At 72.6% G+C, this 57,671-nt stretch carries 48 protein-coding genes and 1 tRNA gene (1 of these 49 running past the window's edge); 10 read left to right on the forward strand and 39 right to left on the reverse strand.

Annotation, left to right across the window (positions count from 1 at the left end):
• The first annotated feature begins 132 nt into the window (after nucleotides 1-132).
• The 4 genes from tal (at nucleotide 133) to pgl (ending at nucleotide 4,579) form a co-directional block, all read left to right on the forward strand.
• Nucleotides 133-1,254 (forward strand): transaldolase, encoded by a 1,122-nt coding sequence (gene tal / locus Q6350_RS09025; protein ID WP_305065983.1) that lies wholly within the window; start codon nucleotides 133-135, stop codon nucleotides 1,252-1,254.
• Between the two features lie 61 nt (nucleotides 1,255-1,315).
• On the forward strand, nucleotides 1,316-2,857 hold the full coding sequence (gene zwf, locus Q6350_RS09030; RefSeq protein ID WP_304604000.1) for a glucose-6-phosphate dehydrogenase: 1,542 nt from the start codon (nucleotides 1,316-1,318) through the stop codon (nucleotides 2,855-2,857).
• Between the two features lie 28 nt (nucleotides 2,858-2,885).
• Entirely contained in the window at nucleotides 2,886-3,821 is a 936-nt protein-coding gene (gene opcA, locus Q6350_RS09035) for a glucose-6-phosphate dehydrogenase assembly protein OpcA (RefSeq protein WP_304604001.1), read from the forward strand.
• On the forward strand, nucleotides 3,818-4,579 hold the full coding sequence (gene pgl / locus Q6350_RS09040) for a 6-phosphogluconolactonase (RefSeq protein ID WP_304604002.1): 762 nt from the start codon (nucleotides 3,818-3,820) through the stop codon (nucleotides 4,577-4,579). Before opcA ends, pgl begins: the two co-directional genes overlap by 4 nt.
• A gap of 91 nt (nucleotides 4,580-4,670) precedes the next feature.
• Here pgl and Q6350_RS09045 read toward each other — a convergent pair whose 3' ends face one another.
• The 11 genes from Q6350_RS09045 to uvrA form a co-directional block, all read right to left on the reverse strand.
• Nucleotides 4,671-5,036, reverse strand: a complete 366-nt coding sequence (locus Q6350_RS09045) for an RNA polymerase-binding protein RbpA (protein WP_171245701.1) — start codon at nucleotides 5,034-5,036, stop codon at nucleotides 4,671-4,673.
• A gap of 106 nt (nucleotides 5,037-5,142) precedes the next feature.
• Nucleotides 5,143-5,388, reverse strand: a complete 246-nt coding sequence (gene secG / locus Q6350_RS09050; RefSeq protein ID WP_171245700.1) for a preprotein translocase subunit SecG — start codon at nucleotides 5,386-5,388, stop codon at nucleotides 5,143-5,145.
• A 169-nt stretch (nucleotides 5,389-5,557) separates the two neighbouring features.
• Nucleotides 5,558-6,325 carry a triose-phosphate isomerase gene (gene tpiA / locus Q6350_RS09055; protein WP_304604452.1) on the reverse strand — a complete coding sequence of 256 codons (768 nt, stop codon included), beginning with the start codon at nucleotides 6,323-6,325 and terminating at the stop codon, nucleotides 5,558-5,560.
• A gap of 88 nt (nucleotides 6,326-6,413) precedes the next feature.
• Nucleotides 6,414-7,613 (reverse strand): phosphoglycerate kinase, encoded by a 1,200-nt coding sequence (gene pgk, locus Q6350_RS09060; RefSeq protein WP_304604003.1) that lies wholly within the window; start codon nucleotides 7,611-7,613, stop codon nucleotides 6,414-6,416.
• A gap of 140 nt (nucleotides 7,614-7,753) precedes the next feature.
• Nucleotides 7,754-8,758, reverse strand: a complete 1,005-nt coding sequence (gap, locus tag Q6350_RS09065; protein ID WP_171245697.1) for a type I glyceraldehyde-3-phosphate dehydrogenase — start codon at nucleotides 8,756-8,758, stop codon at nucleotides 7,754-7,756.
• 242 nt (nucleotides 8,759-9,000) lie between these two features.
• On the reverse strand, nucleotides 9,001-9,981 hold the full coding sequence (gene whiA / locus Q6350_RS09070; RefSeq protein WP_304604004.1) for a DNA-binding protein WhiA: 981 nt from the start codon (nucleotides 9,979-9,981) through the stop codon (nucleotides 9,001-9,003).
• Between the two features lie 4 nt (nucleotides 9,982-9,985).
• A complete protein-coding gene (gene yvcK, locus Q6350_RS09075) occupies nucleotides 9,986-10,945 on the reverse strand; it encodes a uridine diphosphate-N-acetylglucosamine-binding protein YvcK (RefSeq protein ID WP_171245695.1) in 960 nt (319 codons plus the stop codon).
• A gap of 30 nt (nucleotides 10,946-10,975) precedes the next feature.
• Complete coding sequence (gene rapZ, locus Q6350_RS09080; protein ID WP_171245694.1) at nucleotides 10,976-11,911, reverse strand: RNase adapter RapZ; 936 nt, start codon at nucleotides 11,909-11,911, stop codon at nucleotides 10,976-10,978.
• 16 nt (nucleotides 11,912-11,927) lie between these two features.
• A complete protein-coding gene (uvrC, locus tag Q6350_RS09085; protein WP_305065984.1) occupies nucleotides 11,928-13,949 on the reverse strand; it encodes an excinuclease ABC subunit UvrC in 2,022 nt (673 codons plus the stop codon).
• A gap of 34 nt (nucleotides 13,950-13,983) precedes the next feature.
• Nucleotides 13,984-14,493: an OsmC family protein gene (locus Q6350_RS09090; RefSeq protein ID WP_171245692.1), complete on the reverse strand. Its 510-nt coding sequence runs from the start codon at nucleotides 14,491-14,493 to the stop codon at nucleotides 13,984-13,986.
• A gap of 17 nt (nucleotides 14,494-14,510) precedes the next feature.
• On the reverse strand, nucleotides 14,511-17,459 hold the full coding sequence (gene uvrA, locus Q6350_RS09095; RefSeq protein WP_305065985.1) for an excinuclease ABC subunit UvrA: 2,949 nt from the start codon (nucleotides 17,457-17,459) through the stop codon (nucleotides 14,511-14,513).
• Nucleotides 17,460-17,541: 82 nt separating this feature from the next.
• Here uvrA and Q6350_RS09100 point away from each other — a divergent pair, with 82 nt between their 5' ends.
• Nucleotides 17,542-18,171, forward strand: a complete 630-nt coding sequence (locus Q6350_RS09100; RefSeq protein WP_304604008.1) for an MBL fold metallo-hydrolase — start codon at nucleotides 17,542-17,544, stop codon at nucleotides 18,169-18,171.
• 53 nt (nucleotides 18,172-18,224) lie between these two features.
• Nucleotides 18,225-18,518 carry a YciI family protein gene (locus tag Q6350_RS09105; RefSeq protein WP_304604009.1) on the forward strand — a complete coding sequence of 98 codons (294 nt, stop codon included), beginning with the start codon at nucleotides 18,225-18,227 and terminating at the stop codon, nucleotides 18,516-18,518.
• Nucleotides 18,519-18,556: 38 nt separating this feature from the next.
• Here Q6350_RS09105 and Q6350_RS09110 read toward each other — a convergent pair whose 3' ends face one another.
• From Q6350_RS09110 to coaE, 5 genes are all read right to left on the reverse strand, one after another.
• Complete coding sequence (locus Q6350_RS09110; RefSeq protein WP_370375383.1) at nucleotides 18,557-19,570, reverse strand: TerC family protein; 1,014 nt, start codon at nucleotides 19,568-19,570, stop codon at nucleotides 18,557-18,559.
• On the reverse strand, nucleotides 19,567-20,568 hold the full coding sequence (locus Q6350_RS09115) for a TerC family protein (protein ID WP_304604010.1): 1,002 nt from the start codon (nucleotides 20,566-20,568) through the stop codon (nucleotides 19,567-19,569). The genes Q6350_RS09110 and Q6350_RS09115 overlap by 4 nt, the downstream gene beginning before the upstream one ends.
• A gap of 188 nt (nucleotides 20,569-20,756) precedes the next feature.
• Nucleotides 20,757-22,868 carry an excinuclease ABC subunit UvrB gene (gene uvrB / locus Q6350_RS09120; protein ID WP_304604011.1) on the reverse strand — a complete coding sequence of 704 codons (2,112 nt, stop codon included), beginning with the start codon at nucleotides 22,866-22,868 and terminating at the stop codon, nucleotides 20,757-20,759.
• A 45-nt stretch (nucleotides 22,869-22,913) separates the two neighbouring features.
• Entirely contained in the window at nucleotides 22,914-23,546 is a 633-nt protein-coding gene (locus Q6350_RS09125) for a pyroglutamyl-peptidase I (RefSeq protein WP_304604012.1), read from the reverse strand.
• 43 nt (nucleotides 23,547-23,589) lie between these two features.
• The gene (gene coaE / locus Q6350_RS09130) at nucleotides 23,590-24,225 is read right to left on the reverse strand and encodes a dephospho-CoA kinase (RefSeq protein WP_304604013.1); all 636 of its coding nucleotides are present in this window, start codon (nucleotides 24,223-24,225) and stop codon (nucleotides 23,590-23,592) included.
• 35 nt (nucleotides 24,226-24,260) lie between these two features.
• On the opposite strand from coaE, the gene Q6350_RS09135 reads away from it, so the two are divergent.
• Nucleotides 24,261-26,180 carry an ABC transporter ATP-binding protein gene (locus Q6350_RS09135; RefSeq protein ID WP_304604014.1) on the forward strand — a complete coding sequence of 640 codons (1,920 nt, stop codon included), beginning with the start codon at nucleotides 24,261-24,263 and terminating at the stop codon, nucleotides 26,178-26,180.
• Nucleotides 26,181-26,340: 160 nt separating this feature from the next.
• Here the strand turns inward: Q6350_RS09135 and rpsA are convergent, their stop codons facing one another.
• Together rpsA and Q6350_RS09145 are read right to left on the reverse strand one after the other, a co-directional pair.
• The gene (gene rpsA / locus Q6350_RS09140) at nucleotides 26,341-27,825 is read right to left on the reverse strand and encodes a 30S ribosomal protein S1 (protein WP_171245683.1); all 1,485 of its coding nucleotides are present in this window, start codon (nucleotides 27,823-27,825) and stop codon (nucleotides 26,341-26,343) included.
• Nucleotides 27,826-28,058: 233 nt separating this feature from the next.
• Complete coding sequence (locus Q6350_RS09145; RefSeq protein ID WP_171245682.1) at nucleotides 28,059-29,084, reverse strand: 6-phosphofructokinase; 1,026 nt, start codon at nucleotides 29,082-29,084, stop codon at nucleotides 28,059-28,061.
• 87 nt (nucleotides 29,085-29,171) lie between these two features.
• On the opposite strand from Q6350_RS09145, the gene Q6350_RS09150 reads away from it, so the two are divergent.
• The gene (locus Q6350_RS09150; RefSeq protein WP_370375384.1) at nucleotides 29,172-29,960 is read left to right on the forward strand and encodes a class I SAM-dependent methyltransferase; all 789 of its coding nucleotides are present in this window, start codon (nucleotides 29,172-29,174) and stop codon (nucleotides 29,958-29,960) included.
• A 28-nt stretch (nucleotides 29,961-29,988) separates the two neighbouring features.
• Here the strand turns inward: Q6350_RS09150 and polA are convergent, their stop codons facing one another.
• Nucleotides 29,989-32,706, reverse strand: coding sequence for a DNA polymerase I (gene polA / locus Q6350_RS09155; protein WP_304604017.1), 2,718 nt, complete (start codon nucleotides 32,704-32,706; stop codon nucleotides 29,989-29,991).
• Here polA and Q6350_RS09160 point away from each other — a divergent pair.
• Nucleotides 32,705-33,124, forward strand: coding sequence for a PaaI family thioesterase (locus Q6350_RS09160; protein ID WP_304604018.1), 420 nt, complete (start codon nucleotides 32,705-32,707; stop codon nucleotides 33,122-33,124). The two genes, polA and Q6350_RS09160, sit on opposite strands and share 2 nt — an antisense overlap.
• Before the next feature lies 1 nt (nucleotide 33,125).
• Here Q6350_RS09160 and Q6350_RS09165 read toward each other — a convergent pair whose 3' ends face one another.
• On the reverse strand, nucleotides 33,126-33,824 hold the full coding sequence (locus Q6350_RS09165) for a GNAT family N-acetyltransferase (RefSeq protein WP_304604019.1): 699 nt from the start codon (nucleotides 33,822-33,824) through the stop codon (nucleotides 33,126-33,128).
• 106 nt (nucleotides 33,825-33,930) lie between these two features.
• Entirely contained in the window at nucleotides 33,931-34,560 is a 630-nt protein-coding gene (locus Q6350_RS09170) for an ANTAR domain-containing response regulator (protein WP_246246285.1), read from the reverse strand.
• Between the two features lie 178 nt (nucleotides 34,561-34,738).
• On the opposite strand from Q6350_RS09170, the gene Q6350_RS09175 reads away from it, so the two are divergent.
• A tRNA-Leu gene (locus Q6350_RS09175) sits at nucleotides 34,739-34,812 on the forward strand.
• A gap of 60 nt (nucleotides 34,813-34,872) precedes the next feature.
• Here the strand turns inward: Q6350_RS09175 and pyk are convergent.
• From pyk to prcB, 18 genes are all read right to left on the reverse strand, one after another.
• Nucleotides 34,873-36,312: a pyruvate kinase gene (gene pyk / locus Q6350_RS09180; protein WP_171248301.1), complete on the reverse strand. Its 1,440-nt coding sequence runs from the start codon at nucleotides 36,310-36,312 to the stop codon at nucleotides 34,873-34,875.
• Between the two features lie 77 nt (nucleotides 36,313-36,389).
• Nucleotides 36,390-37,856, reverse strand: coding sequence for a glutamate synthase subunit beta (locus Q6350_RS09185; protein ID WP_304604020.1), 1,467 nt, complete (start codon nucleotides 37,854-37,856; stop codon nucleotides 36,390-36,392).
• Nucleotides 37,849-42,417, reverse strand: coding sequence for a glutamate synthase large subunit (gltB, locus tag Q6350_RS09190; RefSeq protein WP_304604021.1), 4,569 nt, complete (start codon nucleotides 42,415-42,417; stop codon nucleotides 37,849-37,851). Before gltB ends, Q6350_RS09185 begins: the two co-directional genes overlap by 8 nt.
• Nucleotides 42,418-42,540: 123 nt before the next feature.
• Nucleotides 42,541-43,563, reverse strand: coding sequence for a prolipoprotein diacylglyceryl transferase (gene lgt, locus Q6350_RS09195; RefSeq protein ID WP_304604022.1), 1,023 nt, complete (start codon nucleotides 43,561-43,563; stop codon nucleotides 42,541-42,543).
• Nucleotides 43,560-44,405 carry a tryptophan synthase subunit alpha gene (trpA, locus tag Q6350_RS09200; RefSeq protein ID WP_305065986.1) on the reverse strand — a complete coding sequence of 282 codons (846 nt, stop codon included), beginning with the start codon at nucleotides 44,403-44,405 and terminating at the stop codon, nucleotides 43,560-43,562. Before trpA ends, lgt begins: the two co-directional genes overlap by 4 nt.
• Nucleotides 44,402-45,670 (reverse strand): tryptophan synthase subunit beta, encoded by a 1,269-nt coding sequence (gene trpB / locus Q6350_RS09205; RefSeq protein ID WP_216077834.1) that lies wholly within the window; start codon nucleotides 45,668-45,670, stop codon nucleotides 44,402-44,404. The genes trpA and trpB overlap by 4 nt, the downstream gene beginning before the upstream one ends.
• A 98-nt stretch (nucleotides 45,671-45,768) precedes the next feature.
• Nucleotides 45,769-46,593, reverse strand: a complete 825-nt coding sequence (gene trpC / locus Q6350_RS09210) for an indole-3-glycerol phosphate synthase TrpC (protein WP_171248296.1) — start codon at nucleotides 46,591-46,593, stop codon at nucleotides 45,769-45,771.
• Between the two features lie 237 nt (nucleotides 46,594-46,830).
• Complete coding sequence (locus Q6350_RS09215; protein ID WP_304604024.1) at nucleotides 46,831-47,109, reverse strand: HGxxPAAW family protein; 279 nt, start codon at nucleotides 47,107-47,109, stop codon at nucleotides 46,831-46,833.
• 40 nt (nucleotides 47,110-47,149) lie between these two features.
• The gene (locus tag Q6350_RS09220; protein ID WP_304604025.1) at nucleotides 47,150-47,749 is read right to left on the reverse strand and encodes a Trp biosynthesis-associated membrane protein; all 600 of its coding nucleotides are present in this window, start codon (nucleotides 47,747-47,749) and stop codon (nucleotides 47,150-47,152) included.
• On the reverse strand, nucleotides 47,746-49,347 hold the full coding sequence (locus Q6350_RS09225; RefSeq protein ID WP_304607136.1) for an anthranilate synthase component I: 1,602 nt from the start codon (nucleotides 49,345-49,347) through the stop codon (nucleotides 47,746-47,748). The genes Q6350_RS09220 and Q6350_RS09225 overlap by 4 nt, the downstream gene beginning before the upstream one ends.
• Nucleotides 49,344-49,739, reverse strand: coding sequence for a phosphoribosyl-AMP cyclohydrolase (hisI, locus tag Q6350_RS09230; protein ID WP_171248292.1), 396 nt, complete (start codon nucleotides 49,737-49,739; stop codon nucleotides 49,344-49,346). The genes Q6350_RS09225 and hisI overlap by 4 nt, the downstream gene beginning before the upstream one ends.
• A gap of 43 nt (nucleotides 49,740-49,782) precedes the next feature.
• The gene (locus Q6350_RS09235) at nucleotides 49,783-51,582 is read right to left on the reverse strand and encodes an ABC transporter ATP-binding protein (RefSeq protein WP_304604027.1); all 1,800 of its coding nucleotides are present in this window, start codon (nucleotides 51,580-51,582) and stop codon (nucleotides 49,783-49,785) included.
• Nucleotides 51,579-53,477, reverse strand: coding sequence for an ABC transporter ATP-binding protein (locus Q6350_RS09240; protein WP_304604028.1), 1,899 nt, complete (start codon nucleotides 53,475-53,477; stop codon nucleotides 51,579-51,581). The genes Q6350_RS09235 and Q6350_RS09240 overlap by 4 nt, the downstream gene beginning before the upstream one ends.
• A 92-nt stretch (nucleotides 53,478-53,569) precedes the next feature.
• Nucleotides 53,570-54,340 carry an imidazole glycerol phosphate synthase subunit HisF gene (gene hisF, locus Q6350_RS09245; protein WP_304604029.1) on the reverse strand — a complete coding sequence of 257 codons (771 nt, stop codon included), beginning with the start codon at nucleotides 54,338-54,340 and terminating at the stop codon, nucleotides 53,570-53,572.
• Nucleotides 54,341-54,347: 7 nt separating this feature from the next.
• Entirely contained in the window at nucleotides 54,348-55,337 is a 990-nt protein-coding gene (locus Q6350_RS09250) for an FKBP-type peptidyl-prolyl cis-trans isomerase (protein WP_304604030.1), read from the reverse strand.
• A gap of 63 nt (nucleotides 55,338-55,400) precedes the next feature.
• Nucleotides 55,401-56,762 carry a Pup--protein ligase gene (pafA, locus tag Q6350_RS09255; RefSeq protein ID WP_171248288.1) on the reverse strand — a complete coding sequence of 454 codons (1,362 nt, stop codon included), beginning with the start codon at nucleotides 56,760-56,762 and terminating at the stop codon, nucleotides 55,401-55,403.
• A 10-nt stretch (nucleotides 56,763-56,772) separates the two neighbouring features.
• Nucleotides 56,773-57,492 (reverse strand): proteasome subunit alpha, encoded by a 720-nt coding sequence (gene prcA, locus Q6350_RS09260; RefSeq protein ID WP_171248287.1) that lies wholly within the window; start codon nucleotides 57,490-57,492, stop codon nucleotides 56,773-56,775.
• Nucleotides 57,489-57,671: the 3' portion of a proteasome subunit beta gene (prcB, locus tag Q6350_RS09265; protein WP_304604031.1), read on the reverse strand. Its footprint extends 669 nt past the window's final position; 183 of the gene's 852 nt are visible here — the last part of the coding sequence; its start codon lies beyond the right edge, outside the window; it ends in the stop codon at nucleotides 57,489-57,491. The genes prcA and prcB overlap by 4 nt, the downstream gene beginning before the upstream one ends.

The raw sequence follows: 57,671 nt of genomic DNA on the forward strand, positions 1-57,671 counted from the left end.
CCCCGCCCGCGGGCGCGTCGCGCCCCGCCGGCGGCGGCGTGGCACCCCCCCGCCGGCGGGGGTGGGCGCGCGCCCCCCCCCGCCGTCGGTCACGATGAGAGCTGCGACAGCGACACGACCGAGGAGAAGCACGTGCCCGAGACGAACCGACCCACCGAACGACTCTCCGCCGCCGGGGTCTCGATCTGGCTCGACGACCTGTCGCGCGAGCGGCTCGACACCGGCAACCTCGCCGGGCTCGTCGACTCCCACGACGTGGTCGGCGTGACGACCAACCCCACGATCTTCGCCGGCGCGCTGTCCGAGGGCGACGCCTACGACGCTGCCCTCGCCGACCTCGCGGGCACCGACGTCGAGGCCGCCGTCGAGCGGATCACGACCGACGACGTGCGCGCCGCCGCCGACGTGCTGCGGGGCGTCTACGACCGCACCGGCACGGTCGACGGCCGGGTCTCGATCGAGGTGGACCCCCGCCTGGCGCGGGACACCGCCGCGACGGTCGACACGGCGAAGCGGTTGTGGCGCACGGTCGACCGTCCCAACGTGTTGATCAAGATCCCCGCCACCGTCGAGGGGCTGCCGGCCATCACCGAGACCCTCGCCGCCGGGATCAGCGTCAACGTCACCCTCATCTTCTCCATCGAGCGCTACCGCGCCGTCATGGACGCCTTCCTCACCGGGCTGGAGCAGGCCCGCGAGAACGGTCACGACCTGTCGGTCATCGGCTCGGTCGCCTCGTTCTTCGTCTCCCGGGTCGACTCCGCGGTCGACGACGCCCTGGAGCGGGTCGGCACCGACGAGGCGCGGGCGCTGCAGGGCACCGCCGCGATCGCCAACGCCCGCCTCGCCTACGCCGCCTACCAGGAGGTCTTCGAGGCGGACTCCACCGGCCGGTGGACGGCGCTGCGCCAGGCCGGCGCCCACCCCCAGCGACCGCTGTGGGCCTCGACCGGGGTGAAGAACCCCGACTACCCGGACACCCTCTACGTCACCGAGCTCGTGGCGCCCGGCGTGGTGAACACCATGCCGCAGGCGACCCTCGACGCCGTGGCGGACCACGGCGAGATCCCGGAGGACACGGTCACCGGGACCGCTGACGCCGCCGCCGCGACGATCGCCGCCATCGAGGCCCAGGGCGTCTCCATGGACGAGGTGACCGCGCAGCTGGAGGCCGAGGGCGTGACCAAGTTCGAGAAGAGCTGGGACGAGCTGCTCACCACCACCAAGACCGGACTGGACGCGGCGGGCTCCTGACCCCGTCGCGCCGCCACCGCGCCCCCACCGCACCATCGGCCCACGAGAGGGACGGGACACCGTGAGACCCGCCAAGATCACCGCTGAGCACAACCCGCTGCGCGATCCGCTCGACCTCAGACTTCCCCGGATCGCCGGCCCGTGCGGGCTCGTGATCTTCGGCGTCACCGGCGACCTGTCGCGCAAGAAGCTCATGCCGGCCGTGTACGACCTCGCCAACCGGGGCCTGCTGCCGCCCGGCTTCGCGCTGACCGGGTTCGCCCGCCGCGACTGGGAGGACGAGGACTTCGCCCAGATCGTGCACGACGCCGTCAAGGAGCACGCCCGCACGCCGTTCCGTGAGGACACCTGGCGACAGCTCTCCGAGGGCATCCGGTTCGTGCAGGGCAGCTTCGACGACCCCGAGGCGTTCGAGGAGCTGCGCCGGACGGTCGAGTCGCTCGACGCCGAACGGGGTACCGGCGGCAACCACGCGTTCTACCTGTCGGTCCCGCCCAGCGCGTTCCCCCTCGTGTGCGAGCAGCTGTCCCGGTCCGGGCTGTCCGAGTCCGCCGAGGACGCCTGGCGTCGGGTGGTGATCGAGAAGCCGTTCGGTCACGACCTGGCCTCCGCCCAGGAGCTCGAGTCGGTCGTCTCCCAGGTGTTCGAGCAGGAGTCGGTGTTCCGCATCGACCACTACCTGGGCAAGGAGACGGTCCAGAACATCCTGGCGCTGCGGTTCGCCAACCAGCTCTTCGAGCCGCTGTGGAGCTCCAACTACGTCGACCACGTGCAGATCACGATGGCCGAGGACATCGGCATCGGCGGCCGGGCCGGCTACTACGACGGGGTCGGCGCGGCCCGCGACGTCATCCAGAACCACCTGCTGCAGCTCCTGGCCCTGGTGGCCATGGAGGAGCCGGTGAACTTCGACGCGGGGGCGCTGCGGGCCGAGAAGATCAAGGCCCTGTCCTCGGTCCGGCTGCCGCAGGACCTGTCCCAGCACACCGCCCGGGGCCAGTACGCCTCCGCCTGGCAGGGCGGGGAGAAGGTCCGCGGGTTCCTCGAGGAGGAGGGGTTCAACCCCGAGTCCACGACCGAGACCTACGCGGCGGTCCGTCTGGACATCGACAACCGCCGGTGGGCCGGCGTGCCGTTCTACCTGCGCACCGGCAAGCGTCTCGGCCGCCGGGTGACCGAGGTCGCGGTGGTGTTCAAGAAGGCGCCGCACCTGCCGTTCGAGTCCTCGCTGACCTCGGACCTGGGGTCCAACGCGCTCGTGATCCGCGTCCAGCCCGACGAGGGCGTGACCCTCCGGTTCGGCGCGAAGGTGCCCGGCACGGCCATGGAGGTCCGCGACGTCACGATGGACTTCGGCTACGGCCACGCCTTCACCGAGTCCTCCCCCGAGGCCTACGAGCGACTCATCCTCGACGTCCTCCTCGGGGACCCGCCGCTGTTCCCCACCCGCGAGGAGGTCGAGCTCTCCTGGAAGATCCTCGACCCGGTGATCGAGCACTGGGCGGGCCAGGGCAAGCCCGACACCTACCCCGCCGGGTCGTGGGGGCCGCCGTCGGCCGACGCCATGATGGCCCGCGACGGGCGCACGTGGCGTCGACCCTGACCTGCCGGCCGGACCAAGGAGCGAACCGATGATCATCGACATGCCGGACACCAGCACGAACGCGGTCGGCAAGCGGCTCGACAGCCTGCGCGAGGAGGGCGGCGCGGTCGCGCTGGGCCGTGTGCTCACCCTCGTCGTCGTCGCCGAGGAGGTGGACATCGAGTCCGCCGTCGAGGCCGCCAACGAGGCCAGCCACGAGCACCCCTGCCGCGTGGTGGTCATCGCACCGCTGGAGGCCCCCGGCCACGACGGCCGGGTCGACGCCGAGATCCGCGTCGGCGGGGACGCCGGGGCGTCGGAGGTGATCGTGCTGCGGTGCTCCACCACCCTGCGCGAACACCCCGACACCCTGGTGATGCCGCTGCTGCTGCCCGACGCCCCCATCGTCGTGTGGTGGCCGGCCGGCGGCCCCGACGCCCCGGCCGAGGACCCGCTGGGCGCCATGGCGCAGCGTCGCATCACCGACACCACGACGGCCGACGACCCCTGCGACATGCTGGGTCGCCTCGCCGCGTCGTTCACCGAGGGCGACACCGACCTCGCCTGGGCCCGCGTCACCCTGTGGCGCGGCCTCATCGCCGCCGCCGTCGACCAGCCGCCGTACGAGCCCGTGACGGCGGTACGCGTCGAGGGCCAGCGTCAGCACACGTCCCTGGACCTGCTGGCGTCGTGGCTCGGCGCCAAGCTGCAGTGCCCCGCGAACGTGGTGCACACCGGCGACGACCACGCCATCACCCGCGTGGTGCTGGAACGCGAGAGCGGCCCGATCGTCCTGGACCGTCCGGACGGCGGGGTCGTGACGATCACCCAGCCGGGCACACCGGAGCGGCGGGTCGCCCTGCCGATCCGGTCGCTGTCCGAGGCACTCATCGAAGAGCTGCGGCGCCTCGACCCGGACGAGGTCTACGGCCAGGTGCTGCACGCTCTGGACCAGGTCGAGACCACGGAGGAGACCGCAGCATGAGCACCCGACTCGTCGTCGTCCACCCCGACCCCGACGTCCTGGCGGAGGCCGCCGCGGCGCGGCTGCTCACCCGCCTGCTGGACGTCCAGTCGGTGCGCCGCCCGGCGCACGTCGTCCTCACCGGCGGCACCGTCGGCATCCAGACGCTCCGCGCCGCGGCGGCCAGCCCGCTGCGGGCGGCCGTGGACTGGTCCGGCGTGCACGTGTGGTGGGGCGACGAGAGGTTCCTGCCGGCCGGGGACGCCGACCGCAACGAGACGCAGGCGCGCGAGGCGCTGCTCGACGACCTCGTGGCGAGCAGCGGGCTGCGCGAGGAGAACGTCCACGCCGTCCCCGCCCGCGGCGACGGGCCCGGCGAGGCCGCCACGCCGGAGGACGCCGCGACCGCCTACGCGGCCGAGCTCGCCGCCCACGCCGAGGAGGACGGGACCCCGCACTTCGACGTGCTGCTGCTCGGCATGGGACCCGACGGGCACGTCGCCTCGCTGTTCCCGGAGCACCACGCCCTCGAGGCGCCCGGGTACACGGTCGGCGTCCACGGCTCGCCCAAGCCGCCCGCCGAGCGGGTGTCGCTGACCTTCGCCGCGATCGGCCGGGCCGAGGAGGTCTGGGTCGTCGCCGCCGGCAGCGAGAAGGCGGAGCAGGCCGCGGCGGCGCTGGCCGACGGCCCGATGACCCAGGTCCCCGCCGTGCGTGCCGTGGGACACCACCGCACGCTGTGGCTGCTCGACGCCGCGGCGGCCTCCGCGCGCGGCTGACGGGCAGGCGGGCGGGATCGGCGAACGGTCACGTCGCCGGACCCGCCCGCCGCTTGTCAGCGGCGACGACCGCGCCCGGGGCGGGCGGTCGTCAGTTCCGTGACGCGCTCGTCTCCCGGCGGGCGCGAAGGGTCTCCAGCGCCTCCTCGAGCAGCGCCGCCCCGTCCTCGTCCGACCGGCGCTCCTTCACGTAGGCCAGGTGCGTCTTGTAGGGCTCGTTGCGCAACGGCGCCGGTGGGTTCGCGGGGTCCTGACCCGCCGGGAACCCGCAGCGGGGGCAGTCCCACTGCTCCGGCGGCTCGATGTCCTCCAGCGCCGCGAAGCTCGGTCGCGTCTCGTGCCCGTTGAGGCACCAGTACGAGACCTGGTTCCGGGGCGCGGGGACGCCGCGCTCCTGCTCTCCCATCGGTCCTGCGCCGACCCGCGAACCGCGGATGGCATGTCCGGCAGATGCCACGTGTCGTCCTCACCTTCGAGTCTGCGGGGCCGATCCCCGCGGACGATCCTCGTGCCCGGCGGCACCCCCGTACCCGCCCGGCGCCGCTCCCCCGGCGGTCCGACCGTCAGCTCACGCGTGTGGCGACCCCGAGCAGGACCACGACCACCGACCACACGACGGCGATACCCACCGTGATGCGGTTCAGGTTGCGCTCGGCCACGCCGGAGCTGCCCGCCCCGCTGGAGATCCCGCCCCCGAACATGTCGGACAGTCCCCCGCCCTTCCCCTTGTGCATGAGGATGAGCAGGATCAGGAAGGCGCTGGTGAGCACCAGCAGCACGTTCAGGAAGATCGTCAACGCTGCGAACATCGTGTCCTCGGCTCTCGGCCGCCTCTCGGCGGGCTGTCGGCGCCGGGATTGCCCGGCGCGGTCAAGACTAGGTGACGAACGCCTCCCGTGGCGAACCCCGGTCTTGACCGGGGCACGACCGCCACGGGAGGCGCGGCCCGCACAGGACCCACGGTCCCGTGCCGGCGAGTCAGGCGACGTGCGACTGGTACCGCACGATCTTGGCGAACTCCTCGGCGTCCAGGCTGGCACCGCCGACGAGCGCGCCGTCGACGTCCGGCTGGGCCATGATCTGCGCGACGTTGCCCGACTTCACCGAGCCGCCGTACAGCACGCGCACGCCGCCGGCGAGCTCGGCGTCGTACAGCTCCGCGAGCCGGCCGCGGATGGCACCGCAGACCTCCTGGGCGTCCTCCGGCGTGGCGACCTTGCCGGTGCCGATCGCCCACACCGGCTCGTAGGCGACGACGACGTCCTTCGCCTGCTCGGCCGGGACACCCTCGAGGGCCGCGTCGACCTGCGCCAGGGTGTACGAGACCTGGTCGCCCGCCTCGCGCACGTCCAGCCCCTCGCCGACGCACAGCACGGGGGTGATCTGCTGGGCGAAGGCCGCCTTGACCTTGGCGTTGACGAGCGCGTCGTCCTCGCCGTGGTGCTCGCGGCGCTCGGAGTGGCCGATCGCCACGTACGTGCACCCGAGGCGCTTGAGCATCGGGCCCGAGACGTCGCCCGTGTAGGCGCCCTTCTCGTGCGGGGAGAGGTCCTGGGCGCCGTAGCGCACGTCCAGCTTGTCGGCGTCGACGAGCGTCTGCACCGACCGCAGGTCGGTGAACGGCGCGAGCACCGCCACCTCCACCGCGGAGTAGTCGTGCCCGGCGTCCTTGAGGGTCCAGGCGAGCTTCTGGACCGCGGCGATCGCCTCGGCGTGGTCCAGGTTCATCTTCCAGTTGCCCGCCATCAGCGGCGTGCGGTTCGTGGCCACAGTCGTGTCCTTCTGTCGTGCGGATGGGGTCGGGCGGCTCGCGCCGCCAGGAGGTCGACGCGGTTCAGTCGGCCAGGACGGTCAGACCGGGCAGCTGCTTGCCCTCGAGGAGCTCGAGGCTCGCGCCGCCGCCGGTGGAGATGTGGCTGAAGCCGGCCTCGTCGAAACCGAGCTTGCGCACGGCGGCCGCCGAGTCACCGCCCCCGACGATCGAGAACGCGCCCTGTGCGGTCGCGTCCACGATCCCCTGCGCCACCGCGCGGGTGCCGCCGGAGAACGCCTCGAACTCGAAGACGCCCATCGGGCCGTTCCAGGCGATGGTCCGGGCGTCCGCCAGCTTGGCGGCGAACAGCTCGCCCGACGCCGGGCCGATGTCCAGGCCCATCTTGCCGTCCGGGATCGCATCGGCCTCCACCGTGACGTGCGGCGCGTCGGCCGCGAACGAGTCGGCCGCCACGATGTCGGTCGGCAGCACGATCTCGACGCCGTTGGCCTCCGCCTGGGCCAGGTACTCCTTGACCGTGTCGATCTGGTCGCTCTCCAGCAGCGAGGAACCGACCGAGTGCCCCTGGGCAGCGAGGAAGGTGAACACCATGCCGCCGCCGATGAGCAGCCGGTCGGCCTTCGTCAGCAGGTTCGCGATGACGCCCAGCTTGTCCGACACCTTGGACCCGCCGAGCACGACCGCGTACGGACGCTCCGGGTCCGTCGTGGCGCGGGAGAGCGACTCCACCTCGGTGAGGACGAGCTCGCCGGCGCCGGCCGGCAGGCGCTCGGCGATGTCGTAGACCGACGCCTGCTTGCGGTGCACGACCCCGAAGCCGTCGGAGACGAAGGCGTCACCCAGCTCGGCCAGCTCGCCGGCCAGCTCCTGGCGCTCGGCGTCGACCTTGGAGGTCTCGCGCGCGTCGAAGCGGACGTTCTCGAGCAGCGCGACCTGGCCGTCGGCCAGGCCCTCCACGGTCGACCGGGCGGACTCCCCGACCAGGTCGCCCGCCAGGGCGACGTCCTGGCCGAGCAGCTCCCCGAGCCGCGCGGCCACGGGAGCGAGGGAGAACGCCGGGTCCGGCGCGCCCTGGGGACGGCCCAGGTGGGCCATGACGACCACGCGCGCACCGGCGTCGACCAGGCGCTTCAGCGTCGGGAGCGCGGCACGGATGCGGCCGTCGTCGGTGATGGTCGTGCCGTCCAGCGGCACGTTGAAGTCGGAACGGACCAGGACGCGCCGGCCGCGCAGGTCGCCGAGCGAATCGATCGTCTTCATGAGCTCACCTCGTGATCAGGTCGGGGGTCGGGAGGAGGGTGGTGACACGACGACGTCCGCGGGTCCGCGGGCCCGGCCGTCCTGGGACGGCGGGCCGCGCACCCGCGGACGTCGTGGTCACCTCGGGGTGGTGCGGCTCGTCAGAGCTTCCCGCCGACCAGCTCGGTCAGCGAGACGAGCGAGTTGGAGTAGCCCCACTCGTTGTCGTACCAGGAGACGACCTTGACCTGGTTGCCGATCACCTTGGTGAGCTTGGCGTCGAAGATGCTCTGGTGCGGGTCCGTGACGATGTCCGAGGAGACGATGTCGTCCTCGACGTAGGACAGCACACCCTTGAGCGGGCCCTCGGCGGCAGCCTTGACCGCGGCGTTGACCTCCTCGACCGAGACCTCCTTGGGGGTCTCGAAGGTGAGGTCGGTCGCCGAACCGGTGATCGTGGGCACGCGCAGCGCGTAGCCGTCCAGCTTGCCCTTGAGCTCCGGCAGGACCAGGGCGACGGCCTTGGCGGCGCCCGTCGTGGTCGGCACGATGTTCTGCGCGGCCGCACGGGCACGACGCAGGTCCTTGTGCGGACCGTCCTGGAGGTTCTGGTCACCGGTGTAGGCGTGGATCGTGGTCATGAGGCCACGCTCGATGCCGATCGAGTCGTTGAGGGCCTTGGCCAGCGGCGCGAGGCAGTTCGTCGTGCACGAGGCGTTCGAGATCACGTGGTGCGCGGCCGGGTCGTACTGGTCGCTGTTGACGCCCATGACGAAGGTCGCGTCCTCGTTCTTCGCCGGGGCGGAGATGATGACCTTCTTCGCGCCGCCGTCGATGTGCGCCTTCGCCTTGGTGGCGTCGGTGAAGAAGCCGGTGGACTCGATGACGATGTCCGCACCCAGCTCGCCCCACGGCAGGTTCGCCGGGTCGCGCTCCGCCAGAGCACGGATCTTGGTGCCGCCGACGATGATGTGGTCGTCGTCGAACTCGACCGTCTTGCCGAACCGGCCCAGCACGGTGTCGTACTTGAGCAGGTGGGCGAGCGTCTTGTTGTCGGTGAGGTCGTTGACGCCGACGACCTCGATGTCTGCACCCGACTCCACGAGAGCCCGGTAGTAGTTACGTCCGATGCGGCCGAAGCCGTTGATGCCGACGCGGATGGTCACGTTAGCCCTCCTCAGGGCGCGCCGGATCTGGACCGGCGCACACGGTAGATGCCAATCACTGGCGCGCACATGGCGCGCTGATGAGTTCGGTGCCACCCCGGGGGTCCCGCGACGCGTCGTCCCAGGAGCACAGTTCCAGGGTCACACCGTCGTCACCTGACGGCTCCGAGCCTATACCCATCCGTTGCCGGACGCCGACCTCGGTGCAGCGTGAGACAGGTGGGCCGACCACCTGGCCGGCGTCACAGGTCCAGCAGGTCCGCGCTCAGCCCGGCCTCGGTGTCGGGGATGCCCAGCTCCATGGCGCGCTTGTCCGCCGTGGACAGCAGCCGGCGGATACGGCCCGCCACCGCGTCCTTGGAGAGCTGGGGCTCCGCGAGCCGGCCCAGCTCCTCCAGCGAGGCCTGCTTGTGCGACAGCCGCAGCTCGCCGGCCTGGCGCAGGTGGTCGGGCACCTCGTCGCCGAGGATCTCGAAGGCACGCTCCACCCGGGCCCCGGCCGCCACCGCCGCCCGGGCGGAACGTCGCAGGTTCGCGTCGTCGAAGTTCGCCAGCCGGTTGGCCGTCCCCCGGACCTCCCGTCGGGCGCGGCGGTCCTCCCACACGTCCCGGGTCGCGGGCGCTCCCATGCGCCGCAGCATCTCCCCGATCGCCTCGCCGTCGCGCACCACGACCCGGTCGATGCCGCGGACCTCGCGGGACTTCGCCTGGATGCCCAGGCGCCGCGCGGCACCCACCAGGGCGAGCGCGGCCTCCGGGCCGGGACAGGTGACCTCGAGCGCCATCGACCGGCCCGGCTCGGTCAGCGAACCGTGCGCGAGGAACGCTCCCCGCCAGACGGCCTCGGCCTCGTCGGTCCCGCTGGAGACGACCTCGGGCGCCAGACCGCGGACCGGACGGCCCCGCGCGTCGAGCAGACCCGTCTGGCGCGCCAGGGACTCGCCGTCGCGCACCACCCGGACCACGAACCGGTCGTTCTTGCGCAGGCCGCCCGCCTTGACCACGATGAGCTCGCTCTGGTGCCCGTAGAGGTCCACGATCGCCCGGCGCAGCCGCGCCGCCACCATCTCGCCGTCGAGCTCCGCCTCGATGACGACCCGGCCGGAGATGATGTGCAGACCTCCGGAGAACCGGAGCATCGCCGACACCTCGGCCTTGCGGCACGACGTCCGCGTCACCCGGTGTCGTACCAGCTCGTCCTTCACCTCTGCCGTGAGCGCCATGGCGTCATCCTGCCACGCCCTCGAAGACGTCGTGGTAGGCCGCGGCCAGCCGCAACGGGTCGTGCCGCGAGGTGCCGTCACCCCGGCCGACCTGCCTGATCACCAGGCGGGCACCCAGGTCGGCGGCCGTCCGCTCCAGGTCGCCGCGGTCGTCCACCTGGGACGGGTCGGCCAGCACCGCGTCCACGCGCAGACCCGGGGCGTGCTTGCTCAGGGCCTCGAGATGCTGCGAGGCCGACAGCCCGTGGGTCTCGCCGCGCTCGGCGCTGAGGTTCAGCGTCACGCAGCGCCGGGCCGTGGTCCTGTGCAGGGCCGCGGCGAGCTCGGGCACCAGCAGGTGCACGAGCACCGAGGAGTACCAGGAGCCCGGCCCCATGACGACCCAGTCGGCGTCCAGCACCGCACGGACGGCCTCCGGGCAGGCCGGAGGGTCGGACGGGACGAGCCGGAGCTGTTCGACCAGCGCGTCCGTGACGGCGACCCGGCTCTGGCCGACGACCGTGGAGCACACGTCGCCGTCGGAGACGTCGGCCTCGACCACGAGCGGCACCGACGACATGGGCAGCACGCGGCCCCGCGCACCGAGCAGCCGGCCCACCCAGTCCAGGCCCTCCACGGTGTTCCCCAGGCGCTGCCACAGCGCCGCGATGAGCAGGTTGCCCATCGCGTGCCCGTCGAGCTCACCGTCGGAGGCGAACCGGTGCTGGAGCAGCCCGCTCCAGGTGCGGCCCCACTCGGAGTCGTCGCACAGGGCCGCGAGCGCCATCCGGAGATCGCCCGGTGGCACGACGCCGAGCTCCTGGCGCAACCGGCCGGAGGACCCGCCGTCGTCGGCCACCGTCACCACCGCCGTCAGGCGTTCGGTCAGCAGCCGCAGCGCACCCAGGCTCGCCGAGAGTCCGTGCCCCCCGCCGAGCGCCGTCACCGCGGGGCCGCCGGACGACTCCTCGCGGTCGGGCGTCACCGGCCGACCGTGCGTCGTGGAGGACAGGGTCTACTCCTTCCCGAGGTCACGGGTCGTTACCGTCACCCGCTGACCGTCCCGTCGCAGGCGGTCGGCGATCTCCCCGGCGATCGCGACCGACCGGTGCTTGCCACCTGTGCAGCCCACGGCGATCGTCACGTAGCGCTTCTCCTCGGCCAGGTAGCCCGCCAGCACCGGTTCCAGGGCGGCGACGTAGCGGTCGATGAACTCCTTCGCGCCGGGGCGGCCGAGCACGTACTGGCGCACCGCCTCGTCCTGACCGGTCAGGTGGCGCAGCTCGGTGATCCAGTACGGGTTCGCCAGGAAGCGCACGTCCACGACGTGGTCGGCGTCCAGTGGCAGGCCGTACTTGAAGCCGAACGCCACGACGTTCACCCGGAGCGAGTCGGCGGCGCCCGCCGCCACCGTGTCGCGGACCTCCTTGGCCAGGTCGTGCACCGACAGCTCGGAGGTGTCCACGACGACGTCGGCGCGTTCGGCCAGCGAGGCCAGGATCCGGCGCTCGGCCTCGATACCGTCGAGGATGCGGCCGTCGCCCTGGAGCGGGTGCGGCCGCCGCACGCTCTCGTAGCGGCGCACGAGCACGTCGTCACGGGCGTCGAGGAAGAGGATCCGGTGCGTCACGCCGCTGTCGTGGAGGTGCTGCAGCGCCTGGGCGAGCTCGCCGAAGTACTCCCGGCCCCGGACGTCGACGACGACCGCCAGACGCTCCACGGACGAACCGGCCTTGGTCATCATGTCCACCAGCGGCACGATCATCATCGGCGGCAGGTTGTCCACGACGAACCAGTCCAGGTCCTCCAGGACTCCGGCGGCCCGAGTGCGCCCGGCGCCGGACATGCCGGTGATGATCAGCACCTCCGGGTCGGCGCGCTTCGGCGCCGGGGTCGCGGCCTCGATCTCGGGGATGCCCTGCGGGACGGTGATGGGCGACGGTTCGCTCATGGACACAGCATGCCAGTCATGACACCGGTGCGGCGTCCGGACTCTCCGCCGCGGACGGCGGCGTGGCGTCGGCGGCACCGCCGGCCAGGGCCTCGACGACCGCGCGGGCGGTCGCCGGTCCCATCCCCTTGACCTCGGCGACCTGCTCGACGGTGGCGGCCCGCAGGCGCTTGACCGACCCGAAGGCGTCCAGCAGCGCCTGCTGCCGCGCCGGACCGAGCCCGGGCACCTCGTCCAGCACCGAGGACACCATCCCCTTGCTGCGGCGCTTGCGGTGCTGCGCGATCGCGAACCGGTGGGCCTCGTCGCGCACGCGTTGCAGCAGGTAGAGCCCCTGGGAGGCGCGCTCGAGGATCACCGGGTAGTCGTCGCCGGGCACCCAGACCTCCTCGAGCCGCTTGGCCAGGCCGCACAGCGCCACGTCGGTCACCCCCAGCTCCTCCAGGGCCCGGGCCGCGGCCGCCACCTGGGGCGGGCCGCCGTCGACGACCACGAGGTTGGGCGGGTAGGCGAACCGTCGGCGCTCCTCGGGGTCAGTCTCGGCACCGACCGGGCCGGAGCCGTCGGCCTCCCCGGACGCGTGCCGGTCGGCGAGGTAGCGCCTGAAGCGCCGGCTGATCACCTCGTGCATCGCCGCGGTGTCGTCGGCGGCGCCGTCCCCGGACGGGCCGCGCACGGAGAAGGTGCGGTACTCGCTCTTGCGGGGCAGCCCGTCCTCGAAGACGACCATCGAGGCGGACTGGTAGCTGCCCTGGGTGTGGGACACGTCGTAGCACTCGATGCGCAGCGGCGCCTCGTCCAGGCCGAGCGCGTCCTGGAGCTCGGCGAGGGCCTGGCTGCGCGTGGTCAGGTCCCCGGCCCGTCGGGTGCGGTGCAGCGCCAGCGCCTGCTCGGCGTTCGTGCGCACCGTCGCGGCGAGCTCCCGCTTGTCCCCGCGCTGGGGCACCCGGACGTCCACCTTGGCCCCACGCAGCCCGGACAACCAGGTCGTCACCTCGTCCAGGTCGGGCGGCAGGACCGGGACCAGGACCTCGCGCGGGACCGCGTCCCGGATGGCGGCGCGTGCCTGCTCCGGCTCCAGGTCACGGTCGCGGACGTCGTCCACGACGCCGTAGACCTGCTGCAGGAGGTGCTCGACGAGCTCGCCGTCGGTCACGTCCTCGACCTTCTCGACGACCCAGCCACGCTGCCCGCGGATGCGGCCCCCGCGGACGTGGAACACCTGCACGGCGGCCTCGAGCTCGTCGCCGACCAGGGCGAAGACGTCGGCGTCGGTGGCGTCGGAGAGCACGACGGCGTTCTTCTCCGTGACGCGCCGCAGCGCCGCCAGGTCGTCCCGCAGCCGGGCGGCCTGCTCGTACTCGAGGTCCTGGGCCGCCCGGGCCATCTCCTTCTCCAGGCGGCGGACGAACCGGCCGGTGTCACCGGCCATGAAGTCGCACAGGTCGCGGGCCAGGTCGCGGTGGTCCTCCGGGCTGATCCGGCCGACGCACGGGGCCGAGCACTTGTCGATGTAGCCGAGCAGGCACGGGCGACCCGACTGCTGGGCACGGCGGTACACCCCCGACGAGCACGTGCGGACCGGGAAGACGCGCAGCAGCAGGTCGAGGGTCTCGCGGATCGCCCAGGCGTGGCCGTAGGGGCCGAAGTAGCGCGTGCCGCGCCGCTTGGTGCCGCGCATGACCTGGGCCCGGGGGATCTCCTCCCCCATCGTGACGGCCAGGTAGGGGTAGGACTTGTCGTCGCGGTACTTGACGTTGAACCGGGGGTCGTACTCCTTGATCCACGAGTACTCCAGGGCGAGCGCCTCGACCTCGGTGCCGACGACCGTCCACTCGACGGACGCCGCGGTCGTCACCATCCGCTGGGTGCGGTGGTGCAGGTTGGCGACGTCCTGGAAGTAGCTCGACAGCCGCTGACGCAGGTTCTTCGCCTTGCCGACGTAGATCACGCGGCCGTGCGGGTCCCGGAAGCGGTACACCCCCGGGGAGGTCGGGATCTCGCCCGCACGCGGGCGGTAGGTCGCTGGGTCGGCCATGGGCCCAGACTAGGTCAGGGCACCGACGCGGCCCTCAGGCCGCGGGGTCGACGACGTGCAGGGGCGTCGGCTCGACCAGCACCGGGAAGTTCACGCTGCGGGACAGGAAGCACAGCGCGTGCGCCCGCTGGTGCAGCTCCGCGACGACCTCCTCGGTGGCGCTCCCGCCCGGGGCGGCCACGACACGCGGGTGCAGGGTCACGTCGGTGAACTGCCCCTCGCCGCGCGACTCCACGCGCATCGTCCCGGTCGCCGCGTCGCTGTACTCGTGCACGACGACCCCTCGTTCGGCCGCCAGGTGCAGGAACCACAGCATGTGGCACTGCGACAGGCTCGCCACGAACAGGTCCTCCGGCCCGTAGCGGGCGGGGTCGCCCCGGAACGAGGGATCGGCGCTGCCCGGCAGCACGGGCCGCCCCGGCAGCGCGACGTCGTGGTCGCGCGTGTAGGCGGCGTAGGACGTCGTCGCCCCGGCAGCGCTGCCGGGTTCGACCCCCGTCGCGGGCCAGCGGACGGTCACGGAGTACTCGTGGTGGGCTCCCATGGCGACACGGTAGAGCCTCAGGCGGCGTCGTGCTTGGTCGCGCGCGCCTTGGTCGTCCTGCGTCGCCGACCGGCGGGCCGGGTCGCCGCCGGGACCTGCGCCGGGGGTTCGACCGGGACGTCGGGGTGCGCGTCGAGCACCTCCGCGAGGAAGCGTCCGGTGTGGCTCGCCTCGACCGCGGCGACCTGCTCCGGCGTGCCCTCGGCCACGACGAGGCCACCGCCGGAGCCGCCCTCGGGCCCCATGTCGATGATCCAGTCCGCGCTCTTGACGACGTCGAGGTTGTGCTCGATGACCAGCACCGTGTTGCCCTTGTCGACGAGCGACTGCAGCACGGACAGCAGGCGCCGGATGTCCTCGAAGTGCAGGCCGGTGGTCGGCTCGTCGAGCACGTACACGGTGCGCCCCGTGGACCGCTTCTGCAGCTCGCTGGCGAGCTTGACCCGCTGGGCCTCCCCGCCCGACAGCGTGGGCGCCGGCTGGCCCAGCCGCACGTAGCCGAGGCCCACCTCGACCAGCGTGGTCAGGTGGCGCGAGATCGCCGGGAACGCGGCGAAGAACTCGGCGGCCTCCTCGATCGGCATGTCGAGGACGTCCGCGACCGTCTTCCCCTTGAAGTGCACCTCCAGCGTCTCGCGGTTGTAGCGCGCACCGTGGCAGACCTCGCAGGGGACGTAGACGTCCGGCAGGAAGTTCATCTCGATCTTCAGCGTCCCGTCGCCGGAGCACGCCTCGCACCGCCCGCCCTTGACGTTGAAGGAGAACCGGCCCGGCCCGTACCCGCGGACCTTGGCCTCCTCGGTCTCGGCGAAGATCTTGCGGATCCGGTCCCAGACCCCGGTGTAGGTGGCCGGGTTCGACCGCGGGGTGCGGCCGATCGGCCCCTGGTCGACGTGCACGACCTTGTCCAGGTCGTCGGTGCCGGTGACCCGCGTGTGGCGGCCGGCGACCTGCCGGGCCCCGTTGAGCTCGTTCGCCAGCACCGTGTGCAGGATCGAGTTCACCAGCGTCGACTTGCCCGAACCCGAGACCCCGGTGATCGCGGTGAAGACACCCAGCGGGAAGCTCACGTCGATGTCGCGCAGGTTGTTCTCGCGGGCCCCGACGACGGTCAGCTGCCGCGCCGGGTCGACACCACGGCGCGTCGCCGGCAGCGCGATGGAACGCCGGCCGGACAGGTAGGCGCCCGTCATCGACGCCTCGGTCGCCAGCAGACCGGCGTAGTCGCCGGAGTGCACGACCTGACCACCGTGCTCCCCCGCGCCCGGACCGACGTCGACGATCCAGTCGGCCGAGCGGATGGTGTCCTCGTCGTGCTCCACCACGATCAGCGTGTTGCCCAGGTCCCGCAGCCGGGTGAGCGTGTCGATCAGCCGGCGGTTGTCACGCTGGTGCAACCCGATGCTCGGCTCGTCGAGCACGTAGAGCACCCCGACCAGGCCGGAGCCGATCTGGGTGGCCAGGCGGATCCGTTGCGCCTCGCCGCCGGAGAGCGTGCCGGCCGCCCGTTCGAGCGTGAGGTAGTGCAGACCGACGTCGAGCAGGAACCCGAGCCGGGCGTGGATCTCCTTGAGCACCTCGCCGGCGATGGCCCGCTCGCGCTCGCCCAGCTCGAGGGCGTCCAGGTACTCCTTCGCGTCCGCGATCGGCAGGCGGGACACGTCCCAGATCGACTTGGAGCCCACCCGGACGGCCAGCACCTCCGGCTTGAGACGGGCCCCCTGGCACGTGGGGCACGGCACCTGGCGCATGAAGGCCTCGTAGCGTTCCTTCGACCAGTCCGACTCGGTCTCGGAGTGTCGGCGTTCGATGAACGTGACGGCTCCCTCGAACCCGGTCGAGTACTGCCGCTCGCGCCCCCACCGGTTGCGGTACCGCACGTGCACCTTGTGGTTGCGCCCGTGCAGGACGGCCGTGCGGGCACGCTGCGGCAGGGCACGCCACGGCACGTCCAGGGAGAAGGCCATCTCCTCGGCGAGGGCCGCCAGGACCCGTTCGAAGTACTCCGACGACGTCTGGGCCCAGGGCACGACGGCGCCCTCGCGCAGGGTCTTCTCCGGGTCCGGGACGACCAGCTCGGGGTCCACCTCGAGCCGGAACCCGATGCCCGTGCACTCCGGGCAGGCGCCGTAGGGGGCGTTGAAGGAGAAGGTCCGCGGCTCGATCTCGTCGAGGCTCAGGGGGTGGTCGTTCGGGCACGCACGCTTCTCGGAGTACTTGCGGACGCGGTCCAGGTCGTCCACGTCCGCGTCGACGAGCTCGATCATGACGAGGCCGCCGGCCAGGCCGAGCGCGGTCTCCACGGAGTCCGTCAGGCGTCGCTGGACGCCGTCGCGCGCCACGAGGCGGTCGACGACCACCTCGATGTCGTGCTTGAGGTTCTTCTCCAGGCTCGGGGGCGTGGTGAGCTGCACGACCTCGCCGTCGACACGGGCCCGCGCGAAACCCTGGGCCTGCAGCTCGCCGAAGAGCTCGGTGTACTCGCCCTTGCGGCCGCGGACGACCGGCGCCAGCACCTGGTAGCGCGTCCCCTCGGGCAGCTCGAGGATCTTGTCCACGATCTGCTGCGGCGTCTGGGCCTGGACCGGCTCGTCGCACACCGGGCAGTGCTGCGTGCCGGCCCGGGCGAAGAGCAGCCGGAGGTAGTCGTAGACCTCCGTGATCGTCCCGACGGTCGACCGCGGGTTGCGGTTGGTGGACTTCTGGTCGATGGACACCGCCGGGCTGAGGCCCTCGATGAAGTCGACGTCGGGCTTGTCCATCTGGCCGAGGAACTGGCGCGCGTAGGCCGACAGGGACTCGACGTAGCGGCGCTGCCCCTCGGCGAAGATCGTGTCGAACGCGAGCGAGGACTTGCCCGACCCGCTCAGGCCCGTGAACACGATGAGCCGGTCGCGCGGCAGGTCGAGGTCGACGTTGCGCAGGTTGTGCTCACGGGCACCGGAGACGACGAGGTGATTGCTCACCGCAGCATCCTACGGCGCGCCGCTGACACTCGTACAGATGTTCCATGTCACCCTGCGGCGCCGGTTTGGCACAGTGGACCTCATGACTGCCCGCGACCAGCGCGCCGACGTCACCGCGGTGAGCGTCGGCCCGATGGACAACAACGCCTACCTCGTCACCTGCCGCGCGACCGGCTCCCGGCTGCTCGTCGACGCCGCCGCGGACGCACCCGCCCTGCTCGAGCTGCTCGACGGCCGGGGCCTCGACACGGTGGTCACGACGCACCGGCACCGGGACCACCTCGGGGCGCTCGCCGACGTCGTCGCCGCGACGGGGGCGCGCACCGCGGCCGGCGCCGACGACGCCGCCGCGATCACGGCCGCGACGGGCGTCGCGATCGACGAGCGGCTCCACCACGACGACACGGTGCGGGTCGGGGCTCTCGAGCTGGGCGTGCTGAACCTGCGGGGCCACACCCCCGGGTCGGTCGCGCTCGCCCTGGACGGGGCCGGCGGGCCGACCCGGTTGTTCACCGGGGACAGCCTCTTCCCCGGTGGCGTCGGCAACACCGATCACGATCCCGCCCGCTTCACGCAGCTCCTCGACGACGTCGTCACGCGGGTCTTCGCGGCGTTCGACGACGAGACGATCGTGCTGCCCGGCCACGGTGCGGCCACGACCCTGGGCGCCGAACGGCCCCACCTGGCCGCCTGGCGCGAGCGCGGCTGGTGACCATAGACGGCGGCGCGGGGCCCGCGCACCGCGGGGTCTGGTTCGATGAGGGCATGCCGACCTTCGTGGTGACCTACACCTACTCCCCCGACAGCGAGCGCCTCGACGCCGTGCGACCCGAGCACCGGGCGTTCCTCGGCGCGCTGCACGACGCCGGCTCCGTGGTCGTGTCCGGCCCGATGCCGGCGACCGAGGACGCCGCCGCCGGTGCGCTGATCGTCGTCGCGGCGGACGACGCGGCCGCGGCCGCGGCCCTGCTCGACGACGACCCGTTCCGCCGCAGCGGCCTCGTGACCAACCTGACGGTCCGCGAGTGGGTACCGGTGATCGGGACCCTCGGGGGCTGACCTGCGGGGCCGCCGTCCCCTCGCTCCCCGGTACCGGGTCAGTCCTGCTCCGCCTCCAGCCGCTCCCGGGCCGCCAGCGTCGCCAGGCGACGCGTGCGCCACAGGCTGGCCACGGTCGCGACGGCCAGCGCGCCGACGATGACCACCAGCGAGAGCCAGATGGGCACCTCGGGCGCCCACGGCACCGGCGCGCCACCGTTGATGAACGGCACCGTGTTGGCGTGCAGGGCCTCGAGCACCAGCTTGACGCCGATGAACCCCAGGACCACGGCCAGGGCGACCGGGAGGTAGACGAGCCGGTCGAGCAGGCCGCCGAGCAGGAAGTAGAGCTGGCGCAGCCCCATGAGCGCGAAGAGGTTCGTGGCGAACACGATGAAGGGGTCCTGGGTGAGGCCGAAGATCGCCGGGATCGAGTCGAAGGCGAAGAGCAGGTCGGTCGTCCCGATCGCCACGAACACGACGAGCATCGGGGTCCACACCCGGCGCCCCTCGACGACGGTCCGCACCTTGGCGCCGTCGTAGCCCGGGCTCAGCGGCAGCACCCGGCGCAGCGCGCGGACGGCGACGTTCTCCCGGAACTCCTCGTCCTCCTCGCCCCCGACGGCGAGCTTGACCGCCGTGTAGACCAGGAACGCACCGAACAGGTAGAAGAGCCAGGTGAACTGCTCCAGCAGCGCGGCACCGGCGAGGATGAACGCGCCGCGCAGCACGAGCGCGACGATGATGCCGACCATCAGCACGTGCTGCTGGTGCTGCCGGGGCACCGCGAACCGGGACATGATGAGCACGAAGACGAACAGGTTGTCGACGCTCAGCGAGTACTCCGTGACCCAGCCGGCGTAGAACTCCCCGGCGGGCTGCGCCCCGCCCACGACCCAGACGACGAGTCCGTAGACCAGGGCCAGGCCGACGTAGAGGGTCACCCACGCCGCGGACTCGCGCATCGAGGGCACGTGCGGGCGCCGGGCGACGACGGCGAGGTCGACGATCAGCACCGTGCCCATCAGGGCGAGGGAGACCGCCTCGAACCAGACCGGCAGCTCGTGGATCACGCGTCGCTGCCCGGCGACGCACCCACCCGCTCCTCACGGCGACTCTTGTACAGCGAGGCGACGGTGGTGACCGCCAGGACCACCACGATGAACGACAGCGAGACGGCGGTCGGGATCTCGGGGATGGCCTCGACGTGCTCGCCACCGTTGACGAACGGCAGCTCGTTGGTGTGCAGCGCGTGGATCACGAGCTTGACGCCGATGAAGCCGAGGATCGCGGCCAGCCCGTAGTTGAGGAAGACCAGGCGGTCCAGCAGGCCGTCGACGAGGAAGTAGAGCTGGCGCAGACCCAGCAGGGAGAAGGCGTTCGCCGCGAAGACGAGGTACGTCTCCTGGGTGAGCCCGAAGATGGCGGGGATGGAGTCGACGGCGAAGAGCAGGTCGGCGCTGCCGATCGCGATCATCACGATGAGCATCGGCGTGATGTACCGCTTGCCGTCGATCGTCGTCGTCAGCCGGTGCTCGACGTAGTCGTCCGTCGTCGGGAAGATCTTGCGGGTCAGCCGCAGCACGGCGTTCTCGCTGTACTCGTCGTCGTGGTCGGTCCCCGCGCGGGCCTGCGCGATCGCCGTCCAGATGAGGAAGGCACCGAAGACGTAGAAGATCCAGGCGAAGTTCGCGATGAGCGCGGCGCCGGCGAGGATGAAGATCGTGCGCAGCACCAGGGCGATGGTGATGCCGATGAGCAGGACCCGCTGCTGGTGCTCACGCGGCACCCGGAAGCTGGTCATGATCAGCACGAACACGAACAGGTTGTCCACGCTGAGCGACTTCTCGGTGATGTAGCCGGCGAAGTACTCCCCGCCGTACGTCGGCCCCCAGGCGACCAGGACGACCACCCCGAAGAGCAGCGCGACGGCCACGTAGGCCAGCGACCACCAGGCCGACTCCTTCAGCGTCGGAGCGTGCGGGGTGCGCACGTGACCCACGTAGTCGATGGCGAGCATGGCCAGGATCGCAGCGACGGTGACGATCCAGGCCCAGACGGGCACGTCCACGGGTTGACCTCCGGTACGTAGGACGGGGCACCGGAGGTCTCTCTCACCCGGCGACAGCCGTCACGGGCGGGCGGGCCGAACCGGCGTCAGAGCCGGCCGTGATGACGACCTCACCGCTTGGGAGATACTCCCCTCCTCGGTCCGCCCAGCATACGGCACGGCGTCGTGACGACCACCGGGGTCCGTCGTCAGGCGGTGGCCTCGCGCATCTGGCGGAGCTCCTTCTTCAGGCCGCCGATCTCGTCACGCAGGCGTGCGGCGACCTCGAACTGCAGCTCCCCCGCCGCGGTGTGCATCTGGTCACTGAGCTCCTGGATGAGCTCGGCGAGCTCGTTCGCGGCCAAGCCGGCGAGCCGGTTGCCGGACGTCGCACCCTCCTTCGGCGCACCCGGCACGGGTGCCCCGCCCCGGTCTCCGCGGTCCGGCGCCTTGCGGTAGCCACCCGCCAGCAGCTGGGCCGTGTCGATGTCCTCACGGGCGAGCATGTCCGTGACGTCGGCGATCTTCTTGCGCAGCGGCTGCGGGTCGATGCCGTGCTCGGCGTTGAAGGCGAGCTGCTTGTCCCGCCGGCGGTTCGTCTCGTCCAGGGCGAACTGCATCGCGGGCGTGACCTTGTCCGCGTACATGTGCACCTGGCCGGTGACGTTGCGCGCCGCACGACCGATGGTCTGGATGAGGGAGCGCTCGGAGCGCAGGAACCCCTCCTTGTCGGCGTCGAGGATCGCGACGAGCGACACCTCCGGCAGGTCGAGGCCCTCGCGCAGCAGGTTGATGCCGACCAGGACGTCGTACTCGCCGAGGCGCAGCTCGCGCAGCAGCTCCACGCGCCGCAGCGTGTCCACCTCGGAGTGCAGGTAGCGCACCCGCACGTCCTTGCCGAGGAGGTAGTCCGTGAGGTCCTCGGCCATCTTCTTCGTCAGGGTCGTGACCAGGACGCGCTCGTCGCGGTCCACCCGGTCGCGGATCTCGCCGAGCAGGTCGTCGATCTGGCCGGTCGTCGGCTTGACGAGGACCTCCGGGTCGACGAGCCCGGTGGGACGGATGATCTGCTCCACGACGCCGTCGGACATGGACAGCTCGTAGTCGCCCGGGGTGGCCGAGAGGTAGACCGTCTGCCCAATCCGCTCGACGAACTCCTCCCAGCGCAGCGGCCGGTTGTCCGTCGCGCTGGGCAGGCGGAAGCCGTGGTCGACCAGGGAGCGCTTGCGCGACATGTCGCCCTCGAACATGGCGCCGATCTGCGGCACCGTCACGTGCGACTCGTCGATGACGAGCAGGAAGTCCTCGGGGAAGTAGTCGAGCAGCGTGTTCGGCGGCGAACCGGCCTCGCGGCCGTCGATGTGCCGCGAGTAGTTCTCGATGCCGTTGCACGTCCCGATCGAGCGCATCATCTCGATGTCGTAGGTGGTGCGCATGCGCAGCCGCTGGGCCTCGAGCAGCTTGTTCTGCTTCTCCAGGTCGGCGAGCCGCTCGGCGAGCTCGGCCTCGATGGAGGCGACCGCTCGCTCCATGCGTTCCGGACCGGCGACGTAGTGCGTCGCGGGGAACAGGTAGATGCTCTGCTCGTCCCGGACCACCTCGCCGGAGATCGGGTGCAGCGTCTGGATCGACTCGATCTCGTCGCCGAACATCTCGATGCGTACGGCGAGCTCCTCGTACACCGGGATGATCTCCACGGTGTCGCCGCGCACCCGGAAGGTGCCGCGGGTGAAGGACATGTCGTTGCGGGTGTACTGCATCTGCACGAACTGGCGCAGCAGGTCGTCACGGTCGACGACGTCGCCGACGGCGAGACGCACCATGCGGTCGACGTACTCCTGCGGCGTGCCCAGCCCGTAGATGCACGAGACCGACGCCACGACGACGGTGTCCCGTCGCGTCAGCAGCGACGACGTCGCCGAGTGCCGCAGCCGCTCGACCTCGTCGTTGATCGAGGAGTCCTTCTCGATGTAGGTGTCGGTCTGCGCGATGTACGCCTCGGGCTGGTAGTAGTCGTAGTACGAGACGAAGTACTCGACGGCGTTGTTCGGCAGCAGCTCGCGGAACTCGGTGGCGAGCTGGGCGGCGAGCGTCTTGTTGGGCGCCATGATGAGCGTCGGACGCTGGAGCTGCTCGATCAACCAGGCGGTCGTGGCGCTCTTGCCGGTACCGGTGGCGCCGAGCAGGACGGTGTCCTTCTCCCCCGCACGGATCCGTTCGGTGAGCTCGGCGATGGCGGTGGGCTGGTCGCCGCTGGGCCGGTACTCCGAGACCACCTCGAACGGGGCCACGGTCCGCTGCAGGTCGGTCACGGGTCGCATGGCACCACGGTACGGCCCGCTGCCGACATCGACCGACCGCGCGGGTCAGTGCTCGGCGCCCGCCGCGACCCGCGGCTCGGAGAGCTGCCCCCGCACGGCGGCCGCCGCGGTGAGGACGACGGTTCGCAGCACCCGCGCCGACGCGGCCGGGTCGAGCTGCGCCGCCCGCGGGACGTGCACGAACCCGGATCGCACCTCCGGCCGGTCGGCCACCGCGTGCTGCAGGGCGTAGAACACCGCGTTGCACACGTACGTGCCCGCCGTGTGGCTGGCGACCGTCGGCACCTCGACGCGCTCCGCCGCGCGCAGCGACGCCTTGATCGGCAGCGTCGAGAAGTAGGCGGCCGGGCCGCCGGGGACCACCGCCTCGTCGATCGGCTGCGAGGCGGCGTTGTCCGGGATCCGCGCGTCCACGAGGTTGATCGCGACGCGCTCCAGACGCACGGCCGGTGTCCCGGCCGCCAGCCCCGTGGCCACCACCACGGCCGGCTCGACCTCGCGCACCAGCCGGACCAGGGCGCCGGGCCCGTCGGTGAACGTCACCGGGAGCCGCGCCGTGACCAGCTCGGCGCCGTCGCGCTCCGCGCGCCAGCCGTCGGCCAGCGCCGTCACGGCCTGCCACGACTCGTTGACGGCGTCACCGCCGAACGGCTCGAAACCCGTCACCAGCACGCGCACACGTCCACCTCCGATCCGGCAGCAGACTACCGGGTGACGGACGTCAGCCTCCCAGCTCCTCGGCCTCCAGCTCCTCGGACACCTCCTGGCGCACGCGCGCCCACAGCTCGTCGACCTGCCGGCGGAGGTCGTCCGGGGACCCGGTCCCGTCCAGGAGCACGTCCGCCTGCGCCCGGCGCTCCCCGTCCCCGGCCTGCGCCGCCACGCGCTCGCGGGCCTCGGTCTCGGGCAGCCCGCGCGTCTCCACCAGGCGCGCCACCCGCTGCTCCGCCGGGGTGTCCACCACCACCAGCAGGTGGAACCGGTCCGACTGCCCCGTCTCGACCAGCAGCGGGATGTCGTGCACGACGACCGCCTTCGGGTCGGCCGCCCCGGCCGCGGCCTCGTGCTCGGCGGCCAGGCGACGGACCTCGGGGTGGATGATCCCCTCCAGCCGACGGCGCTTCTCATCGTCGGCGAAGACCAGCCGCCCGAGGGCCGGCCGGTCCAGCGATCCGTCGGCCGCCAGGACGCCCGGGCCGAACACGTCGACGACCTCGGCCAGCCCCACGGACCCGGGCGCCACGGCGTCGCGCGCCAGCAGGTCGTGGTCGATCACGACCGCCCCCAGGTCGGCCAGCCGCTGCGCGGCCACCGACTTCCCGGCCGCGATCCCTCCTGTGAGCCCCATCCGAAACATGAGGACCATCCTGCCCGGACCGTAGGCTTCCCGCCATGAGTGCGAACGGACCCGGCCCGGGCACGGCGCGACCGACCGGGGGCCCCGGCGCCGGCCCGATGCGTTCCTTCCTGCAGGACCGGTCGGTCACCGACCGTCGGCTGTCCCGGCCGACGGTGCGCCGCATCCTGGCGTTCGCCCGCCCCTATCGCCGCCACCTGGCGGGGCTCGTGGCCCTGCTGGCCCTGAGCTCCGCGGCGGGGGCCGTCACGCCGCTGCTGTTCCGCCGCATCATCGACGACGGGATCGCCGAGGGCGACCGGCAGCTCGTCGTCGTGCTCGCGGCGGCCACGGTGGGGCTCGCGCTCGCCGGCGCCGGGCTCTCGCTCGCCGAGCGGTGGGTTGCCGCCGTCGTCGGCGAGGGCCTCATCGTGGACCTGCGCACCGCCGTGTTCGACCACGTCCAGCGCATGCCGCTCGCGTTCTTCGCCCGCGCCCGCACCGGCGCGCTCGTGCAGCGTCTCAACGGCGACGTGCTCGGGGCCCAGCAGGCGTTCACCGCGACGTTGCAGTCGGTCGTCTCCAACGGGCTCACGGTGGCGTTCACGCTGGCCGCGATGCTCGTCATGTCCTGGCAGCTGACCCTGCTCGCGCTGCTCCTGGTCCCGGGGTTCGTGCTGCCGGCGCGCTGGTTCGGACGGCGCCTGGCGTCCCTGACCCGCACGACCTACGAGCTGAACGCGGACGTCGGGCAGACGATGAACGAACGCTTCAACGTCGCCGGGGCCCAGCTCGCCAAGGTGTTCGGCGAGCCCGACCGCGAGTCCGCGGCCTACGCCGACCAGGTCCGGCTGCTGCGCGACGTCGGTGTCCGCCGCGCCGTCTACGCGACGTGGTTCCGGGTCGGCCTGACGACGCTCGCCTCCGTCGCCATCGCCCTGGTGTACGGGGTCGGCGGGCTGCAGGCGATCGCCGGGGAGCTCACCGTCGGCACGCTCGTGGCGCTGACGGCCTACCTCGGCCGGCTGTACGCCCCGCTGTCGGCGCTGTCGAACGTGCAGGTCGACGTCATGACGGCGCTGGTGAGCTTCGAGCGGGTCCTGGAGGTCCTCGACCTGCGGCCGGCGCTGACCGAGGCGCCGGACGCCGTGGACCTGCGCGAGTCCGTGCGTGCGCAGGGCGCACGCATCGAGCTGGACGGCGTGACGTTCCGCTATCCCCGGGCCGACGAGGTCTCGCTGGCCTCCCTGGAGTCGGTGGCCGCGGCGCGCAAGGACCCCGAGGAGGACACCCTGCGGGACGTGTCGTTCGAGGTCCCGGCCGGCGCGATGGTCGCGCTGGTGGGTCCGTCGGGCGCGGGGAAGACGACGCTGTCCCAGCTCGTCAGCCGGCTGTACGACCCGACCTCGGGCAGCATCCGGATCGCGGGGACGGACCTGCGCCGGGCCTCGTTCGCCTCGTTGCGCCGCACCGTGGGCGTCGTGTCGCAGGAGGCGCACCTCTTCCACGACACCGTGGCCGCCAACCTGCGCTACGCCCGGCCCGACGCCTCGGACGCCGATCTCGAGCAGGCGCTGCGGGCGGCGCACCTGTGGCGCCTCGTCGAGGACATGCCCGACGGTCTGGAGACCGTGGTCGGCGACCGCGGCTACCGCCTCTCCGGCGGGGAGCGCCAGCGGCTCGCGATCGCGAGGGTCCTGCTCAAGGGGCCGGACGTCATCGTGCTCGACGAGGCCACCGCGCACCTCGACACCGAGTCGGAGGCCGCCGTCCAGGCCGCGCTCGACGTCGCGCTGGCAGGACGCACCGCGCTCGTCATCGCCCACCGGCTCTCGACGGTGCGGCACGCCGACCGGATCGTCGTGCTCGACGACGGGCGCGTGGTCGAGCAGGGCACGCACGTGGACCTGCTCGCGGCGGGCGGGCGCTACGCCGACGTCTACCGCGCGCAGTTCGCGGACCGCGAGAGCTCCTGACCGTCGCCTCAACAGTTGTGGGCATGAATTCTGCAGTGGGACGCACCTTTCCCACTGCAGAATTCATGCCCACAACACAGCGACGGCCCGTCGTCCCCCAGCGGGGACGACGGGCCGTCGATCAGGCACCCGGGGGTCGTGCGACTCCCGGGACGCCGGATCAGTTGCCGGTCAGCTTCTCGCGCAGCGCGGCGAGAGCCTCGTCGGACGCCAGCGTGCCGCCGGTGTCCTCCTCCGGGGCCGGGGCAGCCGAGGAGTAGGACGAGGAGGACGAGGACGAACCGCCGGAGACGACGTCGCCGGCCGCGGCGTCGGCGTCGGCCGAGAGGGCCGCACGCACCTGCTCGCGGTGCGCCTCCCAGCGGGAGTGCGCCTTGGCGTACTCGGCCTCCCAGGCCTCACGCTGGGTCTCGAAGCCCTCGAGCCACTCGTTCGTCTCGGGGTCGAAGCCCTCGGGGTACTTGTACTCGCCGTTCTCGTCGTACTCGGCAGCCATGCCGTAGAGCGCCGGGTCGAAGTCCTCGGACTCCGGGTCCATGCCCTCGTTGGCCTGCTTGAGCGACAGCGAGATGCGGCGACGCTCGAGGTCGATGTCGATGACCTTGACGAAGACCTCGGCACCCACCTGGACGACCTGCTCGGGCAGCTCGACGTGGCGGACCGCCAGCTCGGAGATGTGCACCAGACCCTCGATGCCGTCCTCGACACGGACGAACGCACCGAACGGCACCAGCTTGGTGACCTTGCCCGGCACGACCTGGCCGATGGCGTGGGTACGGGCGAAGGTCTGCCACGGGTCCTCCTGCGTCGCCTTCAGCGACAGGGAGACGCGCTCGCGGTCGAAGTCGACGTCGAGCACCTCGACCGTGACCTCCTGGCCGACCTCGACGACCTCGGACGGGTGGTCGATGTGCTTCCAGGACAGCTCGGAGACGTGCACCAGGCCGTCGACCCCACCGAGGTCGACGAACGCACCGAAGTTGACGATCGAGGAGACGACACCCGGGCGCACCTGACCCTTCTGCAGCGTCTGCAGGAAGGTGGAACGGACCTCGGACTGCGTCTGCTCGAGCCAGGCGCGGCGGGACAGGACCACGTTGTTGCGGTTCTTGTCCAGCTCGATGATCTTGGCCTCGATCTCGCGGCCGACGTACGGCGCGAGGTCGCGGACGCGACGCATCTCGACGAGCGAGGCCGGCAGGAAGCCCCGCAGGCCGATGTCGAGGATGAGGCCGCCCTTGACGACCTCGATGACGGTGCCGGTGACGACGCCGTCGTCCTCCTTGATCTGCTCGATCGTGCCCCAGGCGCGCTCGTACTGTGCGCGCTTCTTGGACAGGATCAGACGGCCTTCCTTGTCCTCCTTCTGGAGGACGAGGGCCTCGACGGCGTCGCCGACGGCGACAACCTCGCCCGGGTCCACGTCGTGCTTGATGGACAGCTCACGAGACGGGATCACGCCCTCCGTCTTGTAGCCGATGTCGAGGAGGACCTCGTCGCGGTCGACCTTGACGATCGTGCCTTCGACGATGTCACCATCGTTGAAGTACTTGATGGTGGAGTCGACGGCGGCAAGGAAGTCCTCTTCGGTGCCGATGTCGTTGACGGCGACCTGCGGGGCGGACTTCGTGGTGGAGATGGTCATTGAGTGGTAGCTCCGATGCGGACAGGGCGTAGTACGGACATGGTCGTGGTGCAGCTGTCCCCAGCGGCGCCGTCCCCGTCACGACGTCCGGGTCACGAGGCCCGGATCAGCGGGTCGACACACGCGCTCAGGCGCACTGCACCACCGGCAATCTTATCCGGGCCACCTGAGGGGGTCAACGCCGGGCAGACGGCGGGCACGGAGAGTCCCGTCACCCCCCCACGGCGCCCAGCTCACGCCAGGGCGCGCGCGACCTCGAGCATCTCGGCAGGGACCTGCTTGACCTTCCCGGCGATCTCCGACAGCGGGACCAGCACGACGTCGTCACCGCGCAGCGCCGTCATGACGCCGGACTCCCCCGCCGAGACCGCGTCGATCGCCGCGACACCCATCCGCGAGCCGAGGATCCGGTCCGCCGGCGTCGGGGTCCCGCCCCGCTGGACGTGACCCAGGATCGTCACCCGGGTGTCGAAGCCGGTGCGCGCGGCGATCTCGGCACCGAGCCGTTCGCTGATCGCCCCGGCCACGATCTCCCCGAAGGGACCGAGCCGGGTCTCGTAGGTCATGGACGAGCCCTCCATCGGCACGGCGCCCTCCGCCACGACGATGATCGAGAAGCTGGCGTGGGCGCGGTGCCGGTGCTGCAGGAACCGCACGACCCGGTCGATGTCGAAGGGCTCCTCCGGCGCGAGCACCAGCTCGGCGCCGCCCGCGATGCCGGCGGTCGCGGCGATCCAGCCGGCGTGCCGACCCATGACCTCGACGATCATCACCCGGTTGTGGCTCTCGGCGGTGGTGTGGATCCTGTCGACCGCCTCGGTGGCGATGCTCACCGCGGTGTCGAAGCCGATGGACCGGTCCGTGCCCCAGACGTCGTTGTCGATCGTCTTGGGCACGGCCACGATCTTGACCCCGGACTCGGCGACCTTGCTCGCCGCGTGCAGCGTGCCGTCGCCGCCGATGCAGATCAACGCCTCGATCCGCTCCTCCTCCAGCGTCGCGCGGACGGCGTCCAGCCCCCCGTCGTCGGCGTGCGGGTGGTAGCGCGCGGTGCCCAGCAGCGTGCCGCCGGTGGGCAGCACGTTGCGGATGTGGGAGCGGGTCAGGGGCATCACGTCGCCGTCGGCGAGGCCGCGCCACCCGTGGCGGAAGCCCACGATGCTGTGACCGTGCTCGCCCTCGCCCCGCTTGACCACGGCCCTGATCACGGCGTTGAGGCCGGGGACGTCCCCGCCTCCGGTCAGCAGTCCTACGCGCACGGTCTTCTCCTCGGTGTCGTGGGGGCGGGCACCTCGAGATTATCCGGACCGTGTGTCGTCGAGGTGTCGGGTGACAGGATGTGGGACGTGAGCGACCCATGGTTCGGATACCGGCCCACCGACGACGACGGCACGGCCGCCCGCCGGTGGTGGGACGCCCACGCCGAGGAGTACCTGGGCGACCACGGCGACTTCCTCGGCGACGCCGGGTTCCGCTGGGGTCCCGAGGGCCTGACGGAGGGCGAGGCCACGCTGCTCGGGCCTCCCGCGGGGGCCCGTGTGCTCGAGGTCGGCGCCGGGGCGGCGCACTGCTCGCGATGGCTCGCCGCCCGCGGCGCGGACGTGGTCGCCACCGACGTCGCCCCGGCGATGCTGGAGGCGGCGGCCCGGATCTCGCGGCGCAGCGGCACCCCGGTACCGCTGGTCGAGGCCGACGCGCGGGACCTGCCCTTCGCCGACGGGACGTTCGACGTCGTGTTCACGTCGTTCGGGGCGATCCCGTTCGTCCCGGACGCCCACCGCGTGCACGCCGAGGCGGCACGGGTGCTGCGCGCCGGCGGCCGGTGGGTCTTCTCCGTCACACACCCGGTGCGCTGGGCCTTCCCGGACGACCCCACGCTCGCGGGCCTGACGGCGCACCGCTCCTACTTCGACCGCCGACCGTACGTCGAGACCGACGGCGGCCACGTCGTCTACGTCGAGTACCACCGCACCCTCGGGGACCACGTCCGCGACGTCGCGGCGGCCGGGCTGCGCCTGCGGGACGTCGTGGAGCCGGAGTGGCCGGCGTGGAACACGGCGTCCTGGGGCGGGTGGGGCCCCGAGCGCGGTCACTACCTGCCCGGCACCGCCGTGTTCGTCACGACGAAGGACTGAGCCGACCCGTCCCGGGCGGCGCGCCGGGTCAGTGGGCCGCGTCGTGCCACGTCTGGCCGGAGCCGACCGAGACGTCGAGCGGGACGTCGAGCTCGACGGCACCGCACATCTGGCGGCGCAGCACGTCCTCGACGACCTCCCGCTCCCCCGCGGCGACCTCGACGACGAGCTCGTCGTGGACCTGCAGCAGCAGCCGGGACCGCAGCTCCTTCTCGTCGAGCTCGCGCTGGACCCCGAGCATCGCGAGCTTGATGATGTCGGCGGCGCTGCCCTGGATCGGGGCGTTGAGCGCCATCCGCTCGGCCATCTGCCGCCGCTGGCGGTTGTCGCTGGTCAGGTCCGGCAGGTAGCGGCGGCGCCCGAGGATCGTGGCGGTGTAGCCGGTGGCCCGGGCCTCGTCGACGACCCCGGTGAGGTAGTCGCGCACCCCGCCGAAGCGGGTGAAGTAGTCGTCCATCAGCGCCTGCGCCTCGGCGGCGGGGACGGTCAGCTGCTGGGACAGGCCGAACGCGCTGAGCCCGTACGCGAGCCCGTAGCTCATCGCCTTGACCTTGGCGCGCATCTCGGGCGACACGTCCTCCGGCGCGACGTCGAAGACCCGCGAGCCGACGTACCGGTGCAGGTCCTCACCGGTGCGGAACGCCTCGATGAGCCCCTCGTCACCGGACAGGTGCGCCATGATCCGCATCTCGATCTGGCTGTAGTCGGCGGTGACGAGCTCGGCGTACCCCTCGCCGACGGTGAACGCGCGCCGGATGCGCCGTCCGGCCTCGGTGCGGATCGGGATGTTCTGCAGGTTCGGGTCGGTCGAGCTGAGGCGCCCGGTCGCGGCGATGGTCTGCTGGAACGTGGTCCGGATACGCCCGTCGGGGTGCACCGCCTTGAGCAGGCCCTCGACCGTCGTGCGCAGCCTCGCCGCGTCACGGTGCGCGAGCAGGTGCGCGAGGAAGGGGTGCTCGGTCTTGGCGAAGAGGTCCTGCAGGGACGCCGCGTCCGTGGTGTACCCGGTCTTGATCTTCTTCGTCTTCGGCATGCCGAGCTGGTCGAAGAGCACCTCCTGGAGCTGCTTCGGGCTGCCGAGGTTCACCTCCCGGCCGATGACGTCGTACGCCTCGGCGGCCGAGGCCTCCACCCGGTCGGCGAAGAGCTGCTCGAGCTCGGTGAGGAAGGTCGTGTCCGCCGCGATCCCCGTCGCCTCCATCCGCGCGAGCACCGCGGACAGCGGCAGCTCGACGTCGTCGAGGAGGCCCCGCGCCCCGCGGTCGACGAGCCGCTCCCCCAGCGCTGCCGCGAGGTCCACGACGGCGACGGCGCGCGCGGCGGCGTCGGCCCCGGGCGGCCCCGCCTCCAGGTCCAGGTCCAGCGCCCCCTGGGCACCGCCCTCGTCGACGGCGAGCTCGCGACCCAGGTGCCGGACGACGAGGTCGCCCAGGTCGTAGCCGCGCTGGTCGGGGTAGCACAGGTACGCCGCGAGCTCGGTGTCCACCTGGACACCGACGAGGTCCGCGCCCCGCGAGGAGAGCATGTGCCAGGCCGCCTTGGCCCCGTGCACGGCCTTCGGGGCCCCGGGGTCGGCCAGCCACGCGAGCAGCGCCTGCTCGTCGGCCGCGTCGATCTCCGCCAGGTCGAGCACGACGGCCTCGGCGTGCCCGTCGGTGCCGGCGGTGCCGAGCGCGACCTGCCAGGCGTCGCCGGCGCCGGGGCGCCGGACGCCGGTGACGTCGATCCCGAGGAGCTGCTCCGAGCGCCCCGCCAACCAGTCCGCCAGCGCACCGACGTGCCGGTCGACCTGGATCCCCGCTGCCGGTGACGCGCTCGCGTCCTCCCCGGCGGGGTCGACGGCCAGGAGACGGTCGCGCAGCGCGCCGAACTCGAGGGTGTCGGACACACGGTGCACCGCCTCGCGGTCGAAACCCGCCACCGCCAGGTCGTCGATGCCGAGCGGGAGGTCGACGTCGGTCAGCAGCGCGTTGAGCTCGCGGTTCAGCCGGACCTGGTCGACGTGCTCCCGCAGAGCGTCGCCCCGCTTGCCGCCGACCTCGTCGCGCCGCTCGAGCAGGGAGTCCAGGTCACCGAACTCGGTGATCCACTTCGCCGCGACGCCGGGCCCGACGCCCGGGATGCCGGGGAGGTTGTCGCTGGTCTCCCCGACGAGCGCCGCCAGGTCGGGGTAGCGCTGCGGTGGCACCTTGTACTTGGCCTCGACCGCCTCCGGCGTCATCCGCGCCAGCTCCGAGACCCCCTTCTTCGGGTAGAGCACGGTGACGTCCTCGGTGACGAGCTGCAGCGTGTCGCGGTCCCCGGAGCAGACGAGCACCTCCATCCCCTGCTCCGTGCCGCGGCGCGCCAGGGTCGCCAGGATGTCGTCCGCCTCGATGCCCTCGCGCTGCAGCGCCGGGATGCGCAGCGACTCGAGCACCTCCCGGATCAGCGGCACCTGACCGCGGAAGACCTCGGGAGTGGCCTCGCGCTGCGCCTTGTACTCGGTGAACCGCTCGGTGCGGAACGTCACGCGGCCCGCGTCGAAGGCGACGGCCACGTGCGTCGGTTCCTCGTCGCGCAGGAGGTTCGTGAGCATCGAGGTGAAGCCGTAGACGGCGTTCGTGACCTGTCCGCTCGTCGTGGCCAGGGTGTCCGGCAGGGCGTAGAAGGCCCGGTAGGCCATCGAGTGCCCGTCGACGAGGAGCAGACGGGGGCGGCCGGCGGTTCGCGCTGAGGTCGTCACGGGTGCCAATCTATCTGCCATGTCTGACAGAGATTCCTTCCCGCAGGACCTGGCCGGCTGGCGCGGGGCCGCACACGGGACGCTGATCGAGCGCACCGGCATCGAGCTGCTGGAGGTGGGCGCCGAGGGCGCGTCGGCCAGCATGCCCGTGGCGGGCAACACCCAGCCGGCGGGGCTCCTGCACGGTGGCGCGACGGCCACCCTGGCCGAGACCCTCGGCTCCGTCGCCGCGCAGATGCACGCAGGCCCCGGGCGCGCGGCGGTGGGCACGGAGCTGAACATCACCCACCACCGGGGCGTGCGTGCCGGGACGGTGCACGCGGTCGCGACCGCGGTCCACCTCGGGCGCTCGACGGCGTCCTACGAGATCGAGATCACCGACGACGACGGCCGTCGGGTGGCCAGCGCGCGCCTCACGTGCCTGGTGCTCGACGCCTGAGTCAGGAGACGTGCGAGGTGGGGCCGACGGCACCGCCGGGGCCGCTCGGCGCGGTCGAGCGATGCTCCTGGACGGCGCTGAGGTCCAGAGGCCCGGTCGGCAGGCCGGCCTCGCGCGCACGGCGCCGCCGGGCGACGAGGTCCTCGATGGCGGCACGGGTCGCATCGCGCCGGGTGCGCGCCCCGTCACGGCGCAGGGCCGGGGTCGGTCCGGCGGCCGGCTCCTGCCCGAGCCACCGGGCCAGCGCCGCCACGGAGACGACCCGGTGCCCGGCCGCGGGGGCGAAGCCGACCCGCGCCAGGAAGCGCTGCACCTCCCGGGCGCCCGGGGCCGGTGCGCAGTAGACGTACTCCGCGCCGTCGTCGGTCGCCCGGCGCAGGGCCGCGGAGAGCAGCGCGCGCCCCACGCCCTGCCGGCGGGCCCCCGGGTCGACGAGGATCGCGTCGATGTACAGGCTGGGGGACGTCGCGTAGAGCTGGGGGGCGAGCGGGCGGGCCAGCAGGAACCCGACGACGCCGCGCTCGCTGTGCGCGACCAGCACCTCTCCGCCGGCGCTGACGAACACGCTCAGGTGCTCGCGCGCGCGTCGGGGGTCGGCACCGGCGCCGTTCGGCGTCTCCGGCCCGTGCGTGGCGGCCATCTCCGCCACGACCCACAGGTCGTCCTCGTCGGCGGACCGGACCTCGATCGCTCGACGCATCGGAACTCCCTCCCGACTCGAGGCGACCTCCACGCCCGGGAGGTCACGGAAACGTCACAACTCCCCAGTGACGATAGTCGTCACCGGGGAGTTGCACAAACGACGCTCAGGAGGCGCCGACCTGGTCGATCACCGCGTCGGCGACCTCACGCATGGTCAGGCGACGGTCCATCGACGTCTTCTGGATCCAGCGGAACGACTCCGGCTCGCTCAGGCCCATCTTGGTCATCAGCAGGCCCTTCGCCCGGTCCACCCGCTTGCGGGTCTCGAAGCGGTCCTGGAGGTCGGCGACCTCGGCCTCCAGCGCCCCGATCTGCTGGTAGCGGGAGATCGCGATCTCGACCGCGGGCAGCAGGTCGGCCGGGGTGAACGGCTTGACGACGTAGGCCATCGCGCCGGCGTCACGCGCGCGCTCGACGAGCTCGGTCTGGGAGAAGGCGGTGAGCAGCACGACAGGTGCGGCGTGGGCCTTGCCGATGCGCTCCGCGGCGGAGATGCCGTCCAGCTCGGGCATCTTGACGTCCATCACCACGACGTCGGGCTTGAGCTCGGTCGCCAGGTTGACGGCCGTCTCGCCGTCGCCGGCCTCCCCGACCACGTCGAAGCCGGCCTCCCGGAGCGTCTCGACGACGTCCATGCGGATGAGGGCCTCGTCCTCGGCCACGACGGCACGGCGCGCGGGCTTGCCCGTGGCGGGCGCCTGCTCCGGCGACGCGGCGGACTCCTGGTCGATCATCGGGGGCAGGTCGAGCGGCAGCTTCTCGTCGGTCACAGGGAACATCGTAATCCCCCGGGCCGCTGGTCGTGCACCCCGTGGGACGGACGCCACGTGTGACCGTGCGCACGGGCCCGGTCACCGCCGGGCGGATTGGGCCGGTGCGTGCCGGTGTGGTTCGATGGTGCGCAGCCTCCACGCCCCGGTAGCCCAACCGGCAGAGGCGTTCGGCTCAAACCCGATCCAGTGTGGGTTCGAATCCCACCCGGGGCACACGAAAGGGCCCGGACCGCGGCTGCGGTCCGGGCCCCTCGTCGTCTCAGCCTGAGCGCGTCACTCGGCGATCGCGTGGGCGTCGGTCTGGCTGCCGACCTTGTGCACGAGGATCGAGTTCGTCGTGCCCGGGACGCCCACCGGCGCTCCCGAGACGATGACGACGCGGTCGCCGACCTCGGCCAGGCCGTTGGCCTGGAGCGTCTGGTCGACCTGGCTGACCATCGCGTCGACCGAGCCGACCTTCGGCACCTGGTAGCTGACGGTGCCCCAGGTCAGGGCCAGGACGTTGCGGACCGACTCCTCCGGGGTGAAGGCCAGCAGCGGGATGCCCGACCGCAGGCGCGACATGCGCTTGGCCGAGTCGCCGGACTGGGTGAAGGTGACCAGGTACTTGGCCTCCAGCGAGGCACCGATCTCCGCCGCTGCGCGCGTGATGATGCCGCCGCGGGTGTGCGGCGTGGAGCCGAGCGGTGCGATGCGCTCGCGCCCCGCACCCTCCGTGGCCTCGATGATCGAGGCCATCGTCTTGACCGTGAGGATCGGGTAGTCGCCCACCGACGTCTCGCCGGAGAGCATGACCGCGTCGGCGCCGTCCAGCACCGCGTTCGCGCAGTCCGAGGCCTCGGCACGGGTCGGACGGGGGCTGGTGGTCATCGACTCCAGCACCTGCGTGGCGACGATGACGGGCTTGGCGTTGCGCCGCGCCATCTCGACGATCCGCTTCTGCACGAGCGGCACCTGCTCGAGGGGCATCTCGACGGCGAGGTCACCACGGGCGACCATGAATCCGTCGAACGCGGCGACGACCTCGTCGAGGTTGTCGACGGCCTGCGGCTTCTCGATCTTGGCGATGACCGGGACGACCCGGCCCTCCTCGTCCATGATCTTGCGGACGTCGTCGTAGTCGGCGGCGTTGCGCACGAAGGACAGCGCGATGAGGTCGGCGCCCATGCGCAGCGCCCAGCGCAGGTCGTCGGTGTCCTTCTCGCTCAGCGCGGGCACGGACACCGCCACGCCGGGCAGGTTGAGGCCCTTGTTGTTGGAGACCGGACCGGGCACCTCGACCGTGGTGACGACACGCGGACCCTCGACCGCGGTGACCCGCACGCGGACCTTGCCGTCGTCGATGAGGATCGGGTCGCCGACGCGGGCGTCCTGCGGCAGACCCTGGTGCGTGGTGGAGACGAGCTCACGGGTCCCCACGACGTCCTCGGTCGTGATCGTGAGGGTGTCGCCCTCGTTGAGGAAGTGCTTCTCGTCACCGTCGAACCGCCCGAGGCGGATCTTCGGGCCCTGCAGGTCGACGAGGACGGCGACGTTGCGTCCCGCCTCCTTCGCCGCCGTGCGCACCCCGTGGTACACGTTCTCGTGCTCCGACTGCTCACCGTGGCTCCGGTTGATCCGGGCCACGTCCATACCCGCGTCGACCAGCTCCCGGAGCTTCTCCGGGGACGCCGTCGCGGGTCCGATGGTGCACACGATCTTCGCTCTGCGCATGTCTCCAGCCTCGTCGTCGTACCGCCCCGCGCCTGCCGGGGCGTGCCCGGGCGCCACGGCGGCGCCCGGATCCGTTGTCATCCTCTCAGGGCGACGGTGCGGGGGCCCACCGGGGCCGGCAGCTCCGTGGTTCCCTGCAGGTACGCGTCGGCAGCCGCGGCCGCCGCCCGCCCCTCGGCGATCGCCCACACGATGAGCGACTGCCCTCGGCCGGCGTCGCCGGCCACGAACACGCCCGGCAGCGAGGACGCGTAGTCGTCCCGGCGCTGCACGAGACCGCGCGACGTCGTCTCCGCACCCGTCTGGTCGACCAGGTCGTCGACCTCCGGACCGGTGAAGCCCATCGCGATGAGCACCAGGTCGGCCGGGATCTCGTGCTCGGTACCCGGCTTCGGCACCCGTCGCCCGTCCTCGAGGTATTCCGTCTCGGCGACCTTGAGCGCCCGCACCGCCTTCTGGTCGTCCCCGAGGAACTCGACGGTGGACGCCAGGAACTGCCGCTCGCCGCCCTCCTCGTGCGAGCTCGAGACCTCGAACAGGATCGGGTCCGTGGGCCACGGCTGGTGCGGGGGCCGCTCGGTCGGCGGCTGCTTGCCGATCGCGAGGGTCGTCACGCTCGCGGCGCCCTGGCGCAGCGACGTCCCGACGCAGTCGGAACCGGTGTCACCGCCGCCGATGACCACGACGTGCTTGCCCTCGGCCGTCGGCGCACCCTTCACCGGGTGGCCGGCCACCGCCTTGTTCGACGGGGTGAGGAAGTCCATGGCGTACTCGACCCCGTCGAGCTCCCGGCCGGGGATCGCCAGGTCGCGCGGGACGGTGGCCCCCGTGGCGATGACCACGGAGTCGAACCGACGGCGCAGCGCGTCCCAGGTGAGGTCCCGGCCGATCTCGACGCCGGCGCGGAACCGGGTTCCCTCGGCCTCCATCTGCTCCATGCGCCGCTCGATGTGGTACTTCTCGAGCTTGAAGTCCGGGATGCCGTAGCGCAGCAGTCCGCCGATGGCGTCGTCGCGCTCGTACACCACGACGGTGTGCCCGGCCCGGGTCAGCTGCTGGGCCGCGGCCAGACCGGCCGGGCCCGAGCCGACGACGGCGACGGTCTTGCCCGTCAGCCGCTGCGGCACCTGCGGCACCACGAGCCCGCGCTCGAAGGCCTCGTCGATGATCGAGACCTCGATGTTCTTGATGGTCACCGCCGGCTGGTTGATGCCCAGCACACAGCTCGTCTCGCACGGCGCCGGGCACACACGACCGGTGAACTCCGGGAAGTTGTTCGTCGCGTGCAACCGCTCGATCGCGTCCGCCCACTGGTCGGTGCGCACGAGGTCGTTCCACTCCGGGATGAGGTTGCCCAGCGGGCACCCCTGGTGGCAGAACGGGATGCCGCAGTCCATGCAGCGTCCGGCCTGCTCCTTGAGGAACGGCTGGCCGTCCTCACGGACCGCGTGCGTGTCCTTCCAGTCCCGCAGGCGGACCTCGACGGGCCTGCTCGGCGGGAGCTCTCGCTCCCGCACCTTGAGGAATCCACGGGGATCAGCCACGAGCCACCTCCATGATGCGCTCCCACAGCGTCGGGTCGAAGTCGTCGCCCTCGCCGAGCGGCGTCCCCGCCGACTCGGCCTCGGCCAGCGCGACGCGCACGTTGGCCCATCCGGGCGGGAGGACGCGCGAGAACCGGGCCCGCGTGCCCTCGTCGGCCAGGAGCTCGGCCGCGACCGGCGAGCCGGTCTCGTCGAGGTGCCGCTGCAGCAGCACCGAGACCCGCTCCCAGTCCTCGTCCGAGAGCGCGCCGACGACGAGCTCTCCGGAGGCGACGGCGGCGGCGTTCATCGCCCCGTCGCGCAGGTCGAGCACGTACGCCATGCCACCGGACATGCCGGCACCGAAGTTGCGGCCGGTGGGGCCCAGCACGAGCACCTCACCGCCCGTCATGTACTCGCACCCGTGGTCGCCCACGCCCTCGACGACGAGCGACGCCCCCGAGTTGCGCACGCCGAAGCGCTCGCCCACCCGACCGCGCAGGTAGATCTCGCCCGAGGTGGCGCCGTAGCCGATGACGTTGCCGGCGATGACGTTCGCCGCACCCTCGAGCACGGCGGCCTTGTCCGGGCGGACGACCAGCAGACCGCCGGAGAGGCCCTTGCCGACGTAGTCGTTCGCGTCGCCGTACAGGCGCAGGGTCACACCGCGCGGCACGAACGCGCCGAACGACTGCCCGGCGGACCCGGTGAGGGTGACGTCGATCGTGCCGTCGGGCAGTCCGTCGCCGTGGTAGCGCTTGGTCACCTCGTGACCGAGCATCGTGCCGACCGTGCGGTTCACGTTCCGCACCGGCAGCTCGATCCGCACCGGCCGGCCGTCCTCCAGCGCGGGCTGCGCCTGGGCGATCAGCTGCTGATCCAGCGCCTTGTCCAGACCGTGGTCCTGGTCGTGGGTGCGGTGCAGGGAGGACCCCTCCACGGGCTCGACGCGCTCCAGCACCGGTCCCAGGTCCAGGCCCTGCGCCTTCCAGTGGTCGATCACGCGGCGCGTGTCCAGGCGCTGGACCTGGCCGACGGCCTCCTCGACGGACCGGAACCCGAGGGCGGCCAGGTGCTCACGCACCTCCTGGGCGATGTACTCGAAGAAGTTCACGACGAACTCCGCCTTGCCGGTGAACCGGCGGCGCAGCTCGGGGTTCTGCGTCGCGACGCCGACCGGGCAGGTGTCCAGGTGGCAGACGCGCATCATGATGCAGCCCGACACGACCATCGGGGCCGTCGCGAAGCCGAACTCCTCGGCGCCCAGCAGCGCCGCCACGACGACGTCGCGGCCGGTCTTCATCTGGCCGTCCACCTGCACCGTGATGCGGTCGCGCAGGTTGTTCAGCACGAGCGTCTGCTGGGTCTCGGCCAGGCCGATCTCCCACGGCGTCCCCGCGTGCTTGAGCGAGGTCAGCGGGCTCGCGCCCGTGCCGCCGTCGTGCCCGGAGATCAGCACGACGTCCGCGTGCGCCTTGGACACGCCCGTGGCCACGGTGCCGACGCCGAACTCGGAGACGAGCTTGACGTGCACCCGCGCGCTCGGGTTGGCGTTCTTGGCGTCGTGGATCAGCTGCGCCAGGTCCTCGATGGAGTAGATGTCGTGGTGCGGCGGCGGCGAGATCAGTCCGACGCCGGGCGTCGAGTGCCGGGTCTTGGCCACCCACGGGTACACCTTGGGCCCCGGGAGCTGCCCACCCTCGCCGGGCTTGGCGCCCTGGGCCAGCTTGAGCTGGATGTCGTCGGCCTGCGTGAGGTACTCGCTGGTGACGCCGAACCGGCCCGAGGCGATCTGCTTGACGCGGGAGCGGCGCTCCGGGTCGTACAGCCGCTCGGTGTCCTCGCCGCCCTCGCCCGAGTTCGACCGCCCGCCGAGCTGGTTCATCGCGATCGCCAGGGTCTCGTGCATCTCCTGGCTGATGGCGCCGTAGGACATCGCACCGGTGTTGAACCGCTTGACGATCTCGCTGACCGGCTCGACCTCGTCGATCGGCACGGGCTCGCGGTCACCGGTGAACTCCAGCAGACCGCGCAGCGTCATGAGCCGCTCGGACTGCTCGTCCACCCGTTGGGTGTACTGGCGGAAGATGTCCATCCGGCCCGTCCGGGTCGCGTGCTGCAACCGGAACACCGTCTCCGGGTCGAAGAGGTGCTCCTCGCCGTCGCGGCGCCACTGGTACTCGCCGCCGGTGGTCAGTCGCTGGTGCGGCGTGTGGTTCCCCGAGGCGGGGTAGGCCTCGGCGTGGCGCGCCGCGGTCTCGGCCGCGATCACGTCGAGCCCGATGCCGGCCAGGCGGCTGGTCGTGCCGGTGAAGTAGTCCTCGACGAGCTCGTGGGACAGGCCCACGGCCTCGAAGACCTGCGCCCCGCGGTAGGACATGATCGTCGAGATGCCCATCTTGGACATCACCTTGAGCACACCCTTGCCGAGCGCCGTGATGAGGTTGCGCACGGCGGCCTCGGGCGTCACCTGCAGGTAGCCGCGCCGGGCGAGGTCCTCCACGGTCTCCATGGCCAGGTACGGGTTGATCGCGGCGGCGCCGTAGCCGATGAGCAGCGCCACGTGGTGGACCTCGCGCACGTCGCCGGCCTCGACGACCAGCGAGATCTGGGTGCGGGTGTGCCGGCGCAGCAGGTGGTGGTGCACCGCGGAGGTGAGCAGCAGCGACGGGATCGGGGCCCGCTCGGCGTCGGAGTCGCGGTCGGACAGGACGATGTGCGTCGCCCCCGCCTCGATCTCGGCGTCGACCTGGGCGAAGATCTCCTCAAGACGGGCCTGCAGCGCGCGGCCACCGCCCGAGACGTCGTAGAGCCCCCGCACGATGACGGCCCGGAACTCGCCCTCGAGCCGCGGGTCGCGCTCGATGCGCACGATCTTGGCCAGCTCGTCGTTGTCGAGCACGGGGAACGGCAGCACGAGCTTGCGGGCGTGCAGCGGCGAGTCGTCGAGCAGGTTCGGCTCCGGGCCGATGGCGCTGCCGATGGAGGTCACCAGCTGCTCGCGGATCGAGTCCAACGGCGGGTTGGTGACCTGCGCGAACATCTGCGTGAAGTAGTCGAACAGCAGGCGCGGCCGGTTCGACAGCACCGCCACCGGGGTGTCCGAGCCCATGGCGCCCAGCGGCTCCGCCGACGTGTTGGCCATCGGGGTCAGGATGACCTTGAGCTCCTCGGACGTGTAGCCGAACGCGCGCTGGCGCCGCTGCACGGACGCCGGCGAGTGCGCGACGTGCTCGCGCTCCGGCAGGGAGTCCAGGGAGATCGAGTTCTGCTCGATCCACTCGCCGTAGGGGCGCTGCGAGGCGAGCTGGGACTTGATCTCGTCGTCCTCGACGATCCGCCCCTGCGCGGTGTCCACGAGGAACATCCGGCCCGGCTCCAGCCGGCCCTTGCGGACCACGGTGGCCGGGTCGAGGTCGAGCACGCCCGCCTCGGAGCTGAGCACGATGAGGCCGTCCTCGGTGACCCAGAAGCGGCCCGGGCGCAGACCGTTGCGGTCCAGCACGGCGCCGATGAGCGTGCCGTCGGTGAAGGTCAGGCAGGCCGGACCGTCCCACGGCTCGATGAGGTTGGCGTGGTACTGGTAGAACGCCCGCCGGGCGGGGTCCATCTCGTCGTGGTTCTCCCACGCCTCGGGGATCATCATCAGCACCGAGTGCGGCAGCGACCGGCCCGACAGGTGCAGCAGCTCCAGCACCTCGTCGAAGCTCGCCGAGTCGCTGGACCCCGGGCTGCACACCGGCAGCAGCGGGTCCAGGTCCCCCAGCGCCTCGCTGCCCAGCTGGCCCTCGCGGGCCGCCATCCAGTTGCGGTTGCCGCGCACGGTGTTGATCTCGCCGTTGTGGGCCACGAGGCGGAAGGGCTGCGCCAGCGGCCACGACGGGAACGTGTTGGTCGAGAACCGGGAGTGGACCAGCGCGATCTCGGAGGCGTAGCGCGGGTCGGACAGGTCCGGGAAGAAGGGCTCGAGCTGCGCCGTGGTCAGCATGCCCTTGTAGGTGATGGTGCGGGCCGACAGCGAGGCGAGGAAGAGCTCGAGCTCGTTCTCGGCACGCTTGCGCAGCCGGTAGGCGCGACGGTCGAGCTCGAGGTCCGCCAGCTCGCGCTGCGGGTCGGCGACGACCACCTGACGGAACGTCGGCATCGAGGCGCGGGCGGTCGGCCCGACGAGGTCGGCCGTGACCGGGACGTCACGCCAGGCGAGCACGTCGAGCTTCTCCTCGGCGGCGATCGCCTCGAAGCGGTGGGCCATCGCGTCCGCCGCCTCGGCGTCGCGGGGCAGGAAGGCCATCCCGATCGCGTACCGGCCCGCCGGGGGCAGCTCGGCGTCCACGACGTCGCGCAGGAACGCGTCCGGGATCTGGGTCAGGATGCCGGCGCCGTCACCGCTGTTCTCCTCGGCACCGACCGCTCCGCGGTGGTCGAGGTTGAGCAGGGCGGTGAGACCGGCGTCGACGATGTCGCGGCCGGGGGTTCCTCGCAGGGTCGCGACGAACGCGACACCACAGGCGTCGTGCTCGGTCGCCGGGTCGTAGAGGCCCTGCGCCTCGGGGGGCGCGACCCAGTGCTGCGGCGTGGTCATCAACACCGTCCTCCTGTGCGCCCGCACGCGGGCGCGTCTCGTGCATGGATGGGACGGGACGTCGTTGGCCCGTAGGGACTGCTGGGCGGGACCGGCCGGGGTGGTTCCCCTGCCGGCGCCGCCCTAGGTGCGTGGGGCCGGGTCCTGGTCGGTCCCGGCCGCCGACGCGTCCTGGTCGGTCGTACCTGTCGTCTCGGTGACCTCCTCGTCCGGGGCGGACTCGTCCGTCCCCGAGGGAGCGTCGTCGGTCTCGGTCGGTGCATCGGTGACCTGCCGTTCGCCGTCCTCACGACCGGGCAGGGCGACACCGTCCTCGCGACCGGGACGCAGCCGACCGATGACGACGAACGCGACGACGGCACCCAGGCCGACGATGATCGACGTCCACACGTTCAGCCGCAGCCCGAGCACCATCTCGGCGGTGTCGATGCGGAGCATCTCGATCCACACCCTACCGAGGGTGTAGATCGCGACGTAGGCCCAGAATACCCTCCCATGACCGAGTCTGTACCGGCGGTCGAGCCAGATGAGAAGCGCGGCGGCCGCCAGGTTCCACAGCATCTCGTAGAGGAAGGTCGGGTGGAACAGGGTTCCGGCGGCGTACTCCACCCCGGTGGCCGGGTCGACCGGGAGGTACTCCGCGTCGATCTCGAGCCCCCAGGGCAGCTCGGTCGGGGCGCCGAAGAGCTCCTGGTTGAACCAGTTGCCGAGGCGCCCGATCGCCTGGGCGACGAGCAGGCCGGGGGCCAGGGCGTCGGCGAACGTGCTCAGTCGCACTCCCTGGCGGCGGCAGCCGATCCACGCACCGACGGCCCCGAGCGCGACGGCGCCCCAGATGCCCAGACCGCCCTCCCAGATGTAGAGCGCCCGGACGGGGTCGCCGTTCTCCCCCCAGTACGCGTCGGGCGAGGAGATGACGTGGTAGATGCGGCCGCCGATGATGCCGAAGGGAACGGCCCAGAAGGCGATCTCCAGCACGTCGTCGGGGTCGCCACCCCGGTCCTTCCACCGGCGCATGGTCATCCAGACGGCCACGACGATGCCGGCCAGGATCGCCAGCGCGTAGGCGCGCAACGGCAACGGTCCCAGGTACCACGTGTGCTCGGGCGGGCTCGGGATCGCGGTCACGAGACGGTCGACGGTCATACGTCACCCCCGCCGGTGCGGGCGCGGGCCACGCCGTCGGCCAGGTCACGCGTGACCTCGGCCAGCGCGGTCAGACGGTCGGACCAGGGCTCCTCGCCCAGCAGGGTCCGGACGAAGGCCGAGCCGACGATCACGCCGTCGGCGTAGCGCCCCACCTCGGCGGCCTGGTCGCCGGTCGAGACGCCCAGGCCCACGCACACGTGGGACGCCCCGGCGGCACGGGTGTCGGCCACGAGCTGCTCGGCCCGGCGACCCACCGAGGCGCGCGCACCCGTGACGCCCATCGTCGAGGCGGCGTAGACGAACCCGCGCGAGGCCTTCGCCGTCAGCCGCAGGCGTTCCGGGGTCGAGCTCGGCGCGACGAGGTAGACCTTGTCCAGGCCGTGCTCGTCCGCGGCGGCGTTCCAGGCGTCCCCCTCGTCGGGGATGAGGTCCGGCGTGATCATGCCGGCGCCGCCCGCGGCCGCGAGGTCCCGGGCGAACGCGGCCACGCCGTAGCGCAGCACCGGGTTGTAGTACGACATCACCAGCGCCGGGACCTGACCGCCGGAACGCTCCGCCACGGCCTCCACGACACGCAGCACGTCCCGCACCCGGGCACCGCCGCGCAGGGCCGCCTCGGCGGCCTCCTGGATCACCGGGCCGTCCATGACCGGGTCCGAGTAGGGCACCCCGATCTCCACGACGTCCACCCCGGCGTCGACCATGGTCGTCACGGCCTCCACCGAGCGCTCCACGTCGGGGTAGCCGACGGGCAGGTAGCCCACCAGGGCGGGCCGACCCTGCGCGCGCAGCGCGTCGAGGCGGGCCGCCGTCGCCGACGTCGTCACGGTTCCGGTCACTGGTCCCCCTCGGTCGCCGGCTCCTCGTGCAGCAGGCCGAACCAGCGCGCCGCCGTGGCCACGTCCTTGTCCCCCCGTCCGGAGAGGTTCACCAGGATCACCTGGTCCCGCAGGCCGGCGTCGGCCATCCGGCGGCCGACCCTCAGCACGCCGGCGAGGGCGTGCGCGGACTCGATCGCGGGGATGATGCCCTCGGTCCGGCACAGCAGGCGGAACGCCTCCATCGCCTCGTCGTCGGTCACGGGTTCGTAGGTCGCCCGGCCGATGTCGTGCAGCCACGAGTGCGCCGGGCCGACGCTGGGATAGTCCAGGCCCGCCGAGACGGAATGGCTCGGGCGGGTCTGGCCGTCGTCGTCCTGCAGCAGGTACGAGCGCGCCCCGTGCAGCACCCCCGGCGCACCACCGGAGAACCGGGCCGCGTGCCGACCGGACTCGATGCCCTCGCCGCCGGCCTCGAACCCGTAGAGCGCGACGCCGTCGTCGTCCAGGAAGGCGTTGAAGATCCCCAGGGCGTTCGAGCCGCCGCCGACGCAGGCCGCCACGGCGTCCGGCAGCCTCCCGACGCGCTCGAGCACCTGCTCGCGCGCCTCGGTGCCGATGATGCGGTGGAACTCGCGCACCATCTCGGGGAACGGGTGCGGCCCGGTGACGGTCCCGAGCAGGTAGTGCGTCGAGTCGACGTTGGTGACCCAGTCGCGCAGGGCCTCGTTGATGGCGTCCTTGAGGGTCCGGGTGCCGAGGGCGACCGGGACGACGGTCGCGCCCAGCAGCTCCATCCGCGCCACGTTGAGCGCCTGGCGCCGCGTGTCCTCCTCGCCCATGTAGACGACGCACTCCAGGCCCATGAGGGCCGCGGCCGTCGCGGTCGCGACGCCGTGCTGGCCGGCACCCGTCTCGGCGATCACCCGGGACTTGCCCATGCGCTTGACCAGCAGCGCCTGGCCGAGCACGTTGTTGATCTTGTGCGAGCCGGTGTGGTTCAGGTCCTCCCGCTTGAGGAACACGCGCACGGCGTCACCGCCGGCGTGCTCGGCGAAGCGCGGCACCTCGGTCAGCGGCGACGGACGGCCGGTGTACTCGCGGTGCAGCCGGCTCAGGTCCGCCGCGAACCCGGGGTCCTGCTGCGCCTTGCGGAACTCGGCCTCCAGCTCGTCGAGGGCGGCGATCAGGGCCTCGGGGACGTAGCGGCCGCCGAACTCGCCGAAGTACGGGCCGTGGACGTCGGCGAGCCGACCGGCGTCCTGGTCGGCCAGGGTCTCGGTCAGCGCGTCGCGCACGGGCTGGTCGGACTGCTCGGGCACAGGCGCTCCTTCATGACGGACGGGACGGATGGTGGGTCGGGTGCGGGGTGGGCGGCCGGCCCTCAGGGCTGGACGGCGGGGCGTACCGACCACAGCGAGGGGTGCTGCCCGGCCGCGACGAGGTCGGCGACGGACCGGCGCGGTTCGCCGTCGGTCACCAGGGCCTCCCCCACCAGCACGGCGTGCGCACCGGACCGCGCGTACTCCATGACGTCGTGCGGGCCCCGGACGCCGGACTCGGCGACGCGGACGACGTCGTCGGGGATCAGCGGTGCGAGCTGGGCGAACGTGTCCCGGCGCACCTCGAGGGTCTTGAGGTCCCGGGCGTTGACGCCGATCACGCGGGCACCGGCGTCGAGGGCACGGTGCACCTCGTCGGCGGTGTGCACCTCGACCAGAGCGGTCATGCCCAGGGAGTGGACGCGTTCGATCAGCGACGTGAGCACGGTCTGCTCCAGGGCCGCGACGATCAGCAGCACCAGGTCGGCGCCGTGGGCCCGGGCCTCCCAGACCTGGTACGGGGTGACGACGAAGTCCTTGCGCAGCACGGGCACGTCGACGGTCGCACGCACGGCGTCCAGGTCGGCGAGGCTGCCGCCGAACCGGCGCTGCTCGGTCAGCACCGAGATCACGCTGGCGCCGCCGGCGGCGTACTCCTCGGCCAGGGCCGCCGGGTCGCTGATGGGGGCCAGGTCGCCCTTGGAGGGGCTCGACCGCTTGACCTCGGCGATCACGGCGACGCGGTCCTCGGAGCGAAGCATCGCGCAGCACTCCAGGGCCCCGGGAACCCGTGCAGCGCGCTGCTTGAGCTCCGCGAGCGAGGTCCGTGCCTGACGGTCCGCGAGGTCCGCCCGGACCCCGGCGACGATGTCCTCCAGGACTGTCATGCTTTCCCCTCCCCCGGATGTGTTCCTTGCCATGGTAGGCCGGTCACGCGGTGGTCAGGACCACCGACCGCTGGGCGAGACGCCCCGACGGCACCCTCACGCTGCTCCCGGCGGCCCGGAGGCCACATCGTTATCTCCTCGTGACGCGCGGCGCCGGGACGCCGACGCCCCCGGGAACGACGACGGCGCCCGGACCCGGGAGGGGGTCGGGGCGCCGTCGTGGCGGTCGGGGACGGGTCAGCTCGAGGCCGGCTCTTCCTGCGTCCGGGCGCCCTGTCGGGGCTGTCCGTAGCCCATGTTGCGCATGACCAGACCGACCAGGCAGGACACGACCACGACGCCCATCCCGACCCAGAAGAGCGCGAAGGGCACGCCCGGCAGGCAGCCGAGCGAGGCCAGCAGCGCACCGAGGATGACGCCGGTCATCGCGGTCCACGCGGCCAGGGTGTGACCGTGATTGGTGGGCGGGACCGCTTCCGGCAGGTACGTCGGCTCAGCGGTGCGGTGGTCGGTCATGGGTGGGGACAGCCTTTCGTCACGAAGTTCAGGGATCAGACTACCGGTCGGAGGACGGGTCGGTGCCGCGGGAGAGCGCGTCCCAGTCCGCCTGCGCGTCGGCGGCGTCGTCGTCCGTCCGGGGCTCCTCGCCACCGGCGGTCGCGACGGGGCCGCCCGCACGTTCGTGCCGACCCCCGGTGGCCGGCCAGGAACCGGCGCCGACCAGGCCGAGCACGGCCACGACGGCGATGCCCGCACCGGCGACGACCGCCAGCCAGGGCCAGGGCGTCAGCGACACGGGCGCCGTGAGCTCGGTCACCCCGGCCGCGTCGGCGGCGGCCGTCACGGCGGGCCCGACCGGGTCGCGCAGGACGGCCGCCGTCCCGCCGACGACGGCCAGTCCCGCCAGCACCGCCACGACCAGCGCCACCCGGCGCGCGACGCGACCGGCCAGGGTCGTCGCCAGGGCGCACGCCACGGTGACGAACGCGGCGGCGCTCACCACCGGTGCCGCCGAGGTGCCGGCGACCTCGACGGTCACCTCCGGCTGCAGCGCCGTCGCCACCGTGGTGCGCAGCCACACCGGCGCCGAGACCCCGAACGTCGCCGCGCCGAGCAGCAGCAGCAGCGCGACCGCCCGGCCGCGCGACCGGATCATGACGCCCGCCCGGCGGAGAGGTCCGCGAACTGTGCCGCGAGCTGCACGGCGCGCACCGCGGCGGCCGCCTTGTTGCGCGACTCGGCGTACTCCAGGGCGGGCACCGAGTCGGCGACGATGCCCCCGCCGGCCTGGACCGACGCCCGGCCCTCCCGCAGGAACGCCGTCCGGATCGCGATGGCCATGTCCATGTTGCCGCCGAAGTCCAGGTACCCGCAGGTCCCGCCGTAGATCCCGCGCGAGGCGGGTTCGAGCTCGTCGATCAGCGCGATCGCCCGTGGCTTGGGCGCCCCGGACAGCGTCCCCGCCGGGAAGGTCGCCCTGAACGTCTCCAGCGCGGTCGCCCCGGGGCGGAGGCGCCCCACGACGGTCGAGCACAGGTGCATGATGTGGCTGAACCGGCGCGTGACCATGAACTCCACGACCTCGACGCTCGTGGGCTCGCACACCTTGACCAGGTCGTTGCGGGACAGGTCCACGAGCATCAGGTGCTCGGCGCGCTCCTTGGGATCGGCGATGAGCTCCTCGGCCAGGGCGACGTCCTCCTCGACCGTCGCCCCGCGCGGCCGGGACCCGGCGATCGGATACGTCGTCACGTGGCCCGCGTCGACCTTCACCAGCGTCTCGGGGCTGGAACCGACGACGGCGAAGTCCCGCTCGCGGTGGTCACGGAGCTGGAAGTAGTACATGTACGGGCTGGGGTTGATGGTCCGCAGCGCCCGGTAGACGTCGAGCGGCGCGGCCGGGCAGTCGAGGTCGAGCCGCTGCGAGAGCACGACCTGGAAGACCTCGCCCTCGCGGATCGCCTCCTTGCCGGCCCGGACGGCGTCCTCGAACTCGTCCCGGGTGGACCGGAACTCCAGCTCGGGGCCCGCGACGTCCGGGTCCACGACGGTGCGCACCGGCGTCGTCGGCTCCGCGAGACCCGCCGCGAGCCGGTCCAGCCGCGACACCGCGTCGGCGTGCGCCTCGTCCACCCGCTCGTCGGTGCCGTCGGCGTTGATCGCGTTGGCGATGAGCCACACCGCACCGGAGTGGTGGTCGACGGCCACCAGGTCGGTCGCCAGGGACAGCGCGACCTCCGGCACGTCGAGCTCGTCCGGGGCCTCGGCGGGCAGCGTCGGCTCCCAGTGCCGGACCACGTCCCAGCCCATCGCCCCGACGAACCCGCCGGTCAGGGGCGGCAGCCCGTCGATCGGCTCCGTGCGCAACGCCTGCAGCGCGGCCTCGAGCACCTCCAGGACATCACCCTCGGTCGGGATCCCGGCCGGGACGTCGCCGTGCCAGACGGCGCGGCCGCCGTCCGACAGCAGGGTCGCCCGCGAGCGCACCCCGACGAACGACCAGCGGGCCCACGCGCCGCCGGCCTCGGCGGACTCCAGGACGAACGTGCCGGGCCGGTCCTGCGCCAGCGTGCGGTACAGCCCGACCGGCGTCACGTCGTCGGCCAGGACGCGACGCACCACCGGGATGACGCGGCGGTCCCGCGCCAGCTCGCGGAAGGCGCCCAGCCCCGGCCACGTGGCACCCCAGGTGAGCTCGTCGGCCGTCGGCGCGACGGCGGGAGCCTGGGCGGAGGGGGAGGCAGAGGTCGTCACCGGGTCTCCTCGGCGGTCTCGTCGGGACGGTGGCCGACGACGGCGGGCAGCTCGCCGCCGGCCTCGAAGCAGGTGCGCGTGCCCGTGTGGCAGGCGGCACCGACCTGGTCGACACGGACGAGCAGGGTGTCGCCGTCGCAGTCGAGCGCGACCGACCGCACGTACTGCCGGTGGCCCGAGGTGTCGCCCTTGCGCCAGTACTCCCCGCGGGAGCGGCTCCAGAACGTCACCCGGCCCGTCGTGAGCGTGCGGTGCAGGGCCTCGTCGTCCATCCAGCCGAGCATCAGCACCTCGAGGGTGTCGTGCTGCTGCACGACGGCGGCGACGAGCCCCTGCTCGTCGCGCTTGAGGCGGGCGGCCACGGCGGGGTCGAGGGAGTCCTGGTTGTGCACGCCAGCATCCTTTCACGTCGAGGGCGCCGGACGGGGCCGCGTCTCAGCGGGTCTGGGCCACCCACGAGGCGTGCATGCGGGCGTACACGCCCCCGGCCGCCGCCAGCTCCTCGTGCGGCCCGACCTCGACCACGTGCCCGTCGTCGACGACCACGACGAGGTCGCTGGCCTCGGCCGTGGACAGCCGGTGGGCGATCGTGATCGTCGAGCGGCCCGACGTCAGGGCGTCCAGCGCCCGCGCGATGCGCACCTCCGTGGCCGGGTCGACCGCGGACGTCGCCTCGTCGAGCACGAGCAGGTCGGGCGCCGCCAGGTAGGCGCGGGCGACGGCGACGAGCTGCCGCTCCCCCGCGGACAGGGCCTCGCCGCGCTGGCCCACGTCCGTGTCCAGCCCGGCGGGGAGACCGGCGACCCAGTCCGTCAGCCCCAGCGCCTCGAACGCGGCGGCGACGCGGGCACGCACCTCCGGGTCCTCGGGGGCGGCCTCGGGCAACCCGTAGGCGACGTTGCTCAGCACCGTGCCGTCGAACAGGAAACCCTCCTGCGGCACGAGGACCACGCGCTCGCGCAGCCGTGCCAGCGGGATGCGCCGCAGGTCCACGCCGTCGAGCTCGACCCGGCCGTCCGTGGGGTCCATGAGGCGGGCGACCAGCTTGGCGATGGTCGTCTTGCCCGAGCCGGTCTGCCCGACCACGGCGACCTTGCGCCGCGCGGGCAGCTCCAGGTCCACGCCGTGCAGGACCTCGGGCCCGTCCGGGTAGGCGTACCGCACGCCGCGCAGCGCCACGTGGGCGTCCCCGCGGGGGCTGTCCACCCCGTCGGCCCCGGCGTCGACGACGTCCAGCGGCGTCTCGACGACCGCCAGCACCCGCCGCCAGCCGGCCACGGCGTTCTGGAGCTCGTTGAGGATCTCCGTGGCCATCTGCACCGGCCCGGTGAAGAGCTGGACCAGGAACAGGAACGCGACGAGCTGCCCGGCCGTCAGTCCCCCGCCGATGCCGAGGTAGGAGCCGACGACCACGACGACGGCGAGCACCAGGGTCGCCATGAAGGTGCCCGAGGAGAACACGCTGGCCACCAGCAGCAGAGCCCGGCCCTGGGTCCGCCGCGCCTCGTCGATGGCGGCGTCGATGCGCCGACCCGTGCGGGCCTCGACGCCGTAGGCGCGGACGGTCTCGGCGCCGACGACGGACTCGGAGACGGCGGCGAGCATGGCGCCGACCTTCTCGCGCGAGCGCCCGAACGCCCGCCCCACCGACCGCTGGGCGTACCGCAGGATGACGAACAGCGGCACGAAGCACAGCCAGACCACGGCGGTCAGCGCCGGGGAGTAGACCGCCATGAGGGCGGTGGCGACCGCGATCTGGAGCGTGGAGACGAGCAGCATGATGCCGCCCCACTGCACGAAGTGGGAGATCTGGTCGACGTCGGTGGTGACCCGCGAGACGAGGGCGCCCCGACGCTCCGAGCCCTGCGAGAGCGTGGACAGGTCGTGCACGTGCCGGAAGGCCCGTACCCGCAGCGTCGCAAGCCCGGCCTCCGTCCGGCGGAACAGCCGCACGTTCACCACGGCGGTGCACAGCCCGGCCACGACGATCGCCCCGGCGGCCAGCAGGGTCAGCGTCAGGACCTGCGAGGCGTCCGGGCCGCCGTCGGCGAGGATGCCGTCGTCGACGGTGCGCTGGACCGCCAGCGGCACCACGACCCGTCCGGCCGCCGCCAGGACGGCCAGCGCGAGCGTGACCCACAGCCCCTGGACGATCTGCGGGGAGATCTCCAGCCCCCGGCGCAGCGTCGCGAGCACGCCCAGCTCGCTGGCCGACGCGATGCGCGAGTCGCTCATCGGACCTCCTCCGTCTCGGTCTCCCAGGGTTCGGGCACGTCCTCGCCGGCGGCCCGCTCGTCCGCCAGCTCGCGCTCGCGGCGGGCGGTCTCGACCTCGTAGGCGGTGGCGAGCTCGCGGTAGCCCGGGTCACGCGCCAGCAGCGCGTCGTGGGTGCCGACGTCCACGACACGCCCGCCGTCGAGGTGGACCACCAGGTCGGCCATCGCCACCGAGGACATCCGGTAGGCGACCATGACGACGGTCGTGGCGCGCCGGCCGTCGTCGGAGCGCGCGGCCAGCCCGGCGAGGATCTGCTGCTCGACGCGGGGGTCGACGGCGCTGGTGGCGTCGTCGAGCACGAGCAGCCGGGGACGCCGCACGAGCGCCCGGGCGATGGCGAGCCGCTGCCGCTGGCCCCCGGACAGGTTCGCTCCCCGCTCGCCCAGACGGGCGTCGAGGCCGTCCGGCAGGGCCCGCACGACGTCGTCGACCCGGGCCAGCGTGAGGGCGTCCCACACGGCGGCGTCGATCTCGGGGGTGACCTCGTCGGCGAGGGTGACGTTGGCGCGCACGGTGTCCTCGAAGACGAACGTCTGCTGCGCGACGAGGGACACCTGGGCCGGGATCTCGCCGTCGGCGACCCCGCGCAGGTCGGTGCCGTCCAGCAGCACGGTCCCGCGCGCGGGGTCGCTGAGCCGGCTGAGCAGCGAGACCAGCGTGGTCTTGCCCGCACCGGTGGCGCCCACCACGGCGACGGTGGTGCCGGCGGGGATGTCGAGGGTGACGTCGTCGAGCAGCCGGGCGGTGCGGCCGGCGGCCGGCACGTCGACCCCGACGCCCTCGAGGCGGACCGCGAGGCCGGCCTCCCCGGCCGGGAGCCGCCCGGTGCCGGGCGTCAGCTCGCCCCGCGCGTCGAGCACGCGGGTGATGCGGTCGTAGCCCACCAGGGCGCGCGGGATCTCGCCGAGCACCCAGCCGAAGGCCCGGACGGGCACGGCCATGATGGTGAGCAGGTACGCCGCGGTGACCACGTCGCCGACGTCGACGGCACCGGCCGCGGCGCGGGAGGCCCCGACGCCGAGGACGAGCAGCGTGCCGAGGTTGGGCAGCAGCTCGATGACCGGGTCGAAGACCGCACGCACGACGCCGACGCGGACGTTGGCGGTGCGCAGGTCGTCGGTCGTCCGGGCGAAACGCCGCTCCTCGCGGTCGGCCGTGCCGAGCGACTTCACCAGCAGCGCCGCCTCGAAGGACTCGTGCGCCACGTCCGCGACCTCCGCCCGCAGCTGCTGGGCGCGGGTCGCGGCCGGGGCCATGTACCGCTGGAAGACCAGGTTGGCGGCGACGGCGGCCGGGATCACCACCAGTGCCGCGAGGGCGAGCCAGGGATCGATGACGAAGAGCATCACCGTCGCGACGGCGATCATCACGACCACGCCGAGGGCGAAGGGCAGCGGGTTGAACACCCCGGTGGCGGCCTCGACGTCGGCGCTGGCGTTGGACAGCAGCTGGCCCGCCGGGTGCGCCCGGTGCCACGACATCGGCAGGCGCAGGTACTGGCGGGTCACCCCGCGCCGGTGCTGGGCCTGCAGGCCGACGTTGCCCCAGCCGGCCCAGATCCGCCGGCCGGCCACGGACAGCGCGAGCGTCAGGGCGACCAGGGCGAGCACTCCCCCGGCGAGCCAGATGTCCGCGCGCGCCGCGGCGTCGCCCGACAGCGCGGGCACGACGACGGCGTCGGTCGCCCAGCCCACGGCGCGGCTCACGGCGACCGTCGCGGCGCCGAACAGCGCCGAGGCGACCACGGCGCCCGTGAAGAGCCGTGGTTCGGCACGCAGACCTCGCCACAGCAGCAGGACGCTGCGGCGCAGCCGCGACCCGGTCAGGGTCGCCGGGCGGGCGGGTTCGGGCACGACGGGACCTCACAGGTGTCTCGGGGATCAGAGGTGATCCTAGCGCGCCCGGGGCAACTGCCCGCGGCCGCACGTCGCCGGTCCCGGCGGGTTCAGCGCACCTCGACCCCGGCGGCCCGCATCGCGTCCTTGACCTCGCCGACCGTCAGGGTGCCGAAGTGGAAGACGCTGGCGGCCAGCACGGCGTCGGCACCGGCCCGGGCCGCGGCGACGAAGTGCTCGGGGGTCCCGGCGCCGCCGGAGGCGACCAGCGGGACGTGGACGCGCTCGCGCACCGCACGCAGCATCTCCAGGTCGAACCCGCCGGTGGTGCCGTCGGCGTCCATCGAGTTCAGCAGGATCTCGCCGGCACCCAGCTCGGCGCCTCGTGCGGCCCACTCCACGGCGTCGATGCCGGTGCCGCGGCGGCCGCCGTGGGTGGTCACCTCGTAGCCCGACGGCGTCGTGGTGTCCCCGGTCACGCGGCGGGCGTCCACCGAGAGGGTGAGCACCTGGTTGCCGAAGCGGTCGGCGATCTCCGCGATCAGCTCGGGGCGGGCGATCGCCGCGGTGTTCACGCCGACCTTGTCCGCCCCGGCGCGCAGCAGCCGGTCGACGTCCTCGGCCGACCGGACACCCCCGCCGACCGTCAGGGGGACGAAGATCTCCTCCGCGGTGCGGCGCACCACGTCGATCATGGTCTCCCGGTCGCCGGAGGAGGCCGAGACGTCGAGGAACGTCACCTCGTCGGCACCCTCGGTGTCGTACCGGTCGGCGAGCTCCACCGGGTCGCCGGCGTCGCGCAGGTTGGTGAAGTTGACGCCCTTGACGACCCGTCCGGCGTCGACGTCGAGGCACGGGATCACCCGAACGGCCACGGTCATGCGGTCCTCATCCTTCGGTCGTGCCGGCGGACGACGCGCCGCCGCCCTGGGTGCCGGCCGCCTCGTCGGCCCCCTCGCCGTCCTCGTCCGGGACCGGCTCGTCCTGCGTGACCTGGAAGCGCGCGTCGAGGATGTCGATGACGTAGACGAGGGTCTCGTCGGCCAGCTCGCTGTTGGTGCCACCGTAGCCCAGGTGCGGGGGCACCACGAGCATCACCTGCGACCCGACGGACTGCTCGAGCAGTCCCTGGTCCCAGCCCTCCACCAGTCGGCCGATGCCGATCGTCGCGGACTGCGGGGCCACACCGTCGCCCCAGCTCGAGTCGACGACCCGGCCGTCGCTCCACCGCACCGCGACGTAGCGCGCGGTCACCATCTGCCCGACCTCGACCTGGGGGCCGTCCCCGCGGATCAGCGGTTGCACGACGAGCTCGCCCGGCGGCTCACCGCCCTCGACGAGGACCGTCGGGCTGCCGTCGGGGTCGCGGACCACCTGCGGCAGCCCCTCGACCGGCTCGACGACGTCCCCGGTGGCCCGGGTCGGCAGCACGTCCACGACGAGCACGACCGGGACGTCGTCGTCCTTCTCGACCACCAGGACGCGCGCCCCGACCCTCTTTCCCCGCAACGAGTCGTAGAGGTTCTGGCCCAACGAGTCCGGGTCGAACGTGTACCAGGCGGGAGCGTCCAGGTAGGTCGAGGAGATCACGCTGCCGTCGCGCCCGTCCTCGGCGTACATGTGCAGCAGGACGGGCTCGCCGGTCTCCAGCGGTTCCCCGCCCCCGGGGCGCAGCGTGCGCGACCCGGACTGGACGATCTGGTAGGGCTGCGGGTACTCGAGGGCCGGTGGCTGCCCCTCCGGACCGGTGACCTGCACCGGGACCTGGGAGGGCAGCGGGCTCGGGGTGACCCGGTCCCACACCGGCGTCCCGCAGCCGGTCAGCGTCAGCACGACGGCCAGGACGGCGACGAGCAGACGGGGACGGGCGGGGAGCACCGGGACAGTCTGCCACGTCGGCCCGGAGGCCCCGGAACGGCCGCCGGTCCAGGGGACGGCCTCCTACATGGACTCGATGAGCCGTTCGACGCGCTCGTCGACGTTGCGGAACGGGTCCTTGCACAGGACGGTGCGCTGGGCCTGGTCGTTGAGCTTGAGGTGCACCCAGTCGACCGTGTAGTCGCGTCGCGCGTCCTGGGCGGCCCGCACGAAGTCGCCGCGCAGCTTGGCCCGCGTCGTCTGGGGCGGGATCGCCGTGGACTCGAAGACCTCGAGGTCGGTCACCACCCGCTCGACCATCCCCCGCGCCGCGAGCAGGTTGTAGAGCCCCTCCGTGCGGGAGATGTCGTGGTAGGCCAGGTCCAGGCGCGCGACCCGGGGGTCGTCCATCGACAGGTCGTGCTTGGCCCGGTACCGCTCGATGAGCCGCCACTTGATGACCCAGTCGAGCTCGCGGTCCACCAGGGTCAGGTCGCCCGACTCCAGGGCGCGCAGGCCCCGCTCCCACAGGTCCAGCGTCTGCTTGACCTGCGGGGTGGGGTCCAGGTGGGCGTCGACGTGCTCGCGCACCCGCTGGTAGTACTCCCCCTGGACGTCGACCGCCGTCGCGGTCCGGCCGTTCGCGAGCTGGACCGGGTGCTTGCCCGAGGAGTCGTGACTGATCTCGCGGATCGCCCGGATCGGGTTCTCCAGGGAGAGGTCCCGCACCGGGACCCCGGCCTCGACCAGCCGCAGCACCAGGTCGGTGGCACCGACCTTGAGCAGCGTGGTCGTCTCCGACATCGAGGAGTCGCCGACGATGACGTGCAGGCGCCGGTAGTGCTCGGCGTCGGCGTGCGGCTCGTCGCGCGTGTTGATGATCGGCCGCGAGCGCGTCGTCGCGCTGGAGACGGCCTCCCAGATGTGGTCGGCCCGCTGGGACAGGCAGTACGTCGCCCCGCGGGGGGTGGCCAGGACCTTCCCGGCGCCGGTGAGCACCTGGCGCGTGATGAGGAACGGCACCAGCACGTCGCTGAGGCGGGAGAAGTCGCCCTGGCGGCGCACCAGGTAGTTCTCGTGGCAGCCGTAGGAGTTGCCCGCCGAGTCCGTGTTGTTCTTGAACAGGTGCACCTTGCCCGGCAGGCCCTCGTGCTCGAGACGCTGCTGGGCGTCGGCGACGAGCCCCTCGAGGATGCGCTCGCCGCCGCGGTCGTAGGCCACGAGCTGGCGGACGTCGTCGCACTCGGCGGTGGCGTACTCGGGGTGCGAGCCGACGTCCAGGTACAGCCGGGAGCCGTTGCGCAGGAACACGTTGGAGGAACGGCCCCAGGCCACGACCTTGCGGAACAGGTAGCGCGCGACCTCGTCCGCGCTCAGCCCCCGTCCGTCGTCGGCCGCGCACGTGACGCCGTACTCGGTCTCCAGCCCGAAGATCCTGCGGTCCATGTCCGCCCCCTCAGTCGTCCCCGCGCAGCAGCTCGGCCAGCGCGTCGCCCTGCCACCGGCGGAAGGCCCGCCGGGTGCGGCGGCGGTCCAGCACCGCCACCTCCAGCCCGCCCGCGGGGATCTCGCGTTCCTGACCCTCGGCGGCGATCGATCCGTCCGTGCTCACCGCGCCGAGCGTGCGCACGGCGAGACGCAGCACGGCGGCGAGGTCCATGCCCGGCTCCCAGCCCTCGCGCAGCCGGGAGGTGAGCTGGTCGGCCTGGCCGCCCATGACCACGAACCCGTGCTCGTCGGCCACCGAGCCGTCGTACGACAGCCGGTACAGCTGGTCGTCGGCCGGCGTGGCCCCCACCTCGGCGACGACGAGCTCGACCTCGAGCGGCTTGGACTCCGTGGTGAAGACCGTCCCGAGGGTCTGCGCGTAGGCGTTGGCGAGCCCGCGGGCCGTCACGTCGGTGCGGTCGTAGGAGTACCCGCGCAGGTCGGCGTACCGCACGCCCGCCACGCGCAGGTTCTCGAACTCGTTGTACTTGCCGACGGCGGCGAAGGCGATGCGGTCGTAGATCTCCGAGATCTTGTGCAGCGCCCGCGACGGGTTCTCCGTGGCGAAGGCGATGCCGTCGTCGTACGCGAGCACGACGACGGAGCGGCCGCGGCCGATGCCCTTGCGCGCGAAGTCCGCCCGGTCCTTCATCAGCTGCTCGGGCGAGACGTAGAACGGCATGTTCATGCGCGCGAACCCTCCTGACGACGATCGGCCACGATCTGCTCCACGACGGCCGCGAGGGCGTCGTCCGGGACCCGCCGGTACCCGTCGGCGGTCACGGTCGCCACCACCGGCCAGATGCGCCGGACCGTGTCGGGCCCGCCGGTGGCGCTGTCGTCGTCGGCCGCGTCGTAGAGCGCCTC

The organism is Isoptericola sp. b515, assembly GCF_030588125.1.
Classification (GTDB): domain Bacteria; phylum Actinomycetota; class Actinomycetes; order Actinomycetales; family Cellulomonadaceae; genus Isoptericola; species Isoptericola sediminis.

Coding starts and splice junctions, on each gene's coding strand:
- opcA (WP_304604001.1), top strand. CDS start 2,886: ATGATCATCGACATGCCGGACACCAGCACGAACGCGGTCGGCAAGCGG.
- polA (WP_304604017.1), bottom strand. CDS start 32,706: ATGGCAGATAGATTGGCACCCGTGACGACCTCAGCGCGAACCGCCGGC.
- uvrC (WP_305065984.1), bottom strand. CDS start 13,949: ATGGCCGACCCAGCGACCTACCGCCCGCGTGCGGGCGAGATCCCGACC.
- Q6350_RS09220 (WP_304604025.1), bottom strand. CDS start 47,749: ATGATCCGGTCGCGCGGCCGGGCGGTCGCGCTGCTGCTGCTGCTCGGC.
- hisF (WP_304604029.1), bottom strand. CDS start 54,340: ATGACCGTGGCCGTTCGGGTGATCCCGTGCCTCGACGTCGACGCCGGA.
- Q6350_RS09235 (WP_304604027.1), bottom strand. CDS start 51,582: ATGAGCGACTCGCGCATCGCGTCGGCCAGCGAGCTGGGCGTGCTCGCG.
- secG (WP_171245700.1), bottom strand. CDS start 5,388: ATGTTCGCAGCGTTGACGATCTTCCTGAACGTGCTGCTGGTGCTCACC.
- pgl (WP_304604002.1), top strand. CDS start 3,818: ATGAGCACCCGACTCGTCGTCGTCCACCCCGACCCCGACGTCCTGGCG.
- Q6350_RS09135 (WP_304604014.1), top strand. CDS start 24,261: ATGAGTGCGAACGGACCCGGCCCGGGCACGGCGCGACCGACCGGGGGC.
- Q6350_RS09170 (WP_246246285.1), bottom strand. CDS start 34,560: ATGATCGACCAGGAGTCCGCCGCGTCGCCGGAGCAGGCGCCCGCCACG.
- lgt (WP_304604022.1), bottom strand. CDS start 43,563: ATGACCGTCGACCGTCTCGTGACCGCGATCCCGAGCCCGCCCGAGCAC.
- coaE (WP_304604013.1), bottom strand. CDS start 24,225: ATGTTTCGGATGGGGCTCACAGGAGGGATCGCGGCCGGGAAGTCGGTG.
- whiA (WP_304604004.1), bottom strand. CDS start 9,981: ATGGCGCTCACGGCAGAGGTGAAGGACGAGCTGGTACGACACCGGGTG.
- tpiA (WP_304604452.1), bottom strand. CDS start 6,325: ATGGCGGGCAACTGGAAGATGAACCTGGACCACGCCGAGGCGATCGCC.
- Q6350_RS09215 (WP_304604024.1), bottom strand. CDS start 47,109: ATGACCGACCACCGCACCGCTGAGCCGACGTACCTGCCGGAAGCGGTC.
- pyk (WP_171248301.1), bottom strand. CDS start 36,312: ATGCGCAGAGCGAAGATCGTGTGCACCATCGGACCCGCGACGGCGTCC.
- Q6350_RS09105 (WP_304604009.1), top strand. CDS start 18,225: ATGCCGACCTTCGTGGTGACCTACACCTACTCCCCCGACAGCGAGCGC.
- pgk (WP_304604003.1), bottom strand. CDS start 7,613: ATGAAGACGATCGATTCGCTCGGCGACCTGCGCGGCCGGCGCGTCCTG.
- trpC (WP_171248296.1), bottom strand. CDS start 46,593: ATGACAGTCCTGGAGGACATCGTCGCCGGGGTCCGGGCGGACCTCGCG.
- Q6350_RS09165 (WP_304604019.1), bottom strand. CDS start 33,824: ATGCGTCGAGCGATCGAGGTCCGGTCCGCCGACGAGGACGACCTGTGG.
- pafA (WP_171248288.1), bottom strand. CDS start 56,762: ATGGACCGCAGGATCTTCGGGCTGGAGACCGAGTACGGCGTCACGTGC.
- Q6350_RS09090 (WP_171245692.1), bottom strand. CDS start 14,493: ATGGGAGCCCACCACGAGTACTCCGTGACCGTCCGCTGGCCCGCGACG.
- rpsA (WP_171245683.1), bottom strand. CDS start 27,825: ATGACCATCTCCACCACGAAGTCCGCCCCGCAGGTCGCCGTCAACGAC.
- prcA (WP_171248287.1), bottom strand. CDS start 57,492: ATGAACATGCCGTTCTACGTCTCGCCCGAGCAGCTGATGAAGGACCGG.
- Q6350_RS09100 (WP_304604008.1), top strand. CDS start 17,542: ATGACTGCCCGCGACCAGCGCGCCGACGTCACCGCGGTGAGCGTCGGC.
- rapZ (WP_171245694.1), bottom strand. CDS start 11,911: ATGAGCGAACCGTCGCCCATCACCGTCCCGCAGGGCATCCCCGAGATC.
- gltB (WP_304604021.1), bottom strand. CDS start 42,417: ATGACCACGCCGCAGCACTGGGTCGCGCCCCCCGAGGCGCAGGGCCTC.
- uvrB (WP_304604011.1), bottom strand. CDS start 22,868: ATGCGACCCGTGACCGACCTGCAGCGGACCGTGGCCCCGTTCGAGGTG.
- Q6350_RS09160 (WP_304604018.1), top strand. CDS start 32,705: ATGTCTGACAGAGATTCCTTCCCGCAGGACCTGGCCGGCTGGCGCGGG.